General features: G+C 63.8%; 48 protein-coding genes and 1 tRNA gene (1 of these 49 running past the window's edge). 27 read left to right on the top strand and 22 right to left on the bottom strand.

Annotation, left to right across the window (positions count from 1 at the left end):
* From SO156_RS15685 to SO156_RS15670, 4 genes are all read right to left on the bottom strand, one after another.
* A protein-coding gene (locus SO156_RS15685; protein WP_458151126.1) for an SDR family NAD(P)-dependent oxidoreductase crosses the window boundary here: on the bottom strand, window positions 1-633 show its 5' portion. It extends 90 nt beyond the left edge of the window; 633 of the gene's 723 nt are visible here — the first part of the coding sequence; its start codon is at window positions 631-633; its stop codon lies off the left edge, out of view.
* Window positions 626-2,011, bottom strand: coding sequence for a class I adenylate-forming enzyme family protein (locus SO156_RS15680; protein ID WP_498535419.1), 1,386 nt, complete (start codon window positions 2,009-2,011; stop codon window positions 626-628). The genes SO156_RS15685 and SO156_RS15680 overlap by 8 nt, the downstream gene beginning before the upstream one ends.
* On the bottom strand, window positions 1,998-2,243 hold the full coding sequence (locus SO156_RS15675; protein WP_458151128.1) for an acyl carrier protein: 246 nt from the start codon (window positions 2,241-2,243) through the stop codon (window positions 1,998-2,000). Before SO156_RS15675 ends, SO156_RS15680 begins: the two co-directional genes overlap by 14 nt.
* Window positions 2,244-2,388: 145 nt before the next feature.
* Entirely contained in the window at window positions 2,389-4,203 is a 1,815-nt protein-coding gene (locus SO156_RS15670) for a long-chain-acyl-CoA synthetase (RefSeq protein WP_498535473.1), read from the bottom strand.
* 223 nt (window positions 4,204-4,426) lie between these two features.
* Here SO156_RS15670 and SO156_RS15665 point away from each other — a divergent pair, with 223 nt between their 5' ends.
* Together SO156_RS15665 and SO156_RS15660 are read left to right on the top strand one after the other, a co-directional pair.
* Window positions 4,427-5,407: a Bug family tripartite tricarboxylate transporter substrate binding protein gene (locus SO156_RS15665; RefSeq protein WP_498535418.1), complete on the top strand. Its 981-nt coding sequence runs from the start codon at window positions 4,427-4,429 to the stop codon at window positions 5,405-5,407.
* Window positions 5,408-5,511: 104 nt separating this feature from the next.
* Window positions 5,512-5,925, top strand: coding sequence for a hypothetical protein (locus SO156_RS15660; RefSeq protein ID WP_458151130.1), 414 nt, complete (start codon window positions 5,512-5,514; stop codon window positions 5,923-5,925).
* 47 nt (window positions 5,926-5,972) lie between these two features.
* Here SO156_RS15660 and SO156_RS15655 read toward each other — a convergent pair whose 3' ends face one another.
* Entirely contained in the window at window positions 5,973-6,245 is a 273-nt protein-coding gene (locus tag SO156_RS15655) for a DUF3551 domain-containing protein (protein WP_458151131.1), read from the bottom strand.
* Window positions 6,246-6,638: 393 nt separating this feature from the next.
* Here SO156_RS15655 and SO156_RS15650 point away from each other — a divergent pair, with 393 nt between their 5' ends.
* Window positions 6,639-9,779 carry a multidrug efflux RND transporter permease subunit gene (locus SO156_RS15650; RefSeq protein ID WP_498535417.1) on the top strand — a complete coding sequence of 1,047 codons (3,141 nt, stop codon included), beginning with the start codon at window positions 6,639-6,641 and terminating at the stop codon, window positions 9,777-9,779.
* Window positions 9,780-10,036: 257 nt separating this feature from the next.
* On the opposite strand, the gene htpG is transcribed toward SO156_RS15650, so the two are convergent.
* Window positions 10,037-11,902 (bottom strand): molecular chaperone HtpG, encoded by a 1,866-nt coding sequence (htpG, locus tag SO156_RS15645; protein WP_498535416.1) that lies wholly within the window; start codon window positions 11,900-11,902, stop codon window positions 10,037-10,039.
* Window positions 11,903-12,215: 313 nt separating this feature from the next.
* Between htpG and SO156_RS15640 the strand changes: the two genes are divergently transcribed.
* A complete protein-coding gene (locus SO156_RS15640; protein ID WP_498535415.1) occupies window positions 12,216-13,355 on the top strand; it encodes an OpgC domain-containing protein in 1,140 nt (379 codons plus the stop codon).
* A 10-nt stretch (window positions 13,356-13,365) separates the two neighbouring features.
* Here the strand turns inward: SO156_RS15640 and SO156_RS15635 are convergent, their stop codons facing one another.
* Window positions 13,366-14,169, bottom strand: a complete 804-nt coding sequence (locus tag SO156_RS15635) for an MBL fold metallo-hydrolase (protein WP_498535414.1) — start codon at window positions 14,167-14,169, stop codon at window positions 13,366-13,368.
* Between the two features lie 169 nt (window positions 14,170-14,338).
* On the opposite strand from SO156_RS15635, the gene SO156_RS15630 reads away from it, so the two are divergent.
* On the top strand, window positions 14,339-15,541 hold the full coding sequence (locus SO156_RS15630) for an MFS transporter (RefSeq protein ID WP_498535413.1): 1,203 nt from the start codon (window positions 14,339-14,341) through the stop codon (window positions 15,539-15,541).
* Window positions 15,542-15,545: 4 nt separating this feature from the next.
* Here the strand turns inward: SO156_RS15630 and SO156_RS15625 are convergent, their stop codons facing one another.
* The 3 genes from SO156_RS15625 to SO156_RS15615 all read right to left on the bottom strand — a co-directional run bounded on the left by SO156_RS15625 (window position 15,546) and on the right by SO156_RS15615 (window position 19,074).
* Complete coding sequence (locus SO156_RS15625; protein WP_498535412.1) at window positions 15,546-17,159, bottom strand: acyl-CoA synthetase; 1,614 nt, start codon at window positions 17,157-17,159, stop codon at window positions 15,546-15,548.
* A 157-nt stretch (window positions 17,160-17,316) separates the two neighbouring features.
* On the bottom strand, window positions 17,317-17,805 hold the full coding sequence (locus SO156_RS15620; protein WP_458151138.1) for a DUF2059 domain-containing protein: 489 nt from the start codon (window positions 17,803-17,805) through the stop codon (window positions 17,317-17,319).
* Window positions 17,806-17,853: 48 nt separating this feature from the next.
* Window positions 17,854-19,074, bottom strand: a complete 1,221-nt coding sequence (locus tag SO156_RS15615; protein ID WP_498535411.1) for an OpgC domain-containing protein — start codon at window positions 19,072-19,074, stop codon at window positions 17,854-17,856.
* Between the two features lie 234 nt (window positions 19,075-19,308).
* On the opposite strand from SO156_RS15615, the gene SO156_RS15610 reads away from it, so the two are divergent.
* From SO156_RS15610 to SO156_RS15595, 4 genes are all read left to right on the top strand, one after another.
* Entirely contained in the window at window positions 19,309-19,695 is a 387-nt protein-coding gene (locus SO156_RS15610) for an MAPEG family protein (RefSeq protein WP_498535410.1), read from the top strand.
* Entirely contained in the window at window positions 19,692-20,930 is a 1,239-nt protein-coding gene (locus tag SO156_RS15605; RefSeq protein ID WP_498535409.1) for a lytic murein transglycosylase, read from the top strand. The genes SO156_RS15610 and SO156_RS15605 overlap by 4 nt, the downstream gene beginning before the upstream one ends.
* A 590-nt stretch (window positions 20,931-21,520) precedes the next feature.
* A complete protein-coding gene (locus SO156_RS15600) occupies window positions 21,521-22,807 on the top strand; it encodes a TAXI family TRAP transporter solute-binding subunit (protein WP_498535408.1) in 1,287 nt (428 codons plus the stop codon).
* A 176-nt stretch (window positions 22,808-22,983) separates the two neighbouring features.
* A complete protein-coding gene (locus tag SO156_RS15595) occupies window positions 22,984-23,487 on the top strand; it encodes a methyltransferase family protein (RefSeq protein ID WP_498535407.1) in 504 nt (167 codons plus the stop codon).
* Window positions 23,488-23,669: 182 nt separating this feature from the next.
* On the opposite strand, the gene SO156_RS15590 is transcribed toward SO156_RS15595, so the two are convergent.
* From SO156_RS15590 to SO156_RS15580, 3 genes are all read right to left on the bottom strand, one after another.
* Window positions 23,670-25,214, bottom strand: a complete 1,545-nt coding sequence (locus SO156_RS15590) for a glycoside hydrolase domain-containing protein (RefSeq protein WP_498535406.1) — start codon at window positions 25,212-25,214, stop codon at window positions 23,670-23,672.
* A gap of 70 nt (window positions 25,215-25,284) precedes the next feature.
* The gene (locus SO156_RS15585) at window positions 25,285-27,363 is read right to left on the bottom strand and encodes a glycosyl hydrolase 108 family protein (RefSeq protein WP_498535405.1); all 2,079 of its coding nucleotides are present in this window, start codon (window positions 27,361-27,363) and stop codon (window positions 25,285-25,287) included.
* 492 nt (window positions 27,364-27,855) lie between these two features.
* On the bottom strand, window positions 27,856-28,221 hold the full coding sequence (locus tag SO156_RS15580; protein ID WP_498535404.1) for a hypothetical protein: 366 nt from the start codon (window positions 28,219-28,221) through the stop codon (window positions 27,856-27,858).
* Between the two features lie 383 nt (window positions 28,222-28,604).
* Between SO156_RS15580 and goxA the strand changes: the two genes are divergently transcribed.
* Window positions 28,605-30,569 carry a CTQ-dependent glycine oxidase GoxA gene (gene goxA / locus SO156_RS15575; protein WP_498535403.1) on the top strand — a complete coding sequence of 655 codons (1,965 nt, stop codon included), beginning with the start codon at window positions 28,605-28,607 and terminating at the stop codon, window positions 30,567-30,569.
* 6 nt (window positions 30,570-30,575) lie between these two features.
* Complete coding sequence (locus SO156_RS15570) at window positions 30,576-31,646, top strand: NAD(P)/FAD-dependent oxidoreductase (protein WP_498535402.1); 1,071 nt, start codon at window positions 30,576-30,578, stop codon at window positions 31,644-31,646.
* On the opposite strand, the gene SO156_RS15565 is transcribed toward SO156_RS15570, so the two are convergent.
* Together SO156_RS15565 and SO156_RS15560 are read right to left on the bottom strand one after the other, a co-directional pair.
* Window positions 31,647-32,549, bottom strand: coding sequence for a GNAT family N-acetyltransferase (locus SO156_RS15565; RefSeq protein ID WP_498535401.1), 903 nt, complete (start codon window positions 32,547-32,549; stop codon window positions 31,647-31,649). It lies immediately after the preceding gene.
* A gap of 28 nt (window positions 32,550-32,577) precedes the next feature.
* Entirely contained in the window at window positions 32,578-33,774 is a 1,197-nt protein-coding gene (locus SO156_RS15560) for an acyl-CoA dehydrogenase family protein (RefSeq protein WP_458143859.1), read from the bottom strand.
* 122 nt (window positions 33,775-33,896) lie between these two features.
* Here SO156_RS15560 and SO156_RS15555 point away from each other — a divergent pair, with 122 nt between their 5' ends.
* Window positions 33,897-35,474 carry a winged helix-turn-helix domain-containing tetratricopeptide repeat protein gene (locus SO156_RS15555; RefSeq protein ID WP_498535400.1) on the top strand — a complete coding sequence of 526 codons (1,578 nt, stop codon included), beginning with the start codon at window positions 33,897-33,899 and terminating at the stop codon, window positions 35,472-35,474.
* 489 nt (window positions 35,475-35,963) lie between these two features.
* On the opposite strand, the gene SO156_RS15550 is transcribed toward SO156_RS15555, so the two are convergent.
* Entirely contained in the window at window positions 35,964-37,634 is a 1,671-nt protein-coding gene (locus SO156_RS15550; protein WP_498535399.1) for a methyl-accepting chemotaxis protein, read from the bottom strand.
* Window positions 37,635-38,128: 494 nt separating this feature from the next.
* On the opposite strand from SO156_RS15550, the gene SO156_RS15545 reads away from it, so the two are divergent.
* On the top strand, window positions 38,129-39,142 hold the full coding sequence (locus tag SO156_RS15545) for an AraC family transcriptional regulator (protein WP_498535398.1): 1,014 nt from the start codon (window positions 38,129-38,131) through the stop codon (window positions 39,140-39,142).
* A 152-nt stretch (window positions 39,143-39,294) separates the two neighbouring features.
* On the opposite strand, the gene SO156_RS15540 is transcribed toward SO156_RS15545, so the two are convergent.
* Window positions 39,295-39,371: transfer RNA gene (locus tag SO156_RS15540), tRNA-Met, on the bottom strand.
* 510 nt (window positions 39,372-39,881) lie between these two features.
* On the opposite strand from SO156_RS15540, the gene SO156_RS15535 reads away from it, so the two are divergent.
* A complete protein-coding gene (locus tag SO156_RS15535) occupies window positions 39,882-41,480 on the top strand; it encodes a GMC family oxidoreductase (protein ID WP_498535397.1) in 1,599 nt (532 codons plus the stop codon).
* Window positions 41,481-41,570: 90 nt separating this feature from the next.
* Here SO156_RS15535 and SO156_RS15530 read toward each other — a convergent pair whose 3' ends face one another.
* On the bottom strand, window positions 41,571-42,332 hold the full coding sequence (locus SO156_RS15530) for an SDR family oxidoreductase (protein WP_498535396.1): 762 nt from the start codon (window positions 42,330-42,332) through the stop codon (window positions 41,571-41,573).
* 137 nt (window positions 42,333-42,469) lie between these two features.
* Here SO156_RS15530 and SO156_RS15525 point away from each other — a divergent pair, with 137 nt between their 5' ends.
* Window positions 42,470-43,252, top strand: coding sequence for an SDR family oxidoreductase (locus SO156_RS15525; RefSeq protein WP_498535395.1), 783 nt, complete (start codon window positions 42,470-42,472; stop codon window positions 43,250-43,252).
* Between the two features lie 167 nt (window positions 43,253-43,419).
* Here the strand turns inward: SO156_RS15525 and SO156_RS15520 are convergent, their stop codons facing one another.
* Window positions 43,420-43,896: a DUF3775 domain-containing protein gene (locus SO156_RS15520; protein WP_498535394.1), complete on the bottom strand. Its 477-nt coding sequence runs from the start codon at window positions 43,894-43,896 to the stop codon at window positions 43,420-43,422.
* Between the two features lie 111 nt (window positions 43,897-44,007).
* Between SO156_RS15520 and SO156_RS15515 the strand changes: the two genes are divergently transcribed.
* The 5 genes from SO156_RS15515 (at window position 44,008) to SO156_RS15495 (ending at window position 48,825) form a co-directional block, all read left to right on the top strand.
* Window positions 44,008-44,856: an MBL fold metallo-hydrolase gene (locus SO156_RS15515; RefSeq protein WP_498535393.1), complete on the top strand. Its 849-nt coding sequence runs from the start codon at window positions 44,008-44,010 to the stop codon at window positions 44,854-44,856.
* A gap of 251 nt (window positions 44,857-45,107) precedes the next feature.
* Window positions 45,108-45,950, top strand: a complete 843-nt coding sequence (locus SO156_RS15510; protein WP_498535392.1) for a fumarylacetoacetate hydrolase family protein — start codon at window positions 45,108-45,110, stop codon at window positions 45,948-45,950.
* Between the two features lie 160 nt (window positions 45,951-46,110).
* A complete protein-coding gene (locus SO156_RS15505) occupies window positions 46,111-46,722 on the top strand; it encodes a glutathione S-transferase family protein (RefSeq protein WP_498535391.1) in 612 nt (203 codons plus the stop codon).
* A 17-nt stretch (window positions 46,723-46,739) separates the two neighbouring features.
* Window positions 46,740-47,939: a serine hydrolase domain-containing protein gene (locus SO156_RS15500; protein ID WP_498535390.1), complete on the top strand. Its 1,200-nt coding sequence runs from the start codon at window positions 46,740-46,742 to the stop codon at window positions 47,937-47,939.
* A gap of 16 nt (window positions 47,940-47,955) precedes the next feature.
* Window positions 47,956-48,825 carry an MBL fold metallo-hydrolase gene (locus SO156_RS15495; RefSeq protein ID WP_498535389.1) on the top strand — a complete coding sequence of 290 codons (870 nt, stop codon included), beginning with the start codon at window positions 47,956-47,958 and terminating at the stop codon, window positions 48,823-48,825.
* Window positions 48,826-48,997: 172 nt separating this feature from the next.
* Here SO156_RS15495 and SO156_RS15490 read toward each other — a convergent pair whose 3' ends face one another.
* Entirely contained in the window at window positions 48,998-49,540 is a 543-nt protein-coding gene (locus SO156_RS15490; protein WP_498535388.1) for a methylated-DNA--[protein]-cysteine S-methyltransferase, read from the bottom strand.
* Between the two features lie 131 nt (window positions 49,541-49,671).
* Here SO156_RS15490 and SO156_RS15485 point away from each other — a divergent pair, with 131 nt between their 5' ends.
* Complete coding sequence (locus SO156_RS15485) at window positions 49,672-50,490, top strand: alpha/beta fold hydrolase (RefSeq protein WP_498535387.1); 819 nt, start codon at window positions 49,672-49,674, stop codon at window positions 50,488-50,490.
* A gap of 2 nt (window positions 50,491-50,492) precedes the next feature.
* Entirely contained in the window at window positions 50,493-51,305 is an 813-nt protein-coding gene (locus tag SO156_RS15480; RefSeq protein ID WP_498535386.1) for an alpha/beta fold hydrolase, read from the top strand.
* A 51-nt stretch (window positions 51,306-51,356) separates the two neighbouring features.
* On the opposite strand, the gene SO156_RS15475 is transcribed toward SO156_RS15480, so the two are convergent.
* The gene (locus tag SO156_RS15475; protein WP_458144100.1) at window positions 51,357-51,815 is read right to left on the bottom strand and encodes a carboxymuconolactone decarboxylase family protein; all 459 of its coding nucleotides are present in this window, start codon (window positions 51,813-51,815) and stop codon (window positions 51,357-51,359) included.
* A 121-nt stretch (window positions 51,816-51,936) separates the two neighbouring features.
* Here SO156_RS15475 and SO156_RS15470 point away from each other — a divergent pair, with 121 nt between their 5' ends.
* The 5 genes from SO156_RS15470 (at window position 51,937) to SO156_RS15450 (ending at window position 57,460) form a co-directional block, all read left to right on the top strand.
* Window positions 51,937-52,791, top strand: a complete 855-nt coding sequence (locus SO156_RS15470; protein WP_458143888.1) for a sigma-70 family RNA polymerase sigma factor — start codon at window positions 51,937-51,939, stop codon at window positions 52,789-52,791.
* A gap of 94 nt (window positions 52,792-52,885) precedes the next feature.
* Window positions 52,886-54,142 (top strand): M20/M25/M40 family metallo-hydrolase, encoded by a 1,257-nt coding sequence (locus SO156_RS15465; RefSeq protein ID WP_458143890.1) that lies wholly within the window; start codon window positions 52,886-52,888, stop codon window positions 54,140-54,142.
* A gap of 225 nt (window positions 54,143-54,367) precedes the next feature.
* The gene (locus SO156_RS15460) at window positions 54,368-55,045 is read left to right on the top strand and encodes a GntR family transcriptional regulator (RefSeq protein ID WP_458143892.1); all 678 of its coding nucleotides are present in this window, start codon (window positions 54,368-54,370) and stop codon (window positions 55,043-55,045) included.
* Between the two features lie 147 nt (window positions 55,046-55,192).
* The gene (locus SO156_RS15455; RefSeq protein WP_498535385.1) at window positions 55,193-55,993 is read left to right on the top strand and encodes a phytanoyl-CoA dioxygenase family protein; all 801 of its coding nucleotides are present in this window, start codon (window positions 55,193-55,195) and stop codon (window positions 55,991-55,993) included.
* A gap of 156 nt (window positions 55,994-56,149) precedes the next feature.
* Window positions 56,150-57,460, top strand: coding sequence for an NAD(P)H-dependent oxidoreductase (locus SO156_RS15450; RefSeq protein ID WP_498535384.1), 1,311 nt, complete (start codon window positions 56,150-56,152; stop codon window positions 57,458-57,460).
* 95 nt (window positions 57,461-57,555) lie between these two features.
* Here SO156_RS15450 and SO156_RS15445 read toward each other — a convergent pair whose 3' ends face one another.
* Window positions 57,556-57,669, bottom strand: a complete 114-nt coding sequence (locus tag SO156_RS15445) for an integrase core domain-containing protein (RefSeq protein WP_498535472.1) — start codon at window positions 57,667-57,669, stop codon at window positions 57,556-57,558.
* Window positions 57,670-57,671: the final 2 nt, after the last annotated feature.

Raw genomic sequence — 57,671 nt, 5'->3', positions numbered from 1 at the left:
GTCCTCAGTCTGCGGCAAGCGGCGCAGTGCGCTGCGCCCCGCGATGCGCTTGCGGCCTTCGTCGGAGAGATTGTGTGTCAGCTCGGTATCGATGAAGCCGGGCGCGATCGCATTCACGGTGATGCCGAGCTTGCCGACCTCGCGCGCCAGCGAGCGCGTGAAACCGGTCGCGGCCGCCTTGGTCGCGCCATAGACCGACAGGCCGTTATAACCGGTCGTGGCGATGATCGAGGAGATGTTGATGATGCGACCTGCGCCGTCGGCCATCATGTGCCGCGCGACATATTTGGTGAGGATGATCGGCGACAGCACGTTGAGCTGCACCAGCGCTTCGATCTCGGAATTGTGCATGGTCGCGAGCAGGCCCTCGGTGCCGAGGCCGGCATTGTTGACGAGGCCATAGATCGCGCCGAACTCGTCGCGCACCAGCTTTGCGAAAGCCGGGATCGCGTCGATGACCGCGAGGTCGCAGGCGCGAAAATGCAGGCGCTTCTCCGACACGCGCACCGCGGCCGCGAGCTCTTCGGTCTCACGCCGCGCCACCGCGATCACGTTGTAACCGGCGCCCACCAGGCGCGTTGCGATCGCAAGGCCAATGCCGCGGCTGCCGCCGGTGACGAGGACATTATGCATCGGTGCGCGCCAGCTTTCCGGCCGGAGTGACGTCGAGGGTCTCGACGAAGCGGATCACCGCCGGCACTTTGTGTGAGGCGAGCTGCGCCCGGCACTGGTCCAGGATCTGCTCGCGGATCTCGTTCGCCCGCGCCGGATCGGTGCCGTCGCCAAGGATCACGTCGGCCACGACGATGCCGCCGGTGATCGGGCTCTTCCGCGATTTCGCGCGCGACATCCGCACGTCCGGATGACGGTTGATGACCGCCTCGATTTCCTCGGGATGAACCTTCAGCCCGCCGATGTTGATGATGCCACCGCGACGCCCGACGAAATAACAGCGGTCGCCGCGCAGCTCTATCATGTCGCCGGTGTCGACGAAGCCGTCGTCCTCGGCGAGCTTCGACGCATTGCGGCCGATATAGGCGTGCGCGGTGCGGTTGGAGCGGATGCGCAGCGAGCCGTCGACGATCTTCATCTCAACGCCGCTCGGATTCACGCCGATATAGGCGGCGGGAAAACCTTCGAGCCCGTCATTGACGGCAAAGCCGACGCCGGCTTCCGTCGAGGCATAGGCATGACCGATCGAGGAATTGGGGAACGCCGCCTTCAGGCCGTCGAGCACGGCCTGGTCGGCGATCTCGCCGGAGAGGCGGACATAGCGCGGCGCGAATTGCGCCGCCGAACCGCTCATCAGGAGCTTGCGCCAATGCGAGGGCGTGCCGGAAATGTGCGAGACACTGCGCGCGTTCAGACGCGCGACGTGGCCCGCGAGGACCTCATGTGCGTCCGACAGCACCATCGAGCCGCCGGAAAGGATCGCGCGCAGGAAGATTTGCAAGCCGCCATAGCGGCGGATGTCGTAGAAGGTCGCCCAGACCGGCGCGGGGCCGCGCGCAGGCGCCTCGGCCCGGATCGCGCCGGTCAGCGCTTCCAGCGTATGCGCTGCGATCTTCGGCACGCCAGAGGTGCCCGAGGTCAGCATCAGCCATTCGGTGGCGCGCTCGGATTCGGCAGGCGTAGCCGCGGTGAGCGGCAGTTGCGCGGTCATGACGAGCGGGATCGCGCCGTCTCTCCAGAACTCCGGCTCGTCGGTGACGACTGCATCGATCTCCGCGTCAGCGATCAGCGCATCGAGATGCGCGGGATTGAGATCCGGCGGGCACAGCAGCATGCGACGGGCGATGCCGTCCAGCTCGATCATGGCAAGGCCGGATCTGAGCTGGTCGGACAATTTCAACAGCACCGACCGGCCGGACAACTCGCCAAGGCGGCCGCCCAGGACCGTCTGCGACAGCACGTCTGTCAGCGACACCAGATGGTGCGCATCCGACAGCGTGCGTCCCTTCAGCTCGGCGCTGAGATAGTCGCGGAGTGCAAAGATCTCACGCGGGAACATTTTCGTAGGCCCGCACGAAATCGCCGACGGTCGCCGGGAAGGCAGCGTCCTCGGAAATCGTGAAGGGATCGACGCCGAGCTCGTCCTCGAGGCGCGCGATCAGGATCGCGAAGGCGAGCGAGTCGAAACCCGTCTCATGCAGCGACAGGTCGTCCGTCAGCTCCGGCAGCGTGACGTTCTGCTCCTTGGCAATCTGCTTGATCACTTCAGTAATTTTTAACCTTACCGACATGGCTGCGCTCGCTTCGTGTTTGTTATCGTTTGATCGTCTTTGGCGGAATGCCCGCCTCCCGTTGCTCCGTGGTTTACCGGACAGAAGTAAATGGCTTCTTGGACAATTCAGATAAAATTGGACCTATCTCTGTTTTTGTAGCCCATTAGAGCCTGACAGAGCCATCAACAATTTGCACGTACGTCTCCCGGTCAACCGCGACATAGACGCCGGACTTCGGCTCCATCACGTACAGCGGATCAGCGATCGCGCCGGGATCAAACCCCTCGCGCGCGAGCTGGCTCTTCTTCTGCTTGAAAGTCTCGGTCGCATCGAGCCCGGTCGAAATGCGGATGAAGACGGGGCGGGCGTAAGGAGGCAGGCGCGTGGCGAGATGACCCGCGAGTGCGGCCAGATCAAAGCCCTCGTTGACCACGATTGCGCTCATGCCGGCGCGGCCGTCGGTGCCGGGAATGCTGACGCCGTAGGTCGTTGCGTCGACCACGCCGGAGCAATCACGCACGGCGTCGTTGACCTCCGAGGTCGCAACGTTCTCGCCCTTCCAGCGGAAGGTGTCGCCGATGCGGTCGACGAAATGAAAGAAGCCCTTGTCATCCAGCTGCATCAGATCGCCGGTGCGGAACCAGGCATCGCCGTGAGCGAAGACATGGCGCAGGATCTTCTTCTCGGTCTCGCCGGCGTCGGTATAGCCCTCGAAACGGCCGCCGCCTTCATCGGCGGTGCCGATGCGGCCGATGGCTTCACCGGCCTCGCCGCGCGCGCAGGCCAGGCAAAGGCCGTCGGCATTGCGCAGGGGCACGCCGGCGTCGGGATCGAGCTTGACGATCGCCGCCGGGAAACGATGCGCAAGCAGCGGCGGGATGCGGCCGATCGCACCCGGTCTGCCCTCGACGTTGAACAGCGAGAAGTTGCCTTCGGTCGCCGCGTAGAATTCGAGGATGCGGGGAAGCGCAAAGCGGGCCTGGAAGTCCTCCCAGATGTCGCCGCGCAGGCCATTGCCGCAGACGAGCCGCAGGCCGTGGCGGTTCTCATACTCCGACGGCGGCGCTTTCAGGAGATATCGGCAGAGCTCGCCGATATACTGGAACAGGGTGCAGTCGTGGCGGACGATGTCGGACCAGAAATTCGTCGCCGAGAATTTGTCCGCGATCACCACCGAGCCGCCAGCGGCGAGCATGCTGCAGGGCGCGACGATGCCGCCGACGGAATGAAACAACGGCAGGCAATCGTAGAGCCGGTCCTGTGGCGTCGCGCCCATGAGCCCGGCAAACCAGAAGCCCCAGTTGAGGATGCGGCGATGGCTGATGCTGGCTGCCTTGGGCAGGCCCGTGGTGCCGGAGGTATAGATCAGTAGCGCGCGGTCATTGATGGTCACGCCGCCGTGCTCGTCCTGCGAGAGCGGGCCGTCGTCGAGCGCCGCCAGCGCCACATCGATCGAGCGCTCGCTGCGCGCATCGCCATGGGTCCAGATCTTTGCCGCCGAATTCAGGTGCTGCGTGGCGTCCGCAAGCGCCTCGGCGAGATCATGCGCGACGATGAGGTGGGACGGCTTCGCGACATCGATGCAATGCGCCAGCGACTGTCCAACCAGCTTGGTGTTGATCAGCGCGACGACGCCACCGATACGGCTGATGCCGAGCCAGGCGGCGACATAGTCGGCACCATTCGGCATGATCATACCGACGGTGTCGCCCTTCGCGAGGCCGACCGAGCGTGCCCAGCGCGCGTAGCGGTTGATACGTTTTGCGAGCTGATCGTAGCTGATCGTTTCGTCGTCCGTGAGGAGCGCCGCGCGGTCCGGCTGGCGTCTCGCCCAATCCTCGATGACATCGGCGAACAGCCGGCCCGGCAGCGTCTCGATGCGCGCGGTGAGTTCGATCGCCTTCAGCCAGATTTTCGAGGCCGAGGGCGCGCGCGTCGTTTTCGCCTGCTCGATGACGCCGGGGTTCATGTTGTTGATGTCTTTCGGCTGGTCACTCGTCTGTCAGTAGCTATAGACCGCGAGCCCTGACCAGGTGTTAAGAGCCAAGGTAAAAACAGGGTTAGTCCGCGATTAACTCTGGTCATCCTTTACCAAGCCGACGGGAACGGCGTGCGGGTCGGCGCGATTCTTGCGATATCGATTTCAGACATGCGGGCGAGCTGGTTCGCACCGATAATTTCCTCGCTTTGAGGCAAGAACAATGGTCACCAAGCGCAACTTCCTCCGCGCGGCCGCCTGTGCCCTCGCAGGCCTCGCCGCTCCCCGCGCCTTTGCCGTGGGAAATCCCTCCTATCCCTCGCGCAGCGTGAAATGGGTGGTTCCTTACGCACCTGGCGGCGCGACCGACGTGCTGTCGCGGCTGCTCTGCCAGCGCTTGTCCGAGCGGCTCGGCCAGACCTTCGTGGTCGAGAACAAGCCCGGCGCCGGCAGCAATATCGGCACGCAGGCGGTGATTGCCTCGGAACCGGACGGCTACACGCTGCTGCTGACCTCGACCGCGAACGCGATCAACGCGTCCTTCGATCCGGCGCTGCCCTATGATTTCGCCAAGTCCATCGCACCGGTTGCCGGCGTGGCGCGCATTCCGCTCGTGCTTGTCGTCAACAACGATCTGCCGGTGCGGACCGTTTCGGACTTCATCCTCTACGCCAGGGCAAATCCCGGCATGCTCTCGATCGCCTCCTCCGGCATCGGAACCTCACTGCATCTGTCCGGCGAGCTGTTCAAGGCGCTTGCCCGCGTGCAGTTCACCCACGTTCCCTATCGCGGGTCGGCGCCCGGCCTGACCGACGTGATGACCGGCCAGGTGCACGGCATGTTCGACAACGTCACCTCGTCCTTCGAGCTGGTGCGCGCCGGCAAGCTGCGCGCACTCGGCGTCACGACACGTGAACGCTCCGACATCCTGCCCGACGTGCCGTCGATCGCGGATACGCTGCCGGATTACGAGACATCGTCCTTCTACGGCGTCGGCGCGCCGCAGGATACGCCACGCGAGATCATCGATCTGTTGAACCGCGAGATCGACGCGGCGCTGTCCGACAGCGAGATCAAGCGCCGCATCGCCCAGCTCGGCGCGATGGTGCTGCACGGCAATGCGGGCGAGTTCGGCAGCATGCTGACCGAAGAGACCGCGCGCTGGCGTGAGGTGGTGCAGTTGTCGGGAGTGAAGAAGGAGTAGCCGCGAGCCCGGCCCGCTCGGCAGCGGCTTGCGTCCGCGGCATCCACACCCGCAATCCCTAGCGGCTTGCCCTCGCCTCTCCCGCGCACGCATTGTCTCGCGCCATGGGCAACAAATCTCGCGAGCGAATCTACGGCGCGTCCGTTCGCGCGGCGGCGGAGCGGGCGGCAGCGGCGCGGAAAGAGGCCGACCGCCTCGCCTGCGAGGCCTGGAACAAGCGGATGCTGTCCTTTCAGGGGCCGGCCCAGCCGTCGCCGACGCTGGGCGATGCGCTGAACGCCGGCTATTGCTATCTCGAGGTGAAGTGCCTCGGCTGCGAGACGCACCAGACCGTGGCGCTCGACGTCATCAGGCGCCGGAAATCGACGCCGATCCACGAGCTGGAACGCTACATGCGCTGCCGGCAATGCTCGGAGCTGTCAGGGTTTCCCTACAAGCGTAGTCATCTCGTGGCGCTGCGCACCACGAAGATCTCCGTGCGTGATCCTCGCTCGGAATGGTGGCCGGGCGAGCGGTGAACGCTGCACCGCACACATTGCGGCGCTCGGACGCGCTGACGATGGCGCTAGTAAGCCGGTTTATAGCGCCGGCGCGGCTGCGGCTGGTCGGAGACGTAGTAGGGATTGACGTCGCAGGATGCGGAAAGGCCGGAGGCCGAGGCGCGGCACTGCTCCAGTGACGCGTACGAGCAATCGAACCAGTCGCTGCCGCCACCGCGGGGCCCTCCCGTGTAGACGTGCATGCATACCGGATAGCGCGGGTCGTAGCGCTGGGCGCTGGCAGGCGTTGCTGCCTGGAGCGTGGCGATGGCGATGATGGTCAGGAGCGGTATGCGCATCGGAAATTCCTCGAATCGGCAGCGACGGCGGGCGTCGCACAGGTCCGATATGGCATAGCGCGGCGGCGGAGGCGACTGCTCCGCAACATATACCTCTCCCGCTTGTGACGCACGATCGAAAGAGCAGACAGGCTGACCTCTCTTGACCTGCAGAAAGCGCATATCTGCGGGTCGTTCCTGTTCGACAAAGGTCGCAATCATCCCCCGCAGGATTCCGTTCGCAAGCCGGCGCGAAGGGACTAATCTTGCCGTTACAACGCCGGCCCCGAACCGCCGATGGCTCAGGGCATTCAACATATGGGCTAAAGGAAACGCACATTCGCGCACGGGCTCTCGGGCGCGACTCCGCATTCGCGAGGAGAAGATGCGCTGGCCAGTCGATGGTTTCAGGGCATGCAAGAGAGCTTCTCGTCTCCATTCATCCGCTACCCGATCGGCACCTCGCTGCTGATGGCGGGTATCCTTTTCGTCGGCCTCGTGGCCTATCCACTGCTGCCGGTTGCACCGCTGCCGCAGGTCGACTTTCCAACCATCCAGCTTTCCGCATCACTCCCCGGCGGCAGCCCGGAGACGATGGCCTCCTCGGTGGCGCAGCCGCTCGAGCGCCAGCTCGCGCAGATCCCCGGCATCGCGCAGATGACATCGACGAGCTCGCTCGGTTCGGCCTCGATCACCATCCAGTTCGATCTGAACCGTCAGATCGACGCCGCCGCCAACGACGTTCAGGCCGCCATCAACGCGGCGAGCGGCCAACTGCCCAAGAACCTGCCCTCGCCTCCCACCTATCGCAAGGTCAACCCGGCGGATTCGCCAATCATGATCCTGTCGGCGACGTCGGACACGCTGCCGCTGACCACCGTCAGCGACCGCACCGACGCCCAGCTTGCCCAGCAGATCAGCCAGATCTCCGGGGTCGCGCAGGTCTTCGTCGGCGGACAGCAGAAGCCGTCGGTGCGCGTCCAGGTCGATCCGGCAAAGCTCGTCGCCAAGGGCCTGTCGCTTGAGGACGTGCGCAGCCAGATCGCGATCACCACCACCGACAGTCCGAAGGGAAACATCGACGGCACGCGGCGCGCCTACACCATCTACGCCAACGACCAGCTGCTCGAAGCCTCGGCCTGGCAGGATGTGATCATTGTCTATCGCAATGGCGCTCCCTTGCGGATCCGCGACATCGGCGAGGCGGTAGCCGGACCTGAGGACATGAAGACCGCGGCGTGGGCCGACGGCAAACGGGGCGTATTCCTCGTCATCTTCAAGCAACCCGGCGCCAACGTCATCGACACCGTCGAACGCATCAAGGCACAACTGCCGCGGCTGGTGGCGGCGATCCCGCCGGCAATCGCCATCAAGATCATCAGCGATCGCACCATTACGATCCGCGACGCGGTCGAGGACGTGCAGATCACGCTCCTGATCACCATTGGGCTGGTGGTGATGGTGATCTTTCTCTTCCTGCGCAGCTTCTGGGCCACAATCATTCCGACCGTGACCGTTCCGCTGGCACTGCTGGGTGCCTGCTCGCTGATGTGGGTGTTCGGCTACTCGCTGGACAACCTCTCCCTGATGGCGCTGACGATCGCGGTCGGGTTCGTGGTCGATGATGCGATCGTGATGCTCGAGAACATTACCCGCTACGTCGAGCACGGCGAGCGACCGCTGGCTGCTGCCTACAAGGGGGCGGCGGAGATCGGCTTCACCATCGTCTCGATCAGCATCTCGCTGATCGCCGTGCTGATCCCCCTGCTGCTCATGGGCGGCATCATCGGCCGGCTGTTCCGCGAGTTCGCGGTGACGCTCGCGATGGCGATCTTCGTCTCGCTGGTGGTGTCGCTCACGCTCACCCCGATGATGGCCTCGCGCTTCCTGCGCGCCGACCAGGAGGCGCGGCATGGACGGGTCTACCAGTGGAGCGAGCGGATGTTCGAGCGCCTGCTCGGCACCTATGAGCGCGGGCTCGACGTCGCGCTGCGGCACAGCTTCATCACGCTCTGCATCTTCTTCGCGACGATTGCCCTGTCGGTTTACCTCTTCATCCTGATCCCGAAGGGATTCTTCCCGCAGCAGGACAACGGCTTCCTGACCGCAGTCTCCGAGATGCCGCAGGACATCTCGTTTGCGGAGATGAAACGGCGCCAGGAGGAACTCAACGCGATCGTGCAGGCCGATCCAGCCGTCGATTCGATCGCGATGTTCATCGGCGGCGGCGGCACCGCACTGAATTCCGGGCGCATGTACATCACGTTGAAGCCGCGGGAGGAGCGTGACGTCAGCGCGCAGCAGATCATCGCGCGACTGCGGCCAAAGCTCGCCAAGATCGAGGGCGCCCGCCTCTATATGCAGGCCTCGCAGGACGTGCGTCTCGGCGGCCGCGCGACGCGCACCCAGTTCGAGTTCACGCTCCAGGACGCCAATCTTACCGAGCTGAACGCATGGGCGCCAAAGATCCTGGAAGCGATGAAGACGCTGCCGCAGCTTCGCGACGTCGCCACCGACCAGCAGACCGAAGGCACGACGCTTCAGCTCACTATCAACCGCGATACCGCAGCGCGCTACGGCATCCAGCCGCAGCTGATCGACGATACGCTCTATGACGCATTCGGCCAGCGCCAGGTCACACAGTATTTCACCCAGACCAACAGCTATCACGTGATCCTCGAGATCACCCCGGAGCTGCAGGGCAAATTGGATACGCTCGACAAGATCTACATCAGGTCGCCGCTGACGGGCGAGCAGGTGCCGCTTTCGGTATTTTGTAGCTGGACCAATGTGCCGGTGCGGCCGCTCGCGATCGCCCATCAGGGGCAGTTTCCGGCGGTGACGATCAGCTTCAACCTCGCCGAGGACGTGGCGCTCGGGCAGGCGACCGACGCGGTCTCGCAAGCCGTCAGCGAAATGCGCGCACCGCCGACACTGGCAACGAGCTTCCAGGGCACCGCGCAGGCGTTCCAGCAATCGCTCGGCACCGTGCCGCTGCTGATCCTGGCCGCGCTCGTCGTGGTCTACCTGATCCTGGGCGTGCTCTATGAGAGCTACATCCATCCCCTGACCATTCTCTCCACGCTGCCCTCGGCTGGAGTCGGCGCGATCGCCATCCTGATGATCTTCGGCTTCGACTTCAGCCTGATTGCCTTGATCGGAATCATCCTCCTGATCGGCATCGTCAAGAAGAACGGCATCATGATGGTGGATTTCGCGATCGCCGCCGAACGCGAGCAGCATTTGACGCCGGAGCAGTCAATCCGCCAGGCGGCGCTGCTGCGCTTCCGCCCGATCATGATGACCACGATGGCGGCGCTGCTCGGCGGCGTGCCCTTGATGCTCGGCACCGGCACCGGCGCGGAGATCCGCCAGCCACTCGGCTATGCCATGGTCGGCGGCCTCCTGGTCAGCCAGGCTCTTACGCTGTTCACGACGCCAGTGGTCTATCTCTATCTCGACCGCTTCTCCAATCTGCTCTCACGCTGGATGGCGAAGAAGCCGAAGGCGAAGGCAGAGGCCGCGCACGACGAGCAGAAGGATGCGGCGGAGTGAGCGTGCTCGCTGCAACGTCGTTTGGCAACCCAGAATGAAAGCCGAAAGAGATGCGAGATGCGTTCCCTCCCCCTTGTGGGGGAGGGCTAGGGAGGGGGGTGCCACACGGCACACTCTCTCGATGTGAGCGAAACTACTCTGCACGCTCTCAGAGACGGATAGACCTTTTGCTGGGCTACCCCCCTCCCCGGCCCTCCCCCACAAGGGGGGAGGGAGCTGAGCAGAGAAAACGGCGATGACGTTCGCCTACGGCAGCGCTAACCCAGCCCCTTGAGCACCAGGCGGTTCAGCCTTGCAGCGAAGGCGGACGGGTCTTCCGGCAATTCGCCATCGAGGATCTGGGCCTGCTCCAGCAGCAGCAGGCAGAGATCATCGATCACTGTCGAGCCCGCCGGCGCCCTGGTGATCGCGGTGACCAGCGGATGGCGCAGATTGACCTCGAGGATCGGCCTGGAGCGCTCGCCCCGGTTCTGCTGCGCCAGAAGGCGCTCGAGCTCGCGGCTCGGACCTTGGCTGTCGGCGACGAGGCAGGATGCGGAGCTGGTGAGACGCGTCGAGGCCTTCACGTCGCTGACGCGCTCGTTGAGGGAACCCTTGATCAGCGCGATGGTGGCGGCTTCATCGGCCGCCGGCTCATCCTTCGTCTCCTCGTCGACGCGCGGGATCAGGTCGAGGTTGAGATCGCCCTGGCCCAGCGACTTCAGCGGCTTGCCGTCGAACGACATCGGCATCGAGGTCCAGAAGGCATCGACGGGATCGGTGAGCAGCAGCACCTCGATGCCGCGCGCAGCCGCCGCCTCCAGACGCGGACTGGACCTCAGCCGCTCGATGCTGTCGCCGACGAGATAATAGATCTCGGTCTGGTTCGGCTTGAAGTCGGCGACGACATCCTTCAGGGAACGCTTCTCGCCCGTGGTCGTCGTGAAACGCGACAGCGCCAGCAGCTTCTCGCGGCGTTCGAAGTCCTCGTAGATACCCTCCTTCAGCACCGCGCCAAAAGCGTCCCAGATCTTCGCAAAATTCTCTGCGTCCTTTTCGGCGAGGCTTTCGAGCTCGGAGACGACGCGGGTGGCGACCGCTTTGCGGATCTGCGCGAGCTGGGGGTTGTTTTGCAGCATCTCGCGGGAAATGTTGAGCGGCAGGTCCTCGCTGTCGACGACGCCGCGGATGAAGCGCAGATAGCCCGGCAACAGATCCGCATCCTCGGTGATGAAGACACGCCGGACATAGAGTTTGACCCTCCCCTTGCGCGACGGCTCGAACAGATCGAACGGCTTGGTCGACGGCGCGAACAGCAGCACGGCGTAGGAATAGCGTCCCTCGGCACGATAATGCAGCGTCATCGCGGGATCGTCGAAGACAGTGGCGATCTGCTGATAGGCCTTCTTGTAGTCGTCAGCAGAAAGCTCCGATTTCGACCGCTGCCACAGTGCGCTCGCCGAATTGATCTGGCGCGGTTCGCCTTCTGCCGGCACGAGCTCGATGGGAAAGAGGATATTGTCGGAATAGGCAGAGACGACGCGCTGGATCTCGTAGTCTTCCAGATACTTCTTCGCATCCCCCTTCAGGTGCAGCACGATCTCGGTGCCACGGCTCACGCGTGCTGCATCTTCGTCGCTCGCACGCGCGATCTCGAAACCGGAGCCGCCCGACGAGGTCCAGGTCCAGACGTCGCTCTCGCCGGCCCTGCGGCTGACGACGAGAATCCTGTCCGCAACCATGAAAGCAGAATAGAAGCCGACGCCGAACTGGCCGATCAGGCCGAGCCCGTCCTTGGCCTCCTTCAGCTTCGCCACGAAAGCCTTGGTGCCCGAGCGGGCGATGGTGCCGAGATGATCGATCAACTCCTGCCGCTCCATGCCGATGCCGTTGTCGGCGATGGTGAGCGTGCCGGCCTGCTTGTTGGGGATGATGCGGATCTTTGGTGCGTCGCCCTCGCCGAGTAACGCCGGGGTCGCGATCGCCTCGTAGCGGAGCTTGTCGCAGGCATCCGACGCGTTCGAAATCAGCTCGCGCAGGAAGATGTCGGTCTCGGAGTAGACGGAGTGCACCATCAGGTGCAGGAGTTCGGACACCTCGGCCTGGAAGGGCTGCGAGTGCACAGCCGTATCTGACGTCGTCATGCGTTTACCCGATCGAAACTGGATGAGGAAACCCGGGATATAGCGCACGGGCGCGGCAGATCAAGAGGTTGTGATGGGCCATTTCTTCCTTCTCCCCCTGTGGGAGAAGGTGGCGCGAAGCGCCGGATGAGGGGTGTCTGTCCGCGCACTACTACAATGAGATGAGCTCGCGGAGAGAACCCCTCACCCGGCTTCGCTGGCGAAGCCACCCTCTCCCGCAAGGGGAGAGTGTGATGCCCGTTCACGGAATCGCTACTCGGATCGTGCGATGGTTATCGTTAAAAGCAGCGCCCCTGATTCCCATTTTTTTGCAATGAAACCGTCCATCAAGGCGACCCTCGCCGCACACAGCCACGATGCCAGGCTTTATCTTACGCTCGGGATTGCCAACTGGTCGATCTTCCTCGACCACGTGCCGAATAATGTTGCCAATCTGCTGACCTTGCGCAATTTTGGCTTCAGCGGTGCAGCCGACCTGTTCGTGTTCGTGGTCGGCTATGGCGTCACGATCATCCACGGCAAGATGGCGCTGGAGCGCGGCTTCGTCGTCGCGGCAACCCGCATCTTCGGTCGCGTCTGGCGTCTCTATGCGGCCTACGTCGTGCTGTTCGTGATCTATATCGACGCCATTGCCTACTTCGCCTCGCAATCGACCGCACCCGAGATCATCCACGAGTACAATATCTCGGGGATTCTCGACCATCCCCTGCGCATCCTGGTGCGTGGGCTGGTGCTCCAGGAAGAGCCGCTCAACCTCGACCTGTTGCAATTGATGATCCCGCTGATGGCGTTCTTTCCGCTGGCGCTGTGGGGCCTGCTCCGCGGTCCGCACCTGACGCTGCTCGCATCGATCGCGGTATACTTCGCGGCGAGGTATTTCGGCTGGACGTTCCGGATCTCTCCGGACAGCGAATGGACCTTCAATCCGTTCTGCTGGCAGATGCTGATGGTGCTCGGAGGCTGGTTCGCGGTGACTGGCGCGCCCAGCCGCACGCTGCACGGCATGTCCTGGCTGCGCGCGCTCGCCGGCGCCTATCTCGTGTTCGCAATGGCGGTCACGCTGGCGCGGCATTCGCCAGCGCTTTCCGCCTATCTGCCGGATGCCGTGCTCGACCTCTTCACGCCCGACAAGGAAAACCTCGCGCCACATCGCGTGCTGCATTTCCTCGCGCTCGCCTTCCTCGCCGCATATCTGGTGCCGGCCGATCATCCGGCACTGCAATGGAAATCGCTGCAACCGGTAATCCGGAGCGGCGAGGAGTGGCTCGCGGTGTTCTGCGTCAGCGTGTTCCTCTCCTTCGCCGCGCATCTCGTCCTGATCACGGGACCTAATCTCGTCGCGATGCAGATCCTGGTCAGCCTCGCAGGGCTGGCTGCAATCGCAGCGGTTGCCTACTACATCTCCTGGTCCAGGAGGCAGGACCTGCCCGCCGCCCTGCGGCAGCGGGCCTAGCCGACGCGCGTCAGGCGATCGCGGCGAGATAGCGCGCCACCGACGCGTCGAACGCCGCCTTGGCACCGTCTGCGATGTTACGGCCCCACCAGGCGCCATAGATGCGATCAAAGGCGAGCGGCTTGACGGCCTCCGCAATCCGACGCACCGCGGCGGCGTTCAGCGGCATGTAGTTCGGATAGGAATACATGAAGCTGACGAAGCGGCGGTCCATCGTCACCTGCGCGATGTCGCCGGTGAGCAGCGCACCCCTGCCGTCAGCGCCACGCGTCCAGTGCAGCATGGTGGCGCCGGCGAAATGGCCGCCGCTGCGCAACAGCGTGACGTCGTCCGAGAGGCGATGACTGTCGCCGGTCCAGTGCTCGATTGCGCGATGCGGCCGCGTCACCCATTGGCGGTCGTCGGCATGGAGATAAACCGGCACGCCGCCAAAGGCCTCGCTCCAATCGGCAAGCGCGCCATAGTAGTGCGGATGCGAGATCGCGATCGCCTTCAACCCGCCGAGCGATCTGACATGGTCGATCGCCTCGGTGGTCGCCAGCGGAACGCAGTCCCACATCACGACAGCACCGCCGTCGGGAACGAGCAGCGCGCGCTGGCCGATCGCAAAGCTCGGCTCGAGCGACAGGCCGGTCAGGCCGAGATCGTCCCGCCACACCGCGCGGCAGCGCTGCGCCAGGGCCTCGCGGGACAGAAACGTCTGCCCCTTCCAATTCACGAACTGGCGCTCATCCTCGCAGATCGGACACGATGACGGCGGTCTTTCGCTCGCAGGAAATTGCGCGCCGCAGGTTTCGCAGGTCCAAAGTGGCATGGCGAACTCCAGGAAAGACGTCGGTCAACAACAATCAAGTGACGTGCGGATCGCTCGTCCGCAAGAGCGGCTGGAACCAATGGGATCACCATCCGTTACGTTTTGGTCCACACAAGATCCAGGCAACCCGCCAACACCGGATTCGGTTGAGACCACGCTTGACGTATCGATGACATCGCGGTCCCCATCCTCGCCTCGTCTCTGGCCTCTCTTCGCGCTCAATTTCTTCATGGCCGACATGCAGTCGGGCATCGGGCCGTTTATCGGCGTGTTCCTTCAGGACCGCGGCTGGGCGAGCGGCCTGATCGGCACCGCCATGACCATCGGCAATGTCGCGGGCATGCTGATCACGACGCCGATCGGCGGCTTCATCGACGCCAGCCGCAACAAGCGCCTCTGGGTCGTGATCCCCGGCGTCTGCGTCGTCCTCGCCTCCGCGATCATCCTGATCTCGCAGAACTTCTGGGCGGTGACGTTGTCGCAAGTGGCACAGTCGCTGGCGAGCGCGGCAATCGTGCCGGCCGTGACCGGCATCACGCTCGGCATCGCCAAGCAAAAGGGTTTCAATGCGCTCAACGGCCGCAACCAGGCGTTCAACCATGCGGGCAACATGGTCGGCGCAGCGCTGTCGGGCTGGCTCGGCTACAGATACGGCTATGTGTCCGTGTTCGTGCTTGCCGCGGCATTCGGCGTCATCGCGATCGCCTGCGTGCTGATGATCCCCGCGAAATCGATCGACGACCGCGTCGCGCGCGGTAGCAAGGAGGACGACTCCAAGGCTCCGCCGGACGCGATGACGATGCTGCTCCGGCACAAGCCGCTGCTCGTGCTGGCGCTGTCGCTCGCCATCTTCCATCTCGGCAATGCGGCGATCGTGCCGCTCTATGGTCTTGCGGCGGTCGCCGAAGGCCAGGCCAACGGGCCGAGCTTCGTCGCAACCACGGTGGTGATCGCGCAAGGCGTGATGGTCGCGACATCGCTGATCGCCATGAAGGTCGCGAGCAAGCGCAACTACTGGCCGGTGATCCTGGTCTCCTTCATGTTCCTGCCGATCCGCGGCGTGCTTGCCTTCTTCCTCGCGGGATGGTGGGGCGTGGTACCGGTGCAGGTGCTCGACGGCATCGGCACGGGATTGCAGACGGTTGCCGTGCCCGGCGTGGTCGCGCGTTCCCTCAACGGCACCGGCCGCATCAATCTCGGCCAGGGCGCCGTCATCACCGTGCAAGGCGTCGGCGCAAGCCTCAGCCCCGCGCTCGGCGGCTGGATCGCGGAATGGATCGGCTACGGCCCGACCTTCCTGCTGCTCGGCGGCTTCGGGCTGGCGTCGACGGCGCTTTGGCTGGCGTTCGGCGCCGCAATGAAGAAGTATTGAACTTTCACGTCCCGAAATTCGTCTGGATCGCCTTGTCGAGCGTGTCGCCGCCGACGAAGCGCTGGCGCAGCTCGCGCTTGAGCAGCTTGCCGCTCGGATTCTTCGGCAGGCTGTCGACGAAGATGACGCGCTTCGGCACCTTGAAATGCGCCATCTGGCCGGCGCAATGCCTGACGACGGCGTCCTCGTCCAGCGTCTCGCCTGTCTTGACCACGATGATCGCGGTGACCGCCTCGATCCAGCGCAGATCGGGCAGCCCGACCACCGCGACCTCCGACACCGCGGGAATGCGGTAGACCATTTCCTCGACCTCGCGGCTCGCGACGTTCTCTCCGCCGGTCTTGATCATGTCCTTCACGCGGTCGACGACGGTGATGTAGCCCTCGGCGTCGACGGTGGCGAGATCGCCGGAATGAAACCAGCCGCCGGAAAATGCCGCCGCGGTCTTCACGGGGTCGTTGTAATAGCCGGACAGAAGATGCGGCGAGCGGTGGACGATCTCGCCGACCTCACCGACCCCGACGTCCTCCATCGCGGTGTTGACCACGCGCGTCTCGACATTGATCGTCGGCTTGCCGGCCGAGCCTGCCTTGCGGAGCTGGTCTTCGGGCTGGAGCACGGTAGCGAGCGGCGCGATCTCGGTCTGGCCGTAGAAATTCCAGAATTTGACGTTCGGCAGGCGGCGCTGCAGTTCGAGCAGCACCTCCACCGGCATGATCGAGGCGCCGTAATAGCCCTTTTGCAAGGTCGACAGATCGGTCTTGTCGAAATTCGGCGAGCGCAGCATCGCGATCCAGATCGTCGGCGGCGCGAAGAAGGCGGTGATCCGATGAGCCGCGATCAGCGCCAGGATGTTGTCGGCGGTCGGCTTGCCCGTGATCACGCCGGAGGCACCGAGATAGATCTGCGGCCCCAGAAAGACGTCGAGCTGGGCGCAATGGTAGAGCGGCAGCGCGTGCAGCACGTTGTCATGCGCGCTCATGCCGCCATCGATGATGCAGCTGACATACTGCCACATGACCGCGTCGTGGGTCAGCATCGCGCCCTTGGGCAGCGATTCCGTGCCACTGGTGTAGATGATCTGCGCGAGATCGCGGGCATCGACGGAGGCCTCGAAGACCGAACCATCGGAATGCAGGAGATCATCGAACGTGGTGAGCCCCGCGGGCGGCGACGCCGGATCCTCGCCCGGCAGCCAGATCAGCTTCTCGACCGCGCAATCCCTGGCGCTTGCGGTGCGCGCGGGCTCGACGAAATCGGGACCGGTCGCCAGCACCTTCGCACCGGAATTCTTCAGTATGAAGTTGATCTCGTCCGGATTGAGCATGAAGTTGATCGGCACCAGCACCGCACCGATCCGCGCCACGGCGAAGCGAAGCGCGGCGAACGCATGCGAATTGCGCGACAACACCGCCAGACGGTCGCCCTTCCTGACGCCGAGACCATCGAGGCCGCGCGCCAGGCGATTGCAGACCGCGTCGAGCTCGGCAAAGGTCCACTTTACGCTGCCGCAGGAGAGAGCCGGCTTGTGCGGTTCACGGCCAGCGGAGCGGCGGAGAAGATCGCCGATCGAATGCTCGCGGGCTTTCGAGATGGTGGTTGCGATGTCGCCGGTCATGTCGGCTTCCCCCGTCGTGCTGTTGTTCGTTGAGGGAAGCTATAATTTCAACGGCGTTTCCGGTCAATTTGCGTGGACCTGCGCGATGAGCATTGCGGGCCGTGCCGACGCCTAAACGCAAGTCGTTCTCGTGCGATTGGGTTGCGCCACGGCAGGCTCAGAGCTTGTGCCCCTTCTGGCGCAGCGCCTCGGTCAGGCGCTGCTTCAATTCGTCGGCCGCCCTGCGGCTGACGTCCTGGGCGATCTGCGCGCTCGCCTGCGCAAGCGCGTCCGATTTCTCGAGCAGCTTCCGCCCCGCCGGCTGGGCGTAGAAGGCTTCGATCTGGCGCAGCTCGTCGACGGTGAAGGTGGCGGCGTAGACCGCTGCGATCTGGTCGATCATCTGGTCGACGAAGGGAGCGTAGATATCCGAGCTCGTCGCCGTCATGGCGTCGAAGTCGCGCTCGATCTCGGGCCTGTCCTGAGCCAGGACGGGGCGCAACTTGAGCAGGAGCTGCGGCAGGAGCGCGCGATATTGCTCCGCCGTCCTCATGGTGGTCACGAGCTTGCGCGCCGCGCTCATCGCCTCGGGCGAGGGCGCCTGCGCGGCGGCGGTGCAGGTGAGAAACAGCAGCGTGCCCGCAATCGTCAACCAGCCTCTCGACATGAACCCCTCCATGAGAATTCGCCAAAATTCGAGCGCCGCGATCGCCTCTCAGCTACCGACACCTGCCGCGACGACAGGGGCTGTCTTGTCGCGATCGGGCACCGGTTCGGGCTCCTCCTCCTCCTCGAGCACGTCCACGAACAGATCTGGAATTTGCTTCGCCCGGTCGAACAACCACGCAACGACGATCATGACCACGATGCCGGCAAAGGAGACAGCGAGCTGCTCCCACGTGCCCTTGGTGTATTGGGTCAGGATCCAGTGTGCGGAGAACGACAGGAACACGCCGAGACAGAAGATCGGCAGCGAATGCTGCCCGCACAGGATGACCGGTCGCAGCCATTTGGTGTGAAGCGCCTTCCAGTGGCGCGGCACGAGCTGCGTGACCCAGATCGCCAGCGCGAGAAAATGCGTGAAACGCAACATGTCGAGGTCGGTCTTGTCGATCGGGTAGATCGCCTTGATCATCCACTTCGGGATCATCGCCTCGAGGGTGTGAACGTGCCAGGTCATCACGATCAGGAACGCAAACGCGATCCAGGCGGCTGCGAGCCCCATCACGGACTTCGACCACACCCATTTCGCGATCTTGTCGACCTCGCCGGAACCGCACCAGGCCGCGAACACGAACATCAGCTGCCAGCAGAACGGATTGAAGTACCAGGTCGTGCCGGGCGGATAGGACGCGACATTCCAGTCGAACCAGCGCGACAGCACGTAGAGCACCACGGATGCCAGCAGTGTGAGGTTCGGACGTCGCACGAGGCACCACACGATGAAGGGCGAGGCGAACACCAGCGTGATGTAGAGCGGGAGCACGTCGAGATTGACCGGCTTGTATTTCAAGAGGATCGCCTGGCCGATCAGCTCATCCGGATGCGCGAGGAAATTGAACACGTTGAACTCGTGCTCATACATCGGGTTGTCGAACCGCCGCGCGGTGCGCGCGATCTGGGCCGTGAACAGCAGAAACAGCATGATGTGGGCGACGTACAGTTCGGCCGTGCGTCTCCAGAGACGCTTGAGTGCCGCAAGGAAGAAGCCGCCGCGCACGATCGGCGCGTAGATCCAGCCGACGAGATAGCCGGAGATGAAGACGAAGAACTCGGCGGCGTCGCTGAATCCGTAATTCCGCAAGGTCAGCCACGACACCACGTCGTGCGGGATGTGATCGAGGAAGATCATCCACAAGCCGATGCCGCGGAACAGATCGAGCCGCAGGTCGCGCTCGATCGGAGACAAGAGTGCTGCCGAATCCCGGTTGATCATGGCTCCGCCCCGTTTTCCAAGGACAGTCTCGCGGCTGCCGCCCAATCAATCTATGCTGAAATTGTCGCGAATACGCCACCTAACCCGGTGGCTAACGCCAAGGGTAGCGGACATCGGCTCCGCGGAAAAGAAGCTTTGTCTGGGGGAAGGCCGATCGGGTCGCCCCACCGGGCTTTTCCGCGCCATCGCAATCTGATCTCCTTCGGCCTCAAGTCCTTTGGGGGGAGCCACGCCATGAACGTCGCGATCATCTGTACCACCTTGCTCGGCCTGTTGCTGTTTGGCCTGGGGCTCTATGTCTCGATCCTGCGCGGCAGGTTCAGGCGGAGCATCGGCCACGACCTCGGCCCCACCGACCCTATTCACCGCGCGGTGCGGGCGCATGCCAACACGGCCGAATATGCGCCGTTCTTCGCGGCGATGTTTCTCTGGTTCGCGACGCGCCCGGCCCCAGGCTGGATCATCGGAACGATCGTGGTGGCGACGATCGCGCGCTTTTCCCTTGCCGCCGGGCTGTTGTGGGGCAAGTCGCTCAACCGGCCCAATCCGGCGCGCTTTGCCGGCGCATTGTTTACCTATCTCTGCGGGCTGGCGCTGGCGGTCGGACTGGTGGTCGCGTGAGAGGCCTCGCAACCATTTTGCGCCGCACGGCGATCTCCGGGACGGTCGCGCTCGCCCTGCTGACGCAGGCGATGGAGGCGCGCGCCGACCCCACCTTCGACACGTGGCGCGCGCAGCTCTGGCAGGAGGCGAAGGCGCGTGGCGTGAAGCAGGCGGTGTTCGACCGCGCGACCGATGTCCAGCTCGACCTTGGCCTGCCGGATCTCGTCATCCCCGGCCGCCCCGTGCAGGAGCAGGCCGAATTCGCACGTCTGCCGGCGGACTATTTGCCCCGGCAGCAGCTCGCGGGGCTTGCGAGGACGGGCGCGCGGCATTTTGAGACCTACCGCAGCCTGCTCGCGCGCATCGAGGCCGACTACGGCATCCCCGGCAACGCCGTCATCGCAATCTGGGGCCGCGAGACCGATTACGGCGCTGAAGTGCAGCGCCATCCTGTGTTCCAGGCGCTGGTGACGCAGGCCTATCTCGGCCGCCGCAAGGACCTGTTCCGGACCGAGCTGCTGATCGCGCTCGACCTGGTCCAAAATGGCACCATCAGCATGGACGCGAAGGGCTCCTATACGGGCGCGATGGGCCAGACCCAGTTCGAGCCCTCGGACTTCCTCAAGTTCGCGGCCGATGGCGACGGCGACGGCAAGATCGATCTCGAGCGCTCCATTCCCGACGCGCTCGCCTCGGGCGCCAAGCAGCTTCGCGACTATGGCTGGCAGCGTGGCAAGCGATGGGGGTTTGAGGTTCGGCTGCCGCCGACCGTGAGCTGCGTGGAGAGCTCGCCCGACATCAAGCGGCCGCTCGAAGCCTGGCTGAAGCTCGGCGTCACGCCGGTAGGCGGTGCCGGCATCACCACCGGCATGCTGCAGGAGCAGGCGCAGCTGCTCATGCCTGCCGGCGTTTATGGTCCGGCCTTCCTCGTCTTCGCCAACTTCCAGGCGATCCGCAGCTACAACCAGTCCGACGTCTATGCGCTGTTCGTCGGCCATCTCGCCGACCTCATCGCCGGCGGCGCCCCGTTCGAAAAGCCCTGGGCCAAGCTCAGACCGTTGCGCAACAGCGAGGTCGCGGCGATCCAGATGCAGCTCAGCAAGAGCGGCTATTATTCCGATGCGATCGATGGCCGGCTGGGCACGGTCACGAGGCGGGCGATCGGACAGTACCAGCAGCGCGCGGGCCTGACCGTGGATTGCTGGCCGTCGCAAGATCTGCTCGCCAGCCTGCGTGGGGCGGCTCCCAACTAAAATGTCGAAAACAACCCCATGCAAAGTAGACGGACAGTGTGAGGGATTGCTGATTTTACGAAATCAACTTGACGCGTCGGGCAAATCGGGGGTATTGTTCTATCATCGCCGGCAATTGAGTGCGTGGAAGTGCCGGGGTCGCCTCGACGGCGACCTGAAATCTTACTCACGCCGATGTCTTCTCAAACCAACTGGCTTGGTTGCGGGGACCCGCGACAGCCGTCAGCGGGTTAGGGTTCGTCGCTTGATCTAAGTCAACGCTCTCGGGGTGATCGGGATGACAACCTCTCCTGACGGGAGGTGATCTGACTGCTCCTTGTTGGGTTAACTGTCGGCCCGGCATTAGCTCAGAAAGCCAAGGAGCAAAAGCGCAAGCAGCCAACAACTATGGAACAAGCACATCCTGAGGTCACCTACGAGGATTGTACGACTCGCTGCGAGAAATACGGATCGGGCGAAAATCCTAGCTGTGTCGAGAATTTCTGCACCGGCTACCCTCATCGAAAACAAGGAGCGGCCCCATTGCCCGTGGTTTGCAGCAGACGGACTAGGAGACAATAGAGGCTACCGCAGTAGCAGTTCAACGCGCGATGATTGCTGGAAACTACGCCTACAAATTCTGGCGCTATCTTTTGGTAGCTGCTGCGGCGGCGATATTTTTCGCCGCGAGCTTGTTCATCGTGACGACGTTGCCGCCGCGAGAGCTAGTGATGGCGACCGGCGCAGAGGGCGATGCCAACTACGAACTGGGTATCCGCTACCGCGAGATCCTGGCGAAAGATGGCGTCAAGCTGCAGTTGCAGCAGACATCGGGCAGCCTGGAAAACTTAAGATATCTGCGCGACCCACGGTCCCATGTAAGCGTCGGGTTCATACAGGGCGGCACCACAACCAGCAAGGAAGCTCCAGAGCTGGAGTCGCTGGGCACCGTGTTTTACGAACCACTGTGGGTCTTCCGCCGAGGCGAGATTGCTGAGGGCGCACAGGCGCTGCGGGGCCGACGACTTTCGATAGGTCCCGAAGGAAGCGGAGGACACGCCCTAGCACTGCAAATTTTCAAAACGACCAAACTTGATAGCATCATCGGTGAGATATCGGGGCTTCCTCCACAAGCTGCCGCTCAAAAGCTTATCGCCGGCGATATCGATGCTGCTTTTATCGTGACCGCCTGGGAGTCTCCCGTCGTCCAGTCTCTTCTTCACGCCAAGGGTATCGAGCTTTCAAGTGCTCAACGCGCAGACGCCTATGTTGCGATCTATCCCTTTCTGCATAAGCTAATACTGCCTGCCGGGGTTATCGATCTCTTGACGATCCGCCCGCCCAATGATGTCGTGCTGTTGGCGCCCGAAGCCAGCCTCGTCGTGCGTGCTGACCTGCATCCAGCGTTACAGTATCTACTTCTCAACGCAGCTGTCCAAATTCATTCCCAGCCCGGGATCTTCCAGAAGGCGGGACAATTTCCTGCAGCCGAAGCCATAGATCTTCAGCTCAGTCAGGAAGCGCAGCGCTTTTACAAGACTGGGCGGCCATTCCTGCAAGGGTACCTTCCATTCTCGCTCGCGACGCTGGTCGAGAAACTGCTTGTCGTGTTAGTCCCATTGGTTGCATTGCTATTCCCCGTCATTAGGTTCCTACCGCCATCGTACGACTGGATGATGCAGCGCAGGATCAGGCGGCTATATGACGAGATCAGGTTGATCGAGAACGAGATGGAAGTTCAAGGAACGAAAGTTGACCGTGGGGCTTTGAGTGCGCGATTGGACTTGGTTGATCAAAGCGCGAGCCATCTGCAATTGCCAAACGTCTATGCCAGCAGTTTATATACTCTGCGAAGTCATGTTGATCTCGTGCGTACTCGTCTGGCCGCAATGAGCTAAATATATCAGACCGGTCGCTACGATGATGTCTCACGGGTTGCTTTCCGTGACGGCTTAGACGATGCATGGCAGCAACGGACGATGGCGACTTCGACCGCGTTTGGCCCATCAATGAAGTTGCCGCGCGCGCCTCATCGAGGTCCGCTCAGCGCGATGTCGGGTCGTAGGAGTAGGCAATGTCGAAAGCAATTGCTGTCTTGGGCTCCGCTCTGTTCTTCGTCATTGCGCCGTTGGTGCTGGCAGGCTTCGTCCCCTGGTGGGTCACGCAGTGGGAATTTCGGCCAGCTTTTTTCGGCATCGATCTAACCCGCATCCTCGGCGGTATATTGATCATCGTCGGAGTGCCCGGACTTGTGGATTCATTTGCCCGTTTTGCGCTGGAGGGGCTGGGGACGCCCGCCCCGATCGCGCCGACACAAAAGCTCGTAGTGACTGGCCTTTATCGCTACGTGCGAAATCCGATCTACATCGCGGTCGTCGCAGTCATTTTTGGTCAGGCCCTTTTGTTTGGTGACGGGCATCTCCTCTGGTACGGCGCGCTACTCTGGCTGTTTTTTCATCTCTTTGTGGTGATGTACGAAGAACCGACGCTCAAGCAAACATTCGGCACGGAGTACGAGAGCTTTCGGACCAATGTGCCGCGCTGGATTCCGCGGTTGACGCCATGGCGAGCCGCATAAAGGAATCGCTGCAAGCGGCCTCGCCCCGTGACTGCCTTGGCTGAGTTCCGCTCCTGGCCCATCGCGGCAGTTGCTGCGATTGCACAAGGGCGGGCGGCATCGGAGCGAAGCGGACATCGCGAACGACTTATGAGTACGCGCCCTGGTTCGGCAGCCAAGTATTACCGTCCCAATAGCGACCGCTACAGCCCCCTGTTGGCGCCGGTCTGGTGATCCGCGACGCGCGCCTGGATGATCTTGTTGCTGAAATAGTTGGCGGCAAGGCCGATGCCGAGCGCGGCGAGGCTGCCGCCGAAACCGGGGATCATCGACGATGCAGCCACGGCAGCGCCCTTCGCCAGGACCTGCAAGGCGGTGCCGTCGGTGAAGAAGCTCGGCAGCATGTCGAACACCGTCTGCAATTGCGGCCTCGCCTGGCGCGCGATGTCGCCTAGCTGGAGCACCTTGGAGAGGTCGGGGTTCTTCGTCAGCACATCCGGCGGGATCAGCACCTTCAGCTGCTGCAGCACGCCCGCGTTTTCCGGGGTGATCAGGCTCTTCAGGTCGACGGCTTGGAGCTGGCGGAGACCTTCCTTGATCGGCTCGAGCTTGTCGGCCGGCTGTCCCGACGACAGGAATATCTGCAGGTCATTGAGAAACTTGAACAGCCCCTGCGGCAGCTGACCGGTCGGCGCTGATGGCACTTGCGCGCCTGCCGAATTCGCCATCTCGACGATGCCGCTGTTGCCGATGCCGAGCACACCGAGGATTGACGCGATCCACCCCGCGGTCTTGGTATGATCCGCCTGCTTGATGGTCACAGAGCCCATCTCGCGCAAATCGTCGGCCGTCGCCCGCACGCGCGCGGGATCGAGCGCGCGCGGACGCGCGGTCTCGAATGCAGCGGCGGTCGCGGCATCCGCTACACCCGTCAGCGGCAGATTGTTGTCGGCCTGGAACGCGAGCAGCGCCGCGCGCGTCAGCGGCCCGTAGTCGCCGTCGATCGCACCCGGCGGGTAGTTGAGGCGCTGGAGCTGCTGCTGCACGAACGTCGCGCTGATGGATGACAGCGGTGCGTAATTGGCCGCCACGCCGGTGCTTTCGAACGCAGGCGCGCCCGCGAGAGCATCGAACGCCCCGAACTGCGGCCTTTGCGGATTGGGGTCATTCTGGTCGACGCTCAGGCCGCACAGCGTCGAAGGCAGGCGCTGATGCAGATTCCATTGCCCGGAGCGCAGGAAGGCGGCCGTGCCATGGAAACCGCCGGACTGGGAGACCCAGGTGAAGGACGCCAGTCCGGCCCCGAGCAACGCCTGGCACACTGCGCCGCTGCCATAGGCCCCGACTTGATAACTGGCGGCGCCCGCCCCACCCTTCAGGGCCTGCCGAACCGCGCTGAAATAAGGAACGATCCGCGTGCGGATGTCCGCATCCGACGCGTCATAGTCGACGGCGAAGTAGATCGCAGAATCTGCGGGTTGACCGATGACGCTCGCCGCGTAATCGCGCGCGTAGGCGCCGTCCTTGGCACCTGCATCCTGCGAGAACGATGCCGCGGAATCGCCGGCGCCCTGGTAGACGACGGCGAGCTTCAGCCCCGCGCGAATGATGGCAACGGCTTCGTCGGGCGTCAGCCGTTTCTCGGGCTGGCGCGTGTTGCGGCAATAGTAGCGGATGATGGTATCGACGCCGTTCTGTTTCAGCGAGGCCAGACGCGGCGTCGTCCGCATGTTGGTGTCAATGATCATGGCTCGCCCCCGCGTTGGACGGATTGGCCGTTGCGGCCGACATGATTGTCTGGGTGGGTGTCGTTCATGGTCATCGGTTCGTGTTGGCGCCCGTGACGTGGTCGCGCGTACGGGCCTCGATGACGCGATTGCTGAAATAGTTGGCGGCAAGGCCAATCGCGAGCGTCGCGAGCGATCCGCCGAAGCCCGGAATCACGCTGCCAGCGACGGCCGACAATCCCTTCGACAGCAGCTGAAGCGTCGAGTCGTTGGCGAACATCCCGGGCAGGGCGTCGAAGATGGTGTGGAACTGGGTGAACCCGCGCGCGCCGTCGACGATCTGGAAAAAATTGGAGAGTGCGGGATTTGAGCTGATGACATTGGCGGGGATCAGCCCGCGGATATTGTCGAGGATCTGGATATTTTCCGGCGACAGCAGCTGCTTGACGTTGAAATTCTGCAGCTGCTTGGCGGCATCGAGCACCTGCTGGGTGTTCGCGGGATCGGCACGGAGCTGCGGTGAGGTCAATAGCTTCTGCACTTCTCCCAGGAATTGGGAGAGATTGGGCGCCGGCGGCACAGCTACGTTGTTGTTGACCACCTGGACCGCGGCGCTGTTGCCGATGCCGAGCGCGCCGAGGATCGTCGAGATCCAGCCGGCGATCTTGGTATTGTCAGCGGCCTTGATGGTCTGCGAGCCGCTGGCCCGCAGATCGCCTGGCGTCGCCGAGAGGCGATCGCGCGACAGCGGTCGCGGCTGCGGCCGGGCGAAAGCGACCTGGGTGGCGGCATCGAGGACGCCGGTCGGGGATACGTTGTTGTCGGCCTGGAACGCCAGCAGCGCCTCGCGCGTCAGCGTGCCGAACTTGCCGTCGATCTCGCCCAGCGAATAGCCGAGCTCCGTCAGCTTGCGCTGCAGGCCCTCGACCAGCGCACCCTTGTCGCCGAACCTGAGCTCGGTCGCCCCCAGGACGGGCGTCGTTGGCAGCTCCCGCGGCGGCATGACGTCCACGCTGACCTCGGGCGCCTCCGCCCATCCGAGCGCGGTCTGCCGGATCTCGGCGAGCCGGTTGAGCCAGCCGCGGCCGAAGGTATCGAAGATCGGAAGGCTGCGCAGATAGGATTCGTAAGCCGAGCAATAGTCCTCGACCAGCATCTTCTGATCGGCGGCAAGACAGGCATCGATGGTGGGCGAATTCATGTGTCCGTCGACAGTGAGCCCGTTCTGCCCACGGGCCAGGGTCTGCTGCAACAGACGGATGCCGCGCGTCGTCCCGCTCAGGACGGCCGCGTTGTAGACGACCTGAGCGGCTGGCAGCGGAATCTCGTCGCCATGCACCGGCGTCCAGTAATTGGCGCGGAAGATCTGCAGCGCCTCGTCGCGCGTGAGGTTTCGCACGTCATCGGCGGTGACCGGCGCGTGACGCCAGGCCGACAGGTCCTTTTGCGTGATGCCCATGTTGGTCGGGCCGCCGGGATCGCGCGGATGATTGGTATAGCCGCCCTCCCATTTCTCGATCAGGGCATGCACCTTCTCGAAGTTTCCGAGCGCGATGTCGCCTTGCAGCGGCGTGCCGCCGCCGCGCGTTTCCATCAGCCGGCCCGGCACCGGCCGGCCATTGACCAGTCCCTTCACGGAGCCCCAGTCGATGCCCGTCGCGAGATCGTCGGGTTTGACGTCGATCTCGAAATGCATGGTGTCCTTGATGTTGATCCAGTTGCCGCCCCACTCGAACACCCGCTTCTTGTTGACCGTCCTGATCGCGAGCACGTCGTCGATCATGGCCTGGGTCATGTCGGTGTCGGCGAGGTTGCGCTTGACGTCCTGGGCGCGCAGATCCTGTGTCGGCTGGTCGGAGAAGCGGACCTTGCGCTGGTCGGAGGTCTCCTTGTACGGGTTCGTCGTCCAGTTGACGTCGAGTGCGATGCCGTAGGCGTGCAGGCTCTTCTCGGTGCCGCCGGTGATGGCGCGGCAATTGTAGCTGTCGGTGTCGGCCGTCCTGATGTTGTAGCCATTGGCCGCGAGCACCATCGCCAGCGCCTGCCAGGCGTCAGCCGTGGGAGGTGCGACGAGGATCTCGTCGGGACCGAAGGAGATGCGGACCATCGCGTGCGCGTTGCACTCGAAGGTCTTCCAGTTTACGCGCTGCTGGGCGGTCGATTCGCTCATGCTGCCCCCTCCATCGCCTGCTCGTCAGCCACGGCACGGACCCGAGACAGGGGATGCGCTCTTAAAAAATCAGCGTGCCGCGTGGGCAATCCGGCCCGTGCAATCCAGGGGCCGTCTTCAAAATAGGTCTCTTACAAATGCAACCTTAGGCTACAACAGGGACCGCTGCGCCGAGTGTGAACTGGATCACCTGCGGCAAATCGTCCATGGCGACGCGGCGCGGGGTCGCGCTCCCCGCACCGGAGCAGGGCTATCGCATCTGCGGTTCGCGGTGGTTCGGCATGCCGACGCCACAAGCTCGTCATGCCCGGGCTCGTCCCGGGCATCCACGTACTCGTGCTGGGGGAAAGTCGTGGATGGCCGGGACAAGCCCGGCCATGACGACGTGGAGAGGCCGTTCGCAGCGTCAAATGCGATAGGGGGATGCGAGGCTCAGTTGGTGGCTATCCCGCGATCAACACCGGGAGCAACGGGTGCGAGACCGCTCCCAATTCAGTTGCTGACCCGGTCGAGCTCGACGGACACTTCGGAGGCCCAGGCGCCCGGCGATTCCAGCGCGAAGGATTGATGGTTGGCTTTGGTTCGAATGGTCACGAAAGCGGCGACGGTGTTGCCTTCGATCCTGGCTTCGACCAGTCCGTCCGAGCTCTTCCCGGTGATCTTGCCGCCCTGGCGATATTCGCTTTCGAACCAGTTGCCCGAAAGCGTGGAGCCGTCCTGCTCGATCTGGGCGGACAGCAGCATCTTGTAGGCATCGCTGGCGCATTTCAGCTCGAAGCTCATGGATTTTTCGGGCTTCTTGACCACGTAGCTTGCCTTGCAGCGAATTCGCTCGCGGCCTCCCTCCGAGAGCTTCATGGAACCGTTCCCGGACCACGCCCCGGCAAGACCATCGATCGTTGCGCTCGCTTGCGACGAGGCGAGCAGCAGGCAGCCAAGAACGGCCAAACCTATCTGCCGCTTATAACGGCCAATTCGTATCAACGCTTTGTACTCCCTGCGCCATTGGTTTTCGATTCGGCTGGGTACTCCAAAAAATGCGTGTCCTAAAGATGTCCGATAGTTGGCTGCTCTTGGCGGGCGGGGCCGCCAGCAACATTCCGCAACAAGAAAGCCGAGGTGCGCGGGGCAGAAGGCACCGGAGGTTGCTTTTTTGCCGACCGCAACGCCAGAAAACCACGCGTTAAAGATTTCTACCTAGTGATCGCCCCACGTGGGTCATCAACCGGAGACGTTTGCTCATGAAACGCCGTGACTTCCTGATCAGCGCATCCGCCGTCGGTTTTGCAGCGCCTGCACTTTTCAGGGCGGCCGTGTTGCCGGCGCTGGCGCAGGCGCAGGCGCCAGCCGGTGCAGCCATCGTGCGCGCGGCGATTTTCCCGGCGATCGGCTTTTCGCGCGTCGGCAACGGCGATGAATGGTTCCTCGCGCCTGAAGTGCCGGGCCTCGTGAACGAACCCGCGGGCGGATTCAAGCAGGGATCAAGCCGCATCAAGAAGCAGGTCCAGCGCTTTCGCGTCTACGGCTATGACGATCAGGGCCGCGTCGTGCGCGAGCTCGGCGAGGCGGACGGCCTACGCTGGACCGTACATGTGGCGAACAGCAAGGCCGCCTGGTACGGCTATTCGAACGCGATGGACGGTGGCGACAATGCGCCGGGTATTCCCGGCGCATTGCGCAATGCCGCCATCGAGCCGGCCCGCCGCGAGGAAATGCTCGTCATCGACGCCGGTCCGGTCCGGATCGACGGCGCTTCGAAGAACGCCGATGGCCGTGACGCCGCCTATCGCATGGCGGGTCAGTTCTGGAAGACGATGCCGGTGACGCTCGGCCATCTGCGCACAGACGAGGCCGGTCGGCTGCTGGTTTTTCCTGCCGACGGCGTCTCCAATTCCGCCCTGCCGCAGAATCCGGTGCGCGACTTCACCAACAATGACGGATGGCATGACGACTGGTGCGACGGCTGGGTGAAGGCCAGCGTCCGGGTCGGAGGCGCGGACATGGCCTGCGAGCCGGCCTGGGTCGTCTGCTGCGGTCCGAAATTCGCACCGCAGATCGAGCCGATAGTCAGTCTCTACGACGCGGCACGGGAAGCGATGATCGCGTCCGGGCACATGAAGCCGCTGACCGCAGCGGTGTCGTTTCGCCGCGACGTGCTTCCGATCCTGCGACGCGCCGGCATGATGCAATGGATCGTGCAGGCCTCCTATCTCAGCAAGGCCTGGACCGATCTCGACGACCTGTCCGATCCCACCGTCGTCCAGTCGCTGGCGGACCCTGCGGAGAAGGCGCGTCCCGCGCGCGAGAAGGTTCTGGCCGCGTTCCGCAAGCCCGGCGGCGAAGACCGCCGCTCCGACGCGCTGCCTCCCATGCTCGGAGATGGCGTCAACTTCCCGGGAAGCCCGACCGGCTGGCTCACGCTGACGCCGACCCAGTACCAGGTCCTGAGCCGCTGGGCCAAAGGCGAGTTCACCGACGACCTCAACGATGCGGCCGCCAACGCGGTCGAGAAGCTCGACGACATGCCGTTGTCGCTCCGGCCGGAGGCGCTCACGCGCGCGGCACTGGATGCCTGCTCGGGCGGTGCGTTCCATCCGGGCGTCGAGATCACATGGCCGATCCGCCATGCCGAGCTGTATCGGTCCACGACGGAAACACCACTCCCCTTCCGCATCGCGATCTCGACGCGGAAGAGCCTCGTGCAGGATGTCGGATTGCAGCTCAATCCGCAGAATGTTTTCTCCGGTCATCCCGACCGGAAGGACGACGGCGCACCGGTGGGGCCGCAGGCGCCGGGCGATCTCACGCGCTGGATGGGCGTTCCCTGGCAGGGCGATGCATTCAGCTGCCAGTCCGTGCTGACGGCCGACGGTTTCCCGACGCCGGTCTGGTGGCCTGCGCTGCTTCCGGTCGACGTGCTGCCGGAGGGCTTCTACAAGCAGATGATGCGCGCGGATCTCTCGGCGGAAGAGCGGCTGCGCTTCTATCACGCGCGGGTTGCCTGGTCGCGCGGTGCCGCCGGCATCGGCCTGCATGTCGAGGCCAGCTACACCGACGGATTGCGGCGAATGATCGAGCTGTGGACGCAAATGGGCGTCGTCGTGCGCCGAACCGGACCGACGGACGTCCCGGGCATTCCCAAGGACGTCTTCGTCGAAGTGCAGCGCGGCACACTGGATCTTTCCAAGATCAAAGACCGCACCTGACCGCACATGCATCAGGTCGTGATCCTGGGCGCGGGAATGGCAGGGATGTCCTGCGCCCGCACCCTGTTCAGGCGGGGAGTTCGTCCGCTTCTGATTGCGCCCGGTCACGACGTCGCCAATCGTGGCGAAACCCTTTCATTTCGAGCGTCACCTCATCTCGAGAGTCTCGGCTGGCTTGGTCTGCTCGACGCCGAGACTGCGATGGCGTGTCAGGGGCGCTATTCGGTGTGGGGGAGCACCACGCTGCGGCGGGATGCGCTTCACCAGGACGGTACGTCGGGCTGGCATATCGACCGGCAGCGGCTCGAGGCCCGAATGGCCCAGAGGCTCGATGCCGACGGTGTCGCGCGGCGGTGCGCCGAAGCCCGTCGGCTCTCGCGGGCGCCGGACCACATCGTCGTCAATCTTGCCGATGGCTCCCCGATCGAAGCGGAGTTCGTGATCGATTGCTCCGGCCGCGCCTCGGTGACGTCCGGGAGCGAAACACCGCTTCGCCGTCTCGACAAGCTCGTGGCCTGCTATGGCATTTTCGAGCTCGAGCAGGATGTCGAAGCCGTGCCGGCGACGCTCGTCGAGGCCGTGGCGCCGGGATGGTGGTACATGTCCATGCTGCCGGGCAACCGCATCCTGCTCTGCTTCTTCACGGATTCGGACCTGCTCCCGGCGGGACTGCGCAAGGACGCGACCCTGTGGGCCGATATGGTTTCTCAGACCCATGCGATCTCCGCACGCGTGACGAGCCTGGGCATCGACGTGGCTGGCTGCGCGAACCTTCAGTTCGCGCCGGCGAGCACCACCACCATGTCAGGGATGATCGACCATCGCATTATCCGGGCGGGCGACGCCGCGACTGCGCTCGATCCGCTGGGAGCGAATGGTCTAGCTACGGCGCTGTGGAGTGGCATCCAGGCTGCCGAGAGTGTAGCCGGTGCGCTCGCGGGGGATACGACGGCATCCCGGCGCTACGAACGACAGTTTCTGGAGGGGATCGCGTCCTATCTGGTCACGCAGCGCGCAATGTATGCATCCGAACACCGCTTTGCCGACACGCCGTTCTGGCAGCGACGCAACGCGTGATCACATGAAGCCCGGGTTGCGCGGTAGATACTGGACCCAGTTGCCGAATTCACGCGACGACATCAGCAGCATCGGCAACTTGATGCGCATTCCATGCTCCATCGCGGTGTCGAGAGCCGCCCCGCTTGCGCCAGGCAGGAATGCCGATACCTGCGACGAGCCGCTCTCTGCCGCCAGGTGCAGCGCCGTTCTCAAGGCGGGAGCAACAGCATGGGGCTCCATGACCGCGAGCGGTCCGATATGTCCGCCGGCGTCCACATAGACGTAGCCGGCCCAACCGTTTCCGTCGTAGAGATTGAACCCTCTCGTCGCATCATCATTGATCAGGTAGCGATGATGCTTTTCGCGCGACACGCCCAGCACCCGCTCGTCCGCTTGCGCGAGGCGACGCATGGTCAAAGCTTCTTCCTTCAAGGGGGTGACGTCGTATCGAGAGCCGCGCAAATGACCGATCAATCGCCCTCGCGATGCACCGACACTGTAGATCGGACATCGCGGAAGCAGTCCGTGGCGGATGTAGAGTCCTTGCGAGACCGTGTTGAAGCTGAAGGTGATGAGCACCCTGTTGGTAGCACCCGATTTGTCGGCGTGATCGAGCGTCCGCTTGATCAGCTCGTTGCCGACGCTCCGCCCCTGCTGATCGGGTGACACGAACAGCTGCGCCAGAAACCACATGTCGCCGCAGACCCAGCTCCAGGCGAAGCCGAGGATCCGCTCACCCTCCTCCGCGACCCAGAGACCGTCGGCATCGTCCTTCAAGGAAAACAACTGGAATTTGGGAGACGAGCGAACAGCCATGGGCCCGAAGCCATGCCGCCCCGTGAGATCGTTGATGCTGGAGACGACGAGGGCATCGGCGAACTCCAGATCCTGCGCACGTGCCGGCCGGAAAATCACAGACATCGGGCAACTCCCGTTAGAAGCGTAACGTTCAAAACCTCGCGGTGCCGGGATCGAGTCCCAGCGCCAGCCGTCCGGCGATGATGTAATTGTTCGGACTCATCGCGATGTGCTTCGCTGCGGCGCGCACGTCGCGGACCGCACGTTCCAGGGCACAGCTCTCGAAGATGGCGGCCGCGCCCGCGCTGGCTGCCAGCATGTCGGTAATGGACATCGCAGTCTCGGCCGCATGGGCGTTGGCGATCCGAAGGGTCGCGCGCGCCTCCACAAGCCGTTCGCCGCCCGTCTCGGTCACAACCATCAAGTCCCTCATGGCATCGCTCAGGAGGGCGCGGGCGGCGCGAAGCATCGCTCTCGTCCGGCCGACCGTCGCCTGAACGGTTTCACGATCGCGCAGCAACGCCCGGGTGCCCGGGCGGCTTTTGCGGCAGGCTAGCTCCGCGAACGAGCCAATGGCGCCGGACGCGATGCCGAGTGGCACGGCGCAGATGCTCCACGCGAACACCGACGATGGCGGCATGCGATAGAGCAGTCCGGGCTGGGTTGGTTGCAGCCCGAGAAACGGATGGGCGTGAGCAGCCGGCACGAAAATATCCCGTGCCTCGAAATCGCAACTTCCGGTGCCGCGCAGTCCGGACACATGCCAGTTGTCGAGGATGGTCACGTCTGCCCGGCCGAGATAGCAGCAGAGAAGAGGCGAATCCGGATCCTCGGGCCTGACGCTGGCCAGCACCATGAAGCGCGTCGCGTGATGCGCGCCGCTGCCGAACGGCCAGCGCCCGGAAAGGCAATAGCCGCCCGCGACCGCGGTTGCCGTGCCGACCGCACCGGTCGAACTGACGATAAAGGCGCGCGGATCGGCAAACCACTCGCCTGCGACGGCCTCTTCGAGGTAGCCGCCGATCCGACTCATGCCGCCGCCATTGCCGATGAGCCAGCCGACCGAGCCGTCGAGCGCCGAGGCGGCCTCGACCACGCGCATGAACTCGAAGGGAGACAGCTCGGGCCCGCCGAGCGCTTTGGGTAGCCACAGTCGAAACAGGCCTGCATCGGCCAACGCCGCGAAAACCGCATCGGGCAACCGCCGGCCGCCGTCGAAATCGTCACGCTGTCTGGCGATCAGCGGGGCCAGCGCCTGGACGGCCTCGAGCTGGCGGCAAACCCGGTCCGGGGCACCGGCAATCGCTTCCGGATCGGGACGAGCGATCAGATCGCCCGTCTCCGCCACATGAGATGGATCACGCATCGGGCAGTCCTCGAAGTTTTCGGCGCCACCGCAGCATGATCGCCCGTTTCCCGGAGGTCCTGAAACCGTTCCGAAAAAGTTGCAAAAAATGTAGTCTCCAGGCCATGGCGAGGATCCACGAATTCGGTCCCTACCGCCTCGACGCAGAGGCCGAGATGCTGTTTCGAGGTTGCGAGCCGGTCGCGCTCGGACGGCGCGCAGTGACGCTGCTTCGGCTGCTCGTCGAGCGAGCCGGGACGCCGGTTTCCAAGGACGCGTTGATGCAGGTCGCGTGGCCTGGGCTGGCGATCGAGGAGAGCAACCTGACGGTGCAGATCGCCGCCCTGCGGCGGATATTTGCCGACGTCGACGGAGGCGCGACCTGGATCGAGACGCTGCCGCGCCGGGGCTATCGTTATGTCGGGCCGCCAGTCGCCGCCGAATCCGGAGCCGGCCAGCCCAAGTCGCCTGAACCTGCACCGGCACCTGCAGTGTCCGACAGGCCGTCGCTCGCGGTGCTTCCGTTTTCAAATCTGAGCGGCGATCCCGCGCAGGATTATTTCTCCGACGGGATCACGGGCGACATCATCGCCGAACTGTCGCGGTTCAGGTCGCTGTTCGTCGTCGCCCGTCACTCCAGCTTCGCCTACAGAGGCAAAGTGGCCGAGATCAAACGGGTCGGCCGCGAGCTCGGAGTCCGTTATGTGGCCGAAGGAAGTGTTCGCAAGATCGGCAGCCGGGTACGCGTGACCGTCCAGCTTCTCGATGCCGGAAGCGGTTACAGTTTCTGGACCGAGCGCTACGACCGCGACCTCGAAGACATCTTCACCCTGCAGGACGAGATCGTCCGGGCGATCGTCGCGGCCCTGCCAGGCCGGCTGGAGGATGCCGGCCGCGAGATCGCCAGACGCAAGCCGACCTCCAGCATCACCGCCTATGATCTGGTTCTGCTCGGAAACGAGCGCTGGCGTCAGTTGACCGTGAAGGACATGGCGCAGGCCAGGGACTATTTTCGACGCGCCGTCGCGCTTGACCCGCAATATGCCCGCGCCCACGTCAACATAGCCTGGACCATCGTCTGCGACGTGTTTCTCGAATCGCCTGCCACCGCGACACTGGACGAGGCGCTTGCCGAGATTGAAACCGCGCTCGATATCGACGACGGCGATGCCTGGTCGCATGGCGTCTTCGCCCAGCTGTTGTTCCTGCGGAATGAGGACGCCAAGGCAGAGATCCATTTCAGCCGGGCTCTCGCGCTCAATCCAAACGACGCCGATGTCGCCGCCGTTTTCGCCAATATCCTGGTCTATTGGGGGCGATGGCGCGAGGCGCTCACATGGATCGGGACGGCCAAACGGCTCAATCCCTTTCCGCCCAACCTGTACCATTGGTATCACGCGCTCGCGCTCTATTCGGGACGCGAGTACGAGCGGGCGGTCAAAGCATTGATGGAGACGCGATCCCTCGATCGGTGGTCACACGGACTGCTTGCGGCCTGCTATGCGCAGATGGGCCGGTGCGACAAGGCGCGGTCCGAAGCGGAGGCGTTCGTGAGGCAACGCTCTCGTGAGCTGAACGAGAATGGCGAGGCCGTGCCCGCGAACACGCTCGATCTCGTTCAGTCGCGAGCCGGCCGGTACAGAGATTCCGCCGACCGCGAACACTTCCTCGACGGATTACGCAGAGCGGGTCTCACCGGCTGACGCAACAGGCTGCCGGTTACCTATCGAGACACTAAGCAGCGGCCCGCTCAACCCTGTTCCAACCGTCTGCCTCTCCACCAACGTGTTGCATTGCTTCTCAACTTGCACACACAGACCTATCGCATGGGTTCTCGCCTTCTTGACGAAGCAGGTCTCGGTGAAACGGCGCTCCGTCATGGTGTCGTGTCCTGATACTGACATCGTCGGCGAAGCGATGTATTCTCTCCGCGATTTGCAGCAATAATGCGCAAAGGGTATCCAGACTGCTGATCAGCCGCTGAACGTCCTCCCCTTCCGGCACGCCCCACCCGATCTCGGCGCAGTACTGCTGGACCTTTTCGACATCATTTCGCAGATTGCTGAGCAACCCATCGCGATGCGCCGACAGCTCTTTGAAGTTGCCACAGATTGCCTGCAACCGGAAGTCGCCTTGATATCGAAGACAGGTATTGCCACGATGTCGGCTTGCCGACTCTGACTGTGCATCGGTCAGGCGGCGCGGACGGAGTCGAGGAAGTTGCGAACCTCGACGCGCAGGCTTTCCGCCTGCCGAGCCAGTTCCGTCGAGGCGGTCAGCACCTGAGCGGCACCTGCGCCGGTCTCCTCGGCAATCCGAGCCACACCGGAAATGTTCGCGGTCACTTGGCTGGTACCGGCCGACGCCTTTGACAGCGATCCCACGATACCCCTGGTGGCTGCAGTTTGCTGCTCGACAGCGGACGCGATGGCAGTGGCCGCATCGTTGATCTGCCCGATGGTACCAGTGATGCCACCGATCGCCTGAGCCGCCTTGCCGGTCGAGGCCTGGATCGCGGCGATCTTCGCGGTGATTTCGGTAGTCGCTTTGGCCGTCTGGCTGGCGAGCTGCTTGACTTCCGACGCGACCACGGCGAAGCCCCGGCCCGCCTCACCGGCCCGCGCTGCCTCGATCGTGGCATTTAGTGCAAGCAGGTTTGTTTGCTCGGCCAGTGTCGAGATCGTCTCCACGATATCGCCGATGCTGGCCGCAACCGTGGTCAACTCGGAGACGAGGCCCGCTGTGTTCTCGGCTTCGCTCACGGCAGCTCTCGACATATTGGCAGAGCGTTCCACCTGACGGGCGATCTCCTGCACCGACGCGCCCAATTCCTGGGCGGAGCTGGCAACGACGTCAACACCGGCCGCAGTCTCTTTCGCCGCCGCAGAGACCGAGGTCGATTGGACCGAGGTCTCTTGCGCCGACGACGTCAGCTGCGAGGCAGTCACCTGCATTTCGCCGGCCGCAGAGGACACCATCTCGACTACCCCGCCGACTGCCTGCTCGAAGCGGCTGGCGATATCGAATATCGCCTGCCTGCGTTCTTCGGCGGCTTGAGCTTCCTGTTCCTGGGCTTGCGCCGATCTCGCGATGCGGGCGGCGTTCTCTTCGAATGCGCGCGCCATATCACCCACCTCATCCGTGCGCTGTGTGCCGGACACCGTCGTGGCGGTGGCACCGCCCGCGATCGCCTGCATCGCCCCCGCGATGGCGCGGATCGGGCGGGCGATCGTCAGCCAGGAAAACAGCGCGGAGCCGAACAAAGTGAGGACCGTAGCAACGCCGAAAACCAGCCCGACGACCGTGGCCCGGCTGATTGCGTCCGATGAAGCCGCACGGGCCTCGTTAGTAAAATGTTGCGCATTGGTGAGCGAGGCTTCCGTCGCCTTGAGCACCTGCTCGCGAGCAGTTACGAGTTCATTGGTATGCGCTGTAAGAAGAGCGTCATCTACCTGTCTCCCGCCTTGCTCGACTTTATGCGCGGCGGCCACTCTCAGCGCGCTCTCGCCGAACTTGCCGAGGCCCGTCTGGATATCCCGCAGCACGTCCGGCTTTAGCGCAATACTGATCGGGGTCCTGAGGCCGTCCTGGCCCGACTCGACCGCCGATTTGATCGCGGCGGCTGCCGCTTGAACCTTCTCCGGGCTGTCCGCGAGTTTAATATTGAGTATTCCAATTTGCATTTGAGTCAGGGATTTGTCGGCGCCCTGGATGCCATCGAAAATCGTCTGCTCCCGCCTGACGGCGTCCGCGGCTTCAGTGATATTGCGATTGCTGACCCATTGGTTGACAACCATCCCACTGACGAGTGCGATGCTAAGGCCTGAGAAAAGAGCGAGCTTCAAACCGATTGTCGTGCGCATTGTGGGTCCCCCAAGAAATCGTGGTACGCGTGATCGACGGAAGATCCGTGCTGGATCACAGCCCCGAAGATGGATTTGAGTAAGAAGGGTCGAAACTAAATCAAAGCTTACACACCGCTTCCCGGCTGCCGTTGGCGGACAGGCTTTGCCGAAAGAGGACGACGAACATGCTCAGTCACTTGGTGCACGCTTCATCGACCTCGTATTTTCGCGGGCTCGTCGGCGCCCTCATCGCGCGCACTCGCCGGCGCTTCGAACATCTGAATGCCGAATACGGATATCGTCCAGCCGAAAACGGATATGATGACGACTCAAATGCGCGACGTCCTGCGCCGCCGATTCGCAATCGGTAAACATCATTCCGCGAAGACTCGTCTGGCGAAATTTGCGCGAATTGGGACGGGATAATGCCCCGGGACGCGGTGAGGACTTGAATCTTGAAGTCCACTCGTGTTGCTGTGCACGCCGGAATTGTCTCTTCGATAGGAAACACGTTGCTAAAGGATCCATTCCGCGAAACGCCGATCGTCTCTGGTTCGAACTTCGAGGATCTCCTCACTTACTACCAACCGCGTCTGCTGCCCCTGAAAATCACCCCGCCGAATCCGCGTGCCGGCTTTCGGTGGCGAACTGATTTCGCGGCGGGTTGGGGCGTGAGCGTGATCCGGGCGGAGTATTCCAGCGGCTGGTCGTACGGCGCTGACAGCGGCATCGAGAACGTCAATCTCGGCTTTCTCAGTGCCGGAGCCGGCGAGATGGCAATCGGTTCGAAGACATACGAGCAGACCCCTCTGCGCGCGGCCCTCTATGCCCAACCGACCCTGACGCGACGGACCGTGCACGCGCTCGATGGAAACTTCGCCGGCGGGGTACTACAGTTCGAGGCTAGTCTCGTCGCAAGCCTCCTCACCGATCTGTTCGAGGGCGTGCCGCTGACGAGCCTGGAACTCATACCAACGATCGATCTTTCGACAAGCATCGGACAGATCTTGCAGTCAGTTGGCTGCGCCCTGGCCAACGGCATGCGCGACGAACAGCTGCTCTTGCGTTCGCCCAAGGCGATGGCGCTGCTAAGCGAAGCCGCTCTTAGATTGATCCTCGAGGAGCTGCCGCACCGTCTCTCCGACAGGCTTCTGACGCACAACCGAGCTCCGGCGGCACAACATATCAGGCAGGCAGTCGACTACATGCGCGCCAATCTTCACCTGCCCATGACCATGACCGACATCGCACGCGCGGTCGGCGTCAGCAGTCGCACACTCCGGCTCGGCTTCCGCAAGCACTATGAAATATCGCCGGCCTATTACCTGCGGCGCGTCAGACTCGAGGCGGTTCATGCCGAGCTGTCGTCACCCGAGAACATGTTGCCGGTCAGCGAGGTCGCCCTGAAATGGGGGTTCACGCATATGGGACGCTTCGCGGCCCAGTATCGCAGGGAATATGGCACTTGCCCCTCCGAAACCGCCAGGCGCGCCGGCGCGCCTCGACTATTCCGTCCACAGCACTGACGACGGAATTTGTGGACTTGCGCGGCTCGATCCGGCCAGGGGCACCAGAGCGGGTCTCACCGCCTGACGCAGCAGGCTGAATGTTGGGACGCTGCCGACGCCAAAACAAAACCCCAGCAATCTACCGAGATTGCTGGGGTTTTTGTCGAACTTGGTTGCGGGGATAGGATTTGAACCTATGACCTTCAGGTTATGAGCCTGACGAGCTACCGGGCTGCTCCACCCCGCGTTAAGCTTTTGCACGCCTTTTCGGGAATCTCGGGGACGGTCGATGGACCAGCGCTCGTCGCGTGGCTTTCGCGTCCCAAAGGCTTCCTTGGAAGGCAAACCCGGGGCAAAGCCCGTCGGGTGCGAGGGCTATGTATCAACCGCGAGGCCCTTTGGAAAGGCCCGGGGGAACGTTTTTTTCGACTTTATGACAGGCAAAACGCACCCGTGAGGGGCCGAAAAAGCCAGCACTTGCCATAAGTTCCGCAAAGCGCCAGCTTGCGGACACAAGATGACGGGAAAACGCCATGTCAACCAGCCGATGGGCGCCCCCGGCAGCGGCGCCAGTCACGGCGAATCGGGCTGTATGATGCGGTTCCTGTCGTAGATCGTCTCAAGGATGTCATTCCGGGGCGCCTCGAAGAGGCGAGCCCGTAATCCATCTCGCAGCACGTAATGCAGATGAATGGATTCCGGGCTCGCGCTACGCGCGCCCCGGAATGACGAAAAAAGAACTGCAGGGGGAACAACAATGGCTGACACATTCGATTTCGTCGTCGTGGGCGCGGGCTCGGGCGGCTGCGCGGTGGCGGGACGGCTGTCGGAGGATGCGCAGACCTCGGTCGCGCTGCTCGATGCCGGCGGCAGGAACGACAGTTGGCGGATCACCACGCCCTTCGGGCTCGCGCTGCCATACAGCGCGGCCAACTGGGCGTTCGACACTGTGCCGCAGAAGGGGTTGAACGGTCGCATCGGCTATCAGCCGCGCGGCAAGGGGTTAGGCGGCTCCTCGGCGATCAACGCCATGGTCTACATCCGCGGCAACAAGTGGGACTATGACCACTGGGCCTCGCTCGGCAATACCGGCTGGTCGTATGCCGACGTGCTGCCCTATTTCAAGCGCGCGGAGAACAATGCCGATTTCGACGGCGAGTATCACGGCAAGGGCGGCCCCCTGCATGTCAACAAGCTGCGCTCCGACAATCCGATCCATGACGTCTTCCTGCAGGCCGCGCGCGAGGCGCAGTTCCGCGTGCGCGAAGACTTCAATGCCGAGGACCACGAAGGACTCGGCAGCTACCAGGTGACACAGCACAATGGCGAGCGTTGGAGCGCGGCGCGCGCCTATGTGAATCCGCATATCGGAACGCGCTCAAATCTGCGCGTCGAGACGGGGGCGCAGGCGACGAGGATCCTGTTCGAAGGCAGGCGCGCAGTCGGCATCGAATATGTGCAAGGCAAGCAGAGGAAGCAGCTGCGCGCCCGACGCGAGGTGATCATCGCCTCGGGCGCCTTTCAGTCACCACAGCTCCTGATGCTGTCGGGCGTAGGCCACGGCGAGGCTCTGGGCGCGCACGACATTGGCGTCGTGCATCATCTGCCGGGCGTCGGACGCAATCTCCAGGACCATCCGGATTTCGTCTTCGTCTACGCCTCCGACTATCCGCATTTCGTGCACAGTTCGCTCAGCCGATTGCCATCGCTGCTCCGGGCTATCCAGCAATACCGCCGCGAGCGTCGCGGTCTGATCACCACCAACTTTGCCGAATGCGGCGGCTTCCTGAAGACGCAGCCCGATCTCGATCTGCCCGACATCCAGTTGCACTTCGTCATTGCGATGCTCGACGACCACGGCCGCAAGCGCCACAAGGAGGCAGGTTTCTCGTGTCACGTCTGCCTGTTGCGACCGAAGAGCCGCGGCAGCGTAGCGCTGAAGAATGCCGATCCCGCGCAGGCCCCGCTGATCGATCCGAACTTCTTGGGCGAGGCCGCGGATCTGGAAACGATGGTCGCGGGCTTCAAGACCACGCGGCGGCTGATGGAGACGCCGTCGCTGCGCGCTTTGCAGAAAAAGGACATGTTCACGTCCAATGTGAAAACCGACGACGACATCCGCGCCATCCTGCGCGAGCGCGTCGACACCGTCTATCACCCGGTCGGCACCTGCAAGATGGGCACCGATCCGCTCGCCGTGGTCGATCCGAAGCTCAGGGTGCATGGCCTCGAGGCCCTGCGCGTCGTCGATGCCTCGATCATGCCGACCCTGATCGGCGGCAACACCAACGCGCCGACCATCATGATCGGCGAGAAGGCGGCGGATATGATCAGGGCGGAGATGGGGGCGAGTTAAACTCGGTGTCGTCCCGGACAAGCGCAGCGAAGCCGAGCGCAGATCCGGGACGACGTCTGAGCAAAACTTGCCGGTCCGCAATCGCGGAGTTCAACTCAACAGGAACCCGCCATCCACGGTCACCACGCTCCCCGTCATGTAACGCGACGCTTGTGAGGCCAGCAGCAGGATCGCGCCGTCGAGATCGGACTCGGCGCCGACACGGCGCTGCGGGATTCGCTTGGCCAGGCGCTCGCCTGCCGGCGTCGACCAGAAATCGTGGTTCATCTCGGTGTCGATATAACCGGGCGCCAGCGCGTTGACGCGGATGTTGTTGCCGGCAAGCTCCAGCGCCATCGCCTTGGTCGCCTGGATCATGCCGGCCTTGGAGATCGCGTAAGGCGAGACCGCCTTCAACACGCCTGTAGCCAGCACGGAGGCGATGTTGACGATATTGCCTGACTGCTTGCGTGCGATCATTCGTCGCGCCAGCTCGGTGCCAAGGAAATAGGCGCCCTTGAGATTGGCGCCAACCACGGCGTCCCAGTCTGCTTCCGTCTGCTCGGTCGCAAGCTTCTCGATCGCGATCCCCGCATTGTTGATCAGCACGGTGATGGGACCAAGCGCCGCCTCCGCGGCATCGACCGAGTTGGCGATCGACGCGGTATCGGTGACATCGAGCGCGATCGCCGCGGCCCGGCCGCCCTTGCCGCGAATCTCCGCTTCGAGCGCGCGAAGCTTGTCCGTCTGGCGCGCGGCGAGCACGACGGCGGCGCCGTGCGCGGCCAGCACGCGCGCGAACTGGCGCCCCAACCCCTGGCTGGCGCCGGTGATCAGAATGGTCTCGTGGGCGACGTCGAACGGATCGGACATGTCAGTATTCCCCGGCGAGGTGATATGCGCGCATTGTGACCCATGATTTCCGCCGACGCAAAGCGCGGGGCTTACCAGAGCCTCCAACCTTGGCTACAGTACCGCATCAAAACCACCAGACATCACAGGAGTGAACAGTGGATCTTGGGATCAAGGATCGCCGTGCCATCGTCTGCGCATCCAGCAAGGGCCTCGGTCGCGCCTGCGCCATGGCGCTCGCCAATGAGGGCGTGCATGTCACCCTGACCGCGCGCGGTGCGGAGGCGCTGAAGGCAACGGCCGAGGAGATCCGGAAGGCCCACCCGGCCGTGACGGTCACCGAGATCGTCGGCGACATCACGACGCCGGCGGGCCGCGAGGCCGTGCTGAAGGCCTGTCCCGATCCGGACATCCTAGTCAACAATGCCGGCGGCCCGCCGCCCGGCGATTTCCGCAACTGGACGCGCGACGACTGGATCAAGGCGATCGACGCCAACATGCTCACGCCAATCGAGCTGATCAAGGCGACGGTCGACGGCATGATGGCGCGCAAGTTCGGCCGCATCGTCAACATCACCTCGGCCGCTGTGAAGGCGCCGATCGAGATCCTGGGGCTCTCCAACGGCGCGCGCGCCGGCCTCACCGGCTTCGTCGCCGGCCTGTCGCGCAAGACGGTGATCAACAACGTCACCATCAATGCCCTGCTGCCGGGTCCGTTCGAGACCGATCGCCTGCGCGGCACGGCGAAGGCCGAAGCCGACAAGCGCGGCATCACGCCGGAGCAGCTTCTGGCCGAGCGCGCAAAACTCAATCCCGCCGGCCGTTTCGGCGATCCCGACGAGTTCGGCTATGCCTGCGCCTTCCTGTGCGGCGCCAAGGCCGGCTTCATCACCGGGCAGAACATTCTGCTCGACGGCGGAGCATTTCCCGGGACGCTGTAGGTCCTCTTTGCCCTCTCCCCTTGTGGGAGAGGGTGGCTCGCCGCGCAGCGGCGAGACGGGTGAGGGGTCTCTCTCAGCAAGTGACCTCTCGCAGTGAGCTCAGGGATAGAGACCCCTCATCCGGCGCTTCGCGCCACCTTCTCCCACAAGGGGAGAAGGAACATCACTCACCGCCGCTTCGTCGACTCGTCCTCGTCGCGTTCGCTGAAGCCGGACGAGTCCGCGCTCGGGCGCTCGTCGGTCCAGTCGACGCCGAACGCGTCGAGGCCATCGGCGAGCAGGTCGCCCAGCATCGGCTCACCCAAGAGATAGTGCGCGGTTTCCCGTCGGGGATTTCGATACTCGGTGCGAGCCTCGATGGCACGGGCACACAAGTCCTCCCAATCGTCCGCTCCACCATCGCCACGCCCGAGCCACATCAAGGCGACGAGATCGATCTGCTCGTCCTCGTTCAGGGCGGCAATGAAGCTCGTGATCTCGCGGCCGACCGGATCGGAGCCATTGTCCTGCAGCACGTCGATCGCATCGTCATCGGTCGGATTTGATCCGGAGTCCGGATCGGAGTCCGTCTCTTTGACGTCGTACTCGCGCGCCTTCTCGATCAAGAAGGCGACTTTCTCGGCGGAAATCGCTAGCTCCGGCATCGCTCCCTCCTCAAGTTCCCCCGATAACGCCGCATCGTGCCGGTTGATCCATTGCCGCGGCTGTCGGAAACCCGCAATGTCCGCCGCAACCAGAACAAGAGGACGCGGGCGATGCAGTGGACGGTAGGCCAGGTCAGGATCACCAAATTCGTGGAAATGGAGACGGTCGGCTCGACGCGCTTCATCCTGCCGCTGGCGAGCAATGAGGAAATCCGGAAGCTGCCTTGGCTGATCCCGCATTTCGCCACCCAGGAGGGCCGGCTGAAAATGTCCATCCATTCGCTGGTGGTAGAGACGCCGTCGCGCCGCATCGTGGTGGACACCGGCCTCGGCAACGACAAGCAGGGCCGCAACGTCCCAACCTGGAACAACCGCAACACGCCATTTCCCGAGATGATGACGGCGGCGGGCTTTGCGCCCGACACCATCGACACGGTGCTGTGCACGCATCTCCATGTCGATCATGTCGGCTGGAACACGAAGCTCGTTGGCGGCCAATGGGTGCCCAGCTTCCCAAAAGCCCGCTACGTGTTTGGCAAGACGGAATACGATTATTGGCGCGACCACTCGACCGAACCGGACAAGGCGGCCGTGTTCAACGATTCCGTGAAGCCGATCGTGGACGCCGGCCTCGCCGAGATGATCCCGAGCGACCACCGGCTGTGCGAGGAGATCCGGATGATCCCGACCCCCGGCCACAGCCCGGGACACATGAGTGTCCTGATCCGCTCCGGCGGCGAGCAGGCGCTGCTCGCGGGCGATGCCGCCCACCACCCCTGCCAGATGGCGCATCTCGACTGGTGCTCGACGGTGGATTCCGACCCGCAGCAATCAGCCAGGACACGGCGCGAATTGTTCTCGCGCTTTGCCGATACCCCGACGCTGGTGATCGGCGGGCATTTTTCCGGCGGACGCATCAAGCGCGATGGGGACGCGTTCAGGTTCGTGGCGCTGGGGTGAGCTCTGGTGTCACGGACGCGCTGCAGCGTGAAACGCTGCTGCGCAGAGCCCGGACCCAGAATGCCACGACCTGGGCCCCGGCTCAGCAGCGCATCACTGCGTGCTGCGCAGCGTCCGGGGCACGAGGCCTTGGCCACCGAACCCAGCGAATTGAGAGGGCTGCAATGCACCGGCCCGTAGGCGGTTGAAATTCCCGCCGCCCTGCTCCATGAAGCTTTTTAACCGACCAGTCCATCCAGGGAGAGACGAGAATGAAGCTTGTTCGTTATGGTGAAAAAGGTGCAGAAAAGCCCGGGCTGATCGACAAATCCGGCGAGCTGCGCGACCTCTCGGCCCATCTGAAGGACCTGACCGGTGAGGCCTATTCGCCGGAGTCCCTGAAGAAGCTTGCAGCGCTCGATCCCGCTTCGCTGCCGGCGGTCTCAGGCAAGCCGCGGTTTGGCGCCCCCGTCACCGGGATCTCGAAATTCGTCGCGATCGGCCTCAACTACAGCGATCACGCCAAGGAGACCGGAGCGGCGATTCCGACCGAGCCGATCATCTTCATGAAGGCCAACACCGCCCTTTCCGGTCCGAACGATCCGGTCGAGAAGCCGCGCGGCTCCACCAAGCTCGACTGGGAAGTCGAAATTGCCGCCATCATCGGCACCCGAGCGAAATACGTCTCTGAGGCCGATGCGCTGAACTATGTCGCCGGCTATTGCGTCTGCAACGACGTCTCCGAGCGCAACTTCCAGACCGAGCGCCTGGGTCAGTGGACCAAGGGCAAGTCGCATGACACGTTCGGTCCGCTCGGACCGTGGCTCGCCGCCAAGGACGAGATCAAGGACGTGCAGAACCTCTCGATGTGGCTCGACGTCAACGGCCAGCGCCGCCAGACCGGCTCGACCGCGACCATGATCTTCACCATGGCCAAGTGCGTCTCCTACGTCTCGCAGTTCATGACGCTGCTGCCCGGCGACATCATCACGACCGGCACGCCGCCCGGCGTCGGCATGGGCATGAAGCCGCCGACCTACCTCAATGTCGGCGACGTCGTCGCGCTCGGCATCGAAGGCCTCGGCGAGCAGCGCCAGGAGATCGTCGCGGCGTAGGCAGCGGCGAACACCAGATCAACAATCGTCATGCCCGGGCTTGTCCCGGGCATCCACGTCTCACAGTCTCGCCGCGCGGAAACGCGTGGATGGCCGGGTCAAGCCCGGCCATGACGGCGGAGAGAGTGTTCAAAGAATTTTGATACAGGGAATCGTCCGCATGAAGCTCACCTTCTCCCCCGCCTCGCCCTTCGCCCGAAAAGTGCGCATCGCCGCGATCGAGCTCGGGCTCGTCGACAAGATCGAGTTCGTGCCCGCAACGGTCGCGCCGGGCCAGGCGAACGAGGACTATTCGCGCATCACGCCGCTGAAGAAGCTGCCGGTGCTGATATCAGACAATGGCGAAGTGATCCTCGATTCCTACGTCATCGTCGAATATCTCAACGAGCTCGCCGGCGGCAATCTGATCCCGGATTACGGCCCGCGCCGCTGGTCGGCCAAGACCGATCATTCGCTGATCAACGGCATGCTCGATTCCATGCTGCTGTGCCGCTATGAGAGGATGGTACGGCCCCAGGGCCTGCAATGGCAGGCCTGGTCGGACGACCACTGGAACCGCGCCTGGACCGGCATGGCTCGATTCGAGAACCGCTCCGAGGTCCTGAACGGTCCGTTCGACATCTCGCAGATCGGCCTCGTTTGCGTACTCGGCTATGCCGACTTCCGCTTCCCCGATTGCGGCTGGCGCAAGGCCTATCCGAAACTCGACGCTTTCCATCAGAAGATGCTGGAGCGGCCCTCCGTGAATATCTCGGTGCCGCCGCCGGCGTAGCAAGAGATGCGGGGCGAATGACGATGCGCGACCATTTTCCCCGCCTCACAATTCTCGGCGCGAGCCTTGTGCTCGCGTTGACCGCCACCGCCACCACTGTGCGGGCCGAGAGCATGGCGCCTGGACAACGCAACCTCGCCTGCGGATCGCCGTCATCGATCGACGATGGCTGGACGACCGCGTCTCCCGACAGCGTCGGCATGGATGGCGCGCAGCTCTGCGGCATCGCCGCGCGGCTCGAGCAGCGGGCGACCGCAGTCCATTCGGTCGTCGTCGCGCGCCACGGCAAGCTCGTCTTCGAGCAATATTTTCCCGGCTACGACCAGCCCTGGGGACAGCCGGAAGGCCAGCACGAATTCACCGCGACGACGAAGCACGACATGCGCTCGGCGTCGAAGAGCGTAACGTCGCTGCTGGTTGGCATCGCGATCGACCGCAAGCTGATCGCCAGCGCCGATGAGCCCGTGCTGAAATTTTTTCCCGACTACCAGGCCGTGAAGCAGGCCGGGTGGGACGCCATCACGCTACGCCATCTGCTCACGATGTCCTCGGGGATGAAGTGGGACGAGGCGCGGGCCTGGACCGATCCGAAGAATGACGAGCCGCATCTCGGCTTCGAGCCGGATCCGATCGGCTATGTGCTGTCACGACCTGTCGCCGGGCTGCCGGATACGCTGTGGGCTTACAATGGCGGCGGGACAGATCTGCTCGGCAACATCCTTGAGCGCGTCTCAGGAAAACCGCTGGAGGCGTTCGCACGCGAAGTGCTGTTCCAGCCGCTTGGCGTCACTGATTTCGAGTGGAAGGCCTATCCGAAGAACGGCAAGGTCGCAGCGGCCGCCGGCCTGCGCCTACGGCCGCGCGATGCGGCGAAGGTCGGCCAGCTCGTGCTCAATCACGGGCAATGGAACGGCCAGCAGATCGTTTCGGCAGAGTGGATCGCACAATCGATCGCGCCGCACTTCCAGGCCATCGGCTATTTTGGCAGTACGCTGTTCTACGGCTATCAATGGTGGATGGGTCGCTCGCTCACAGACGGCAAGGAAATCAACTGGGTCGGCGCCTTCGGCTGGGGAGGCCAACGCATCTTCATCGTGCCTGAGCTTGATCTCGTCATGATGACCACTGCTGCGCAGTACGGTCAGCCGAAGGAAGGTGTGGCCGCGATCGACATCCTTTCCAATATCGTCATTCCATCCGTGCGCGACGCGCATTGATACAGGAGAAGCTAGCATGAGCCTCAAATTTTCGGTCGGCGATCTCACCATCCATCGCGTCATCGAGCAGGAAGCCCCCTTCTTCCCGGCGCTGGAGTTCTTGCCCGCGCTGACACCGGAGGTGCTGGCAGAGAACCGCGCCTGGATGAAGCAGGCGAAAGCGCTCGACGACAACGATGTGCTGATGCTGTGCTTCCAGTCCTATGTGGTGAAGACGCCGCATCACACCATCCTGATCGATAGCTGCATCGGCAACGACAAGCCTCGGCCCAATCGCCAGAACTGGCATATGAAGACCGACGACACCTACCTGCGCGCGCTCGGTGCCGCCGGTGTCTCGGTCGATGACATCGACTTCGTGATGTGCACGCATCTGCATGTCGACCACGTCGGCTGGAATACGCGGCTCGAGAACGGCCGCTGGGTGCCGACCTTCCCCAAGGCCCGCTATCTGTTCGCCCAGCAGGAGTTCGACTACTGGTCCGAGCAGAACGCGAAGGCAGAGGTGCCGCCTTTCGTCGACAGCGTGCTGCCGGTGGTCGAAGCCAAACGCCATGAGCTGGTCGGCAACGACCATCAGATCGGCGATCACGTTCGTATCCTGCCGACACCGGGTCACACGCCCGGCCACGTCGCCTTCACCTTCGGCCGCGGCAAGGACGACGCCGTGTTCTCCGGCGATCTCATGCACTCGCCGCTGCAGACGCTCTATCCGGAGCTGTCGATCAAGTTCGACGTCGACCCGGCGCAGGCGGCAAAGACGCGCCGCAGCTTCCTGGAGCGCTACTGCGACACCGATACGCTGTGCTGTACGGCGCATTTCCCCTCGCCATCCAGTGGCAAGATCCGACGCAAGGGCAACGCCTTCGTCTGCGCGGCGGTGTGAGCGCTTACCCTCCCCTGGAGGGGAGGGTCGCTATGCATGGAGCGAAGCGGAATGCGTAGCGGGGTGGGGTGACGGTCCCTCCACGTCGAACGCTGCCCGGGTTGAGAGATCACCCCACCCCGCTCGCGCTTCGCGCGATCGACCCTCCCCCTCCAGGGGAGGGTCAGAGAGGTCAATCAAACAAGCTCGGCGTGTGGTTGACCAGCGCGCCTTCGATCTCGAGCATTTTCAGCTTCGTCACCACGCCGCCATTGGCGGAGAAGCCGCCGGGCTTGTTGCCGGCGGCCAGCACGCGGTGGCAGGGCACGACGATCGGACAGGGGTTGCGGCCGAGCGCCTGGGCGACATCGCGCGACAGCTCCACGCCGCCCAGGCGTTTCGCGATATCACCGTAGGTCGTGGTCTTGCCGGGCGGGATGGTGCGGGCGATCTCGTAGACACCGCGATTGAAGTCGGGAACGCCGTCGAGATCGAGCGGAATGTCGGTGAGGTCATCCGGCTCGCCATCGAGCAGCTTGACGATGCGGTCGATCGCATGCTGCACCTCGGCCGTCGGTTCAGCCTCGCTGGCCTCAGCATGGCGCTGGTGGATGCGGGTGCGGATCTTGTCCTCGTCGCCCATCGGCAGTTGCACGCCGTTGATGCCGCGCGGGCCCCAGGCGATGGCACACAGGCCGATTTTGGTCTCGAACAGGACGAAATGCTGGTCGGTCATGACTAGGTTCCTGGGCTATTCGCAGGCCCCCACTTGTGATCTTCCTGCGCAATCTAGGCTTGGAAATAGTTGCGATCCACCCGGTTTCCGGGAATCTTGCACAGGAGTTCCCGCCCCCTCCGAGAGCATCCATGCAGAGCCTTCACGTCAACGGATATGACATGCCCTATCTCGACGTGGGCGAAGCCACGGCGGGACCGCCGCTGGTCTGCGTGCACGGCTCGCTCAACGATTTCCGGGTCTGGGGCTCCGTGATCGGACCGCTGTCGCAGCGCCACCGGCTGATCTGTGTCAGCCTGCGGCACTTCTTTCCTGTGCAATGGGACGGTGTCGGCGACACCTATTCCATTGCGCAGCACGTCGATGACGTCATCGCCTTCATCGAGAAGCTCGATAGCGGTCCGGTCGACCTGATGGGCCATTCGCGCGGCGGGCACATCTGCTTTCGCGTGGCGCAGGCACGGCCGGATCTGCTGCGCCGGCTGATCCTCGCCGAGCCCGGCGGCGAGCTCGATGCTAGCCTTGATCCCGACTACAAGGACGGCCCCTCGCCGCTGCTGGCGCGTTTCACCGCCTCTGCGGAGAAGATCGCCGCCGGCGACGTCGACGGCGGTCTCGCCGTGTTCGTGGATACGCTGGAGGGAGCAGGCACCTGGCAGCGGCTGCCGGCGGCGGTGAAGCAGAATCTGCGCGACAATGCCTATACGCTGATCGGCCAGGTCAGGGACAATCGCCCACCATTTTCGAAGGCCGATGCGGAATCAATTCTGATGCCGACGCTGTTCATCCTCGGTGCCCGGACCAAGGGCCTGCTGCCAAAAGTGCTGCACGCACTCGCTGCGCATGTCCCCTACTCCAGGACGGCGATCATCGAGAACACGACCCATCCGATGTTCGAGCAGGCGCCTCAAAAATACTCCGATATCGTCCTGGATTTTCTGGCGGGCTGATCATGCAGACTGTTCACGTCAACGGATACGACATGGCCTATCTCGAAGTCGGAGAAGGCCCGCCGCTGGTCTGCGTGCACGGCACGCTCGGCGATTTCCGGACCTGGTATTCGGTGCTCGGCCCGCTCTCGAAAAAGCATCGCGTGATCGCAGTCAGCCTGCGGCATTTCTTTCCCGAGCGCTGGAACGGCGCCGGCGAGGACTACAAGATGGCCCGGCATGTCGCCGATGTCATCGGCTTCATCGAGTGCATAGGGCGCACCCCGGTCGGCCTGATGGGACATTCGCGTGGCGGGCACATCGCGTTTCGCGTGGCGCAGGCGCGGCCCGACCTGTTGCGCAAGCTCGTACTCGCCGAGCCCGGCGGCGATCTCGACGCAAGCCTGCCGGTCCCGGCAGGCACGCCTGCGCATCCGCCGCTCGCCGCGCGCACGGCGCGCTCGGTCGAGATGATCCATGCCGGCGACATCGAAGGCGCGCTACAGAATTTCTATGAGGGCATCGAGGGCGACGGCACCTGGCGGCGGGTGCCGGCGATCGCAAAGCAGCAATTGCGCGACAACGTCGTCACCTTCCTCGGCCAGATCAACGAGCAGCGCAAACCCTACACGCTGGCCGATGCGCAGGCGATCAAGACGCCGACGCTGCTGATCGGCGGCGGCGCGACGACAGGGAGCCTGTCGCTGATCTGGCGCGTGCTGGCCGAGCACATCGCCGGCGCGAAGACGGCGGTGATTGCGAATGCCGGCCACTGGATGTTCGAGCAGGCTCCGCAGGAATATGGCGCGGTGGTGAGCGAGTTTTTGGCGGGGTAGGTGCTTTCCCCGCTCCCCTTGCCAAGGGGAGAAGGAAGAGCGGTTCCTGCCTCACGCGACCTTCCACACGCCGACCGGCATCTTGATCGTCGCGTTCAGACGGTTCCAGACATTGATCGTCGCGATCGAGAGGATCAGGGTCGCAAGCTCGCGCTCGTCGAAATGCTTGGCGGCCTCGTTCCAGATCGCGTCTGGAACGGGATCTGCGCGATCCGCAAGACGCGTGACCGCCTCAGTGAGCGCGAGTGCGGCGCGTTCTGCATCCGTGAAATAGGGCGTGTCGCGCCAGGCAGAGACAGCGAACAGCCGCTCATCGGTTTCGCCGGCCTTGCGGGCGAGCTTGGGATGCATGTCGACACAAACGCTGCAGCCATTGATCTGGCTGGCGCGCAGGTGCACGAGTTCCAGGAGCTTTTCCGGCAGTCCCTGCTTGTTCACCTCGTTCAGCGCCTGCATCGCCTTCATGGCCTCAGGCAGGACCTTCACCGGATGATTCATACGTGCGTGCATCATGTCGTGTCTCCGTTTCAAAGCCGGGAGCGCCGGCGAGAGGAATTTCGACGGATCCGGTCACATCGGCCGGATTTGTCTCGTCATAGGCGTGACGGACCACGACCAGGGAATGTGACCGATGACTGAAAATTTCTTGGCCCGGCAATTCGAGGCCAATCGGGACCATTTGCGCAGCGTCGCTTATCGGATGCTGGGCTCGCGCGGCGAGGTCGATGACGCCGTGCAAGAGACCTGGTTGCGGCTCAGCCGCAGCGACACCTCGGATGTCGCGAATATGCGGGGCTGGCTGACCACCGTGGTTGCGCGCATCTGCCTCGACATGCTCCGCACACACAAATCGCGCCGCGAGGATCCGATGGGCCCGGATGTGCCGGAGCCGATCGACAATGCGCGTGAGCGCGAGGCCGAGATGGCCGATTCCGTCGGCGCCGCGCTCCTCGTGGTGCTGGAGACGCTGCAACCGTCAGAGCGGCTCGCTTTCGTGCTGCATGACATGTTCGCCGTTCCCTTCGAGGAGATCGCGCCGATCGTCGGGCGTTCGGTCGAGGCGTCGCGACAGCTTGCAAGCCGCGCACGCCGCCGCGTGCAGGGCGCGCCGGTGCCGGATGCGGATTTTTCCCGGCAGCGGAAAATCGTCGACGCTTTCCTCGCCGCCTCCCGTGAAGGCAATTTCGAAGGCCTGCTCGCCGTGCTCGATCCCGACGTCGTCGTGCGCGCCGATCAGGCCGCCGTGCGGCTCGGTTCGCTGCCCGAGATCCGCGGCGCCCCTGCCGTGGCCGAGACGTTCAAGGGACGCGCCCAGGCTGCACGGACCGCACTCGTCGACGGCAAAATGGGTGTTGCCGTCATCCTCGGCGGGCATCTGCGGATCGCGCTGCGCGTCGCTTTCGAGGGCGACAGGATCGCCGGGATCGAGGCGATCGCCAATCCTGAAGCGATCGACGCGTTGGACGTGGAGGTGCTGGAGCAGTAACGCGCCACGCATCTTGGAGTCGGCGCGGCAGCGATGCTAAGCTGACGAGCAACCGCGCGCGGTGCCGGCGCTCGAGACGCGAAAGGACAGCTTGATGAAATTCCGCCTCGTTCCCCTCCTCGCCCTGTCCCTGCTCGGGTTTGTGAGCGCCAACGCCACGGCTCGTGCAGCCGCCGACGAGAAGCTGAAGGCCGCGGCCGAGCAGGAGAAGGCGCCGCTGATCGAGACGCTGCACGACATGGTGATGATCGAGAGCGGCAGCAGCGACGTCGAGGGCCTCGCCAAGATGGCCGACTTCACGGAGGCGCGCCTGAAAGCGCTGGGCGCCGCGACGCGACGGCAGAAGACGACCGCGGGCGCCGGCGCCGATATCGTCGTCGGCACCTTCGAGGGCACGGGCACGCGCAAGCTGATGCTGATCGGGCATATGGATACGGTCTATCAGCGCGGCATTCTCGCGAGCGAGCCGTACCATGTCGATGGCACCAAGATCTTCGGACCCGGCATTGCCGACGACAAGGGCGGCCTCGCCGTGATCCTGCACGCGCTCAAGATCCTGAAAGACACAGGCTGGCACGACTACGCCACGCTCACGGTCTCCCTCAATCCGGACGAGGAGGTCGGCTCGATCGGCTCGGGTGAGTTCATTTCGCAACTCGCCGATCAGCATGACGTGGTGCTGTCCTGTGAGCCGACGGCCGCCTCGCCGCCGGCGCGGAACGATTCTCTGCTGCTGGGTGCGAGCGGCACCGCGACTGGAACGATGAGAGTGAAGGGACGCGCCGCGCATGCCGGCGCGGCGCCGGAACGCGGCCGCAACGCGCTGATCGAGCTTTCGCACCAGCTGCTGCAAACCCAGGATGTCGCAAAATCCATCCCGGGCACGCAGCTCAACTGGACGACGTCGAAGGCCGGCACCGTGCGTAACCAGATTCCGGAAGATGCCGAGGCCGGCGCCGATATCCGCCTCACCGTTTCCGACGGCGTTGCCAAGCTCCAGGCCGCGCTCGACGAGAAGGTCAAGAACAAGCTCGTGCCCGACACCGAGACAACGGTGACGATCGTGCCCGGACGTCCGCCCTTCGTCGCCGGCGAGCGCGGCCGCGCACTCGCACAGGAGGGACAGGCGATCTATGCCGAGATCGGTCGCAAGCTCGACATCGCCGAAATGACGGGAGGCGCGACCGATGCCGGTTATGCCAACCGCAGCGGCAAGGCCGTCGTGGTCGAAAGCTTTGGCCTTGCCGGCTTCGGCTATCACGCCCGCGACGAGTACATCGACACCAATTCGATCGTACCGCGGCTTTATCTGATGACGCGGATGCTGATCGAGCAGGGCAAGAAGAAGTAGGACGCGCCGGCGTTCGCAATCGGGAAAGTCGTCGCCGGTTCGTCATGCCCGGGCTTAACCCGGGCATCCACGAAGAGCCGCGGTTGGGACCCGTGGATGGCCGGGGCAAGCGCGCCCAGGACGAAAATTCAAGCACATACAACCCCTTACTCCATCGCTTGACGCTTCCGCCCTCTCGCAGTAACTTCGCATACGGAATTCCGTATTCCGTAAGGAGCCGCCGGCGTGATCCCGCTCGACCCACTGCCCAATCTAATCGACCAGGTCTATGCGCGCGTCCTGGAGGCGATCACGGATCGCACCTTGCAGCCTGGTCAACGCATCCGGCAGAACGAACTGGCGGACAAGCTCGGCGTGTCGCGCCAGCCGGTGTCGCATGCGCTGCATCTGTTGCATCGGCAAGGTCTCGTCGCCGAAAGCGGCCGGCGCGGATTCGAAGTCACTCAGCTCGATCCCACCCGCATTCGCCAGCTTTACGAGGTGCGCAGCGCCATCGATGCGCTGGCGGCGCGGCTCGCTGCCGAACGGATCGCGCGCGATGCCGCGGGACGCGAACGGCTCGCAGCCGCGCTGCGGGCCGGACACGCCATCACTCGCAAGACGTCGTTGAACGAGCTGATCGTGCTCGACGTCGAGTTTCATTGCGCGATCTATCACCTCGCTGGCAATCCCGTGATCGAGGAGACGATCGCGCCGCAATGGCCGCATATGCGCCGCTCGATGGCGACGGTGCTGTCCGAGCTCGACTATCGCGACAGCGCCTGGGCGGAGCACGCGACGATTGCCGGACACGTTCTCGCGGGTGAAGCAAAGGCAGCCGAGCGCGCGGCGCTAGCCCATGCGCAGACGGCAGGGCGACTGACCGAGGAGAGACTGAGGGCGACGGAAGAGGCGGCAGCGTAACAACTACCGCCGTCATTCCGGGGCGACGCGCAGCATCGAGCCCGGAATCCATCGAGCGGCAGAGACTGTGGAGAAATGGATTCCGGGCTCGCGGCTTCGTCGCGCCCCGGAATGACAAAACCAAACAACCAAAGGAGGATGCGACCCATGAAATTGAGCCAGGAACAACTGGAGTTCTTCCATCGCGAGGGCTGGCTTTTCCTCCCCGAGCTGTTTGCCCAAGAGGAGGTCGATTTCCTCGCGCACGAGGCCGTCGGCATCTACGACACGGACCGGCCCGAGGTCTGGCGCGAGAAGAGCGGCGCGCCGCGCACGGCCTTTGCCGCGCATCTCTACAACGAGGCTTTCGGTGCGCTCGGCGCGCATCCGCGCATGATCGAGCCGGTCGAGCAGGTGTTCGGCGAGCCCGTCTACATGCACCAGTTCAAGATCAACGCGAAATCGGCCTTCACCGGCGACGTCTGGCAGTGGCACCAGGACTATGGCACCTGGAAGCGCGACGACGGCATGCCCGAGCCGCGCGCGATGAACATCGCGATCTTCCTCGACGAAGTGATGCCGATCAACGGCCCCCTGATGCTGGTGCCGCGCAGCCAGAATGCCGGCGACTTGGAGGCCTCGCACGATCTTGCAACGACTTCCTATCCGCTGTGGACACTGGACGAGGCTACCGTGACGCGCCTCGTCGAGCAGGGCGGCATCGTCGCGCCGACCGGCAAGAAAGGTGGCATGCTGATGTTCCACGGCAATCTCGTGCACGGCTCCGCCGGCAACATCACGCCCTACCCGCGCAAGATCGTGTACCTGACGCTGAACGCTGTCTCGAATTACATCCGAAGCCCGACGCGGCCGGAGTACATTGCGCATCGCGACTTTGCGCCGATCAGGACAGTCGACGACGACGCGCTGCTGCGGCTTGCACGCGCGCCACGACAGGCGGCGGAGTAGATAGGTCTCGTGCCCCGGACGCAGCGCGGCGCGCAAGCGGTGCGCTGCTGAGCCGGGGCCCATGCCATTCGCACTTCACTTTCTGGATCCCGGCTCTGCGGAGCAGCGTTGCACGCTGCACCGCGTCCGGGACACGATACTTGATCGGATAGCAACATGAACCTCTTCTCCCTCCTCCAGGCCCGCGCCGCCGCCGGAAAGCCGGTGCGCGTGGCGCTGATCGGCGCCGGCAAATTCGGCTCGATGTTCCTGTCACAGGTGCCGCACGTGCCGGGACTCGAGGTGCCCGTCATCGTGGATCTCGACCGGGACCGCGCGCGCGAGGCCTGCCGGACGGTGGGCTGGGATGCGGAGCGCATCGCAGCAACCGGCTTCACCGATGACGGCGCACGCGCCATCAATGGCCCCATCGACGTCGTGGTCGAGGCGACCGGCAATCCCGCGGTCGGAATCCGCCACGCACGCACGGCGATTGCGGCCGGCAAACATATCGTGATGGTCAATGTCGAAGCCGACGTGCTCGCAGGCCCGCTGCTCGCGCAGGAGGCCCGCAAGGCCGGAATCGTCTACTCGCTCGCCTATGGCGACCAGCCAGCATTGACGGCCGAGATGGTCGACTGGGCGCGCGCCACCGGCTTTCGCGTGGTCGCGGCCGGCAAGGGCACCAAATACCTGCCGGCCTATCACGACGTGACGCCGGATGGCGTCTGGCAGCACTACGGCCTCACCGCGGGCGAAGCGCAGTCCGCGGGGATGAATCCGCAGATGTTCAATTCCTTTCTCGACGGCACCAAGTCGGCGATCGAGATGGCGGCGATCGCCAATGCCTGCATGCTCGACGTTCCCACGGACGGTTTGTTGTTTCCACCGTGCGGCGTCGACGATCTGCCGCACATCATGCGGCCGCGCGAGCGCGGTGGCATGCTGGAGAAATCCGGCGTGGTGGAGGTGGTGTCCTCGCTCGAGCGTGACGGCCGGCCGGTGTTTCGCGACCTGCGCTGGGGCGTCTATGTCGTGCTGGAGGCGCCGAACGACTATGCCGCCGATTGCTTCAGGCAATACGGGCTGAAGACCGACGCGAGCGGCCGGTATGCCGCGATGTACAAGCCCTATCATCTGATCGGGCTGGAGCTGAACATCTCGGTCCTGTCAGCCGCGCTGCGGAACGAGCCAACCGGCCAGGCGAGGAGTTTTCGCGGCGATGTCGCGGCAGTCGCCAAGCGCAATCTTCGCGCGGGCGAGATGCTTGATGGGGAAGGCGGCTACACGGTGTGGGGCAAGCTGATGCCTGCCGCCGCCAGCCTGAAGGTCGGCGCGCTGCCGATCGGCCTTGCCCACAGGGTCAAGCTGAAACATGACGTTGCGCATCGCCAGGTGGTGCGCTGGAGCGACGTCGAATTCGACACTGGCAACGAGACGGTAAAGACCCGCAGGGCCATGGAAGCTGCGTTCGCGGCACAACATTAATCAACCAGACGGCGAACGGCTCATGCCGGCGACCTTGATGCGGGCGCGGACGTGAGACGATCGGCAGTTCGTTATCTCGAAATTGTGCAAGTTCACTAATTCGGTGATCGAATGGTTTGGGTCTGGGCCTCGGTAAATCCCTTTGGTGTCTTGCCGCCGAGGGCCTGATGAGGCCTGAAGTTGTTGTAGTAGATCACATACTCGAACAGCT

The sequence above is a fragment of the Bradyrhizobium sp. UFLA05-125 genome (genome assembly GCF_059803515.1).
Note: the sequence above shows the minus strand (reverse complement) of the source record. Positions and strands in the feature narration are given on the sequence as shown.

Bases quoted from the DNA above. Each gene is read 5' to 3' on its own strand.
- SO156_RS15680 (WP_498535419.1), bottom strand. From the start codon at position 2,011: ATGTTCCCGCGTGAGATCTTTGCACTCCGCGACTATCTCAGCGCCGAG.
- SO156_RS15675 (WP_458151128.1), bottom strand. From the start codon at position 2,243: ATGTCGGTAAGGTTAAAAATTACTGAAGTGATCAAGCAGATTGCCAAG.
- SO156_RS15665 (WP_498535418.1), top strand. From the start codon at position 4,427: ATGGTCACCAAGCGCAACTTCCTCCGCGCGGCCGCCTGTGCCCTCGCA.
- SO156_RS15660 (WP_458151130.1), top strand. From the start codon at position 5,512: ATGGGCAACAAATCTCGCGAGCGAATCTACGGCGCGTCCGTTCGCGCG.
- SO156_RS15655 (WP_458151131.1), bottom strand. From the start codon at position 6,245: ATGCGCATACCGCTCCTGACCATCATCGCCATCGCCACGCTCCAGGCA.
- SO156_RS15650 (WP_498535417.1), top strand. From the start codon at position 6,639: ATGCAAGAGAGCTTCTCGTCTCCATTCATCCGCTACCCGATCGGCACC.
- htpG (WP_498535416.1), bottom strand. From the start codon at position 11,902: ATGACGACGTCAGATACGGCTGTGCACTCGCAGCCCTTCCAGGCCGAG.
- SO156_RS15640 (WP_498535415.1), top strand. From the start codon at position 12,216: ATGAAACCGTCCATCAAGGCGACCCTCGCCGCACACAGCCACGATGCC.
- SO156_RS15635 (WP_498535414.1), bottom strand. From the start codon at position 14,169: ATGCCACTTTGGACCTGCGAAACCTGCGGCGCGCAATTTCCTGCGAGC.
- SO156_RS15630 (WP_498535413.1), top strand. From the start codon at position 14,339: ATGACATCGCGGTCCCCATCCTCGCCTCGTCTCTGGCCTCTCTTCGCG.
- SO156_RS15625 (WP_498535412.1), bottom strand. From the start codon at position 17,159: ATGACCGGCGACATCGCAACCACCATCTCGAAAGCCCGCGAGCATTCG.
- SO156_RS15620 (WP_458151138.1), bottom strand. From the start codon at position 17,805: ATGTCGAGAGGCTGGTTGACGATTGCGGGCACGCTGCTGTTTCTCACC.
- SO156_RS15615 (WP_498535411.1), bottom strand. From the start codon at position 19,074: ATGATCAACCGGGATTCGGCAGCACTCTTGTCTCCGATCGAGCGCGAC.
- SO156_RS15610 (WP_498535410.1), top strand. From the start codon at position 19,309: ATGAACGTCGCGATCATCTGTACCACCTTGCTCGGCCTGTTGCTGTTT.
- SO156_RS15600 (WP_498535408.1), top strand. From the start codon at position 21,521: ATGATTGCTGGAAACTACGCCTACAAATTCTGGCGCTATCTTTTGGTA.
- SO156_RS15595 (WP_498535407.1), top strand. From the start codon at position 22,984: ATGTCGAAAGCAATTGCTGTCTTGGGCTCCGCTCTGTTCTTCGTCATT.
- SO156_RS15590 (WP_498535406.1), bottom strand. From the start codon at position 25,214: ATGATCATTGACACCAACATGCGGACGACGCCGCGTCTGGCCTCGCTG.
- SO156_RS15585 (WP_498535405.1), bottom strand. From the start codon at position 27,363: ATGAGCGAATCGACCGCCCAGCAGCGCGTAAACTGGAAGACCTTCGAG.
- SO156_RS15580 (WP_498535404.1), bottom strand. From the start codon at position 28,221: ATGAAGCTCTCGGAGGGAGGCCGCGAGCGAATTCGCTGCAAGGCAAGC.
- goxA (WP_498535403.1), top strand. From the start codon at position 28,605: ATGAAACGCCGTGACTTCCTGATCAGCGCATCCGCCGTCGGTTTTGCA.
- SO156_RS15570 (WP_498535402.1), top strand. From the start codon at position 30,576: ATGCATCAGGTCGTGATCCTGGGCGCGGGAATGGCAGGGATGTCCTGC.
- SO156_RS15565 (WP_498535401.1), bottom strand. From the start codon at position 32,549: ATGTCTGTGATTTTCCGGCCGGCACGTGCGCAGGATCTGGAGTTCGCC.
- SO156_RS15555 (WP_498535400.1), top strand. From the start codon at position 33,897: ATGGCGAGGATCCACGAATTCGGTCCCTACCGCCTCGACGCAGAGGCC.
- SO156_RS15550 (WP_498535399.1), bottom strand. From the start codon at position 37,634: ATGCGCACGACAATCGGTTTGAAGCTCGCTCTTTTCTCAGGCCTTAGC.
- SO156_RS15535 (WP_498535397.1), top strand. From the start codon at position 39,882: ATGGCTGACACATTCGATTTCGTCGTCGTGGGCGCGGGCTCGGGCGGC.
- SO156_RS15530 (WP_498535396.1), bottom strand. From the start codon at position 42,332: ATGTCCGATCCGTTCGACGTCGCCCACGAGACCATTCTGATCACCGGC.
- SO156_RS15520 (WP_498535394.1), bottom strand. From the start codon at position 43,896: ATGCCGGAGCTAGCGATTTCCGCCGAGAAAGTCGCCTTCTTGATCGAG.
- SO156_RS15515 (WP_498535393.1), top strand. From the start codon at position 44,008: ATGCAGTGGACGGTAGGCCAGGTCAGGATCACCAAATTCGTGGAAATG.
- SO156_RS15510 (WP_498535392.1), top strand. From the start codon at position 45,108: ATGAAGCTTGTTCGTTATGGTGAAAAAGGTGCAGAAAAGCCCGGGCTG.
- SO156_RS15505 (WP_498535391.1), top strand. From the start codon at position 46,111: ATGAAGCTCACCTTCTCCCCCGCCTCGCCCTTCGCCCGAAAAGTGCGC.
- SO156_RS15500 (WP_498535390.1), top strand. From the start codon at position 46,740: ATGACGATGCGCGACCATTTTCCCCGCCTCACAATTCTCGGCGCGAGC.
- SO156_RS15495 (WP_498535389.1), top strand. From the start codon at position 47,956: ATGAGCCTCAAATTTTCGGTCGGCGATCTCACCATCCATCGCGTCATC.
- SO156_RS15490 (WP_498535388.1), bottom strand. From the start codon at position 49,540: ATGACCGACCAGCATTTCGTCCTGTTCGAGACCAAAATCGGCCTGTGT.
- SO156_RS15485 (WP_498535387.1), top strand. From the start codon at position 49,672: ATGCAGAGCCTTCACGTCAACGGATATGACATGCCCTATCTCGACGTG.
- SO156_RS15480 (WP_498535386.1), top strand. From the start codon at position 50,493: ATGCAGACTGTTCACGTCAACGGATACGACATGGCCTATCTCGAAGTC.
- SO156_RS15475 (WP_458144100.1), bottom strand. From the start codon at position 51,815: ATGCACGCACGTATGAATCATCCGGTGAAGGTCCTGCCTGAGGCCATG.
- SO156_RS15470 (WP_458143888.1), top strand. From the start codon at position 51,937: ATGACTGAAAATTTCTTGGCCCGGCAATTCGAGGCCAATCGGGACCAT.
- SO156_RS15465 (WP_458143890.1), top strand. From the start codon at position 52,886: ATGAAATTCCGCCTCGTTCCCCTCCTCGCCCTGTCCCTGCTCGGGTTT.
- SO156_RS15455 (WP_498535385.1), top strand. From the start codon at position 55,193: ATGAAATTGAGCCAGGAACAACTGGAGTTCTTCCATCGCGAGGGCTGG.
- SO156_RS15450 (WP_498535384.1), top strand. From the start codon at position 56,150: ATGAACCTCTTCTCCCTCCTCCAGGCCCGCGCCGCCGCCGGAAAGCCG.